Raw genomic sequence first — 57,028 nt, 5'->3', positions numbered from 1 at the left:
CCACGCCGAGATCTGGAGACAGCGATGACCGAACACCACACAGCCGACGTCTGTGTCGTCGGCGCCGGACCGGCCGGACTCGCGCTGTCCCTCATGCTGTTGTGCTCCGGCGTGCGGGTCATGCTCATCGAACGCGCCAGCGGGTTCAAACGCGAGTTCCGCGGCGAGATCCTGCAGCCGGGCGGCATGGCCGTACTCGATCAGCTCGGCGTGCTGGCCGGCGCCCGGGACCGAGGCTCCCACGTCCACCGGGGCTTCCAGCTGATCGACGGCAAGAGGACCCTGCTCGACATCGACTACCGGCGGCTGCCCGGCCCGCACGCCCATCTGCTGGCGGTCGGCCAGGAACACCTCCTGGAGGAACTGCTGACGGCCTGCCGGCAGCACCCGACCTTCACCTATCTGGGCGGCCACCGGGTGACCGGCCTGCTGCGGGAGAACGGACGGTACGTCGGAGCCGTCGCCCACGGCTCCCGGACCGGGGACACCACCACCGTGCGGGCCCGGTTCGTGGTGGGCGCGGACGGCAGGTACTCCCGGACCCGGCGGCTCGCGGGCATCGACGCCGGCCGCATGGACGTGTTCGACCAGGACGTCGTCTGGTTCAAGGTGGACGCACCCGGCAGGACCGTCGACCGGGTCAGGGTGCACCGGTCCGCCGGACAGGCCGTGCTCGTCTACACCTCGCACCCGGACCGGCTGCAGATCGGCTGGACCGTGCCGCACGGCAGCTGGAACCAGCTGGCAGCGCGCGGACTCCCCGCCGTCAAGAAGGAGCTGACCGCCGCCCTGCCCGAGTTCGGCGACCTGATGGACGAGCAGCTCACCAGGCTGTCCCAGCTGACACTCCTCGACGTGTTCGCGGGCCGCGCGGCCGACTGGGTCCGTGACGGGCTCGTCCTCATCGGAGACGCCGCGCACACCCACAGCCCGCTCGGCGCCCAGGGCATCAACCTCGCCCTCCAGGACGCGGCCGTCCTGCACCCCCTGCTGCTGGACGCGCTCGGGGACGGCGACGTGCGCACCCTCGACCGGTTCACCGAGCTGCGGGCGCGCGACATCGACGCCGTCTTCCGCTTCCAGGTCACCCAGTCCAAGGTCATGCTCGCCCGGCCGAACCCGGTCACCGACACCGTCCGGCCGGTGCTCGCGGGGCTGGTCACCCGCAGCCCGCTGGGCACCGTCCTGACGCAGCGCATCGCGCACGGCCGCACGCCGGTCCAGGTGCGCACCGATCTGTTCACCACACCCCAGAGTCCGAAGGCGAGGGCATGAGCCCCATGCGCATCATCGATCTGTCCAGCCCGGTAGACGCGGCGGCCTGGGAGCCCGACCCGGTGGTCCACCGCGTGCTCAGTCCCGCGGAGGGCGCACGGCACATGGCGTCCGAGATGAAGGAGCACTTCGGGATCGACTTCGACCCCGCCGACCTGCCGGGGGGCGAACTGCTGTCCCTGGACACCTTCACGCTCACCAGCCACACCGGTACGCACATCGACGCTCCGGCCCACTACGGCTCCGCCGCGGTGACCGAGTACGGGGAGCCGCGCACCGTCGACCAACTGCCCCTGGACTGGTTCCTGCGGCCCGCCGTCGTCCTCGACCTCCAGGACCAGCCGACCGGTGCCGCGGGCGTCGACGTACTGCGCAAGAAGATCGCGGAGGTCGGCTACGAGCCGCGGCCGCTGGACATCGTCGTCCTGCACACCGGAGCCTGGCGCTACGCGGGCACCCAGCGCTACTTCACCGATTTCACCGGACTGACCGGGGAGGCCGTCGACCACCTCCTCGACCTGGGCGTGAAGGTGATCGGTACCGACGCCTTCAGCCTCGACGCCCCCTTCGGGGACATGATCCGGCGGTACCAGGAGAGCGGCGACCGGAGTGTGCTGTGGCCCGCCCACTTCGCCGGCCGCCGCCGTGAGTACTGCCAGATCGAGCGGCTGCACAACCTCGACGCCCTCCCCGCACCGTTCGGCTTCCGGCTGTCCTGCCTGCCTGTGAAGCTGTCCGGCGCGGGGGCGGGCTGGACCAGGGCCGTCGCCCTGATCGAGGAAGAGGCCGGGAATCATCTGCTCAGCGGGGAGTGACGCCACCCCCGGCGCGGCCGTCGGACACCCCCATCGACGCGGCCGTCCGGGAGAACTCCGCCGCCGACAGACGCCCGCCACGCGCGGCCAGATAGCCGTCGGGACGGATGAGCAGCCAGCCGCCGGCCGCCAGTCCCAGGCCATCGCGCAGCGCCCGCCCGGGATCGGCCAGCGCGCCCGCGCCCGTGTCGCCGTCCGCCGCGGAACGGACCGACAGCCAGGCGGAATGAGCGCCCGCCACGTCCGCCGCCTCCTTCGCCGAGCCCGAGACGAGCAGGGTCCACCGGGGGCCGCGCAGTTCGTCGAGGAATGCCGACCAGCCCGGTGTCCGGGCACGCTCGCCGGTCACCAGGGCGACCCGCTGCCCCGGCTGCGGCACCTCCTGTGCCGCGGCCGGTCCCCGGGCCGTCAGCGGTGAGTCGGGATAGCGCAGGTCCAGCGCCGACATCGCCGCCATGATCTTCCGCTCGATCCTGCCCTTCAGCGGCGGCACGTTGCGGACGACGCCCATCACCACGGGCAGCAGCAGATCCTGCAGCCGGCCCTTGAGCGCCACCAGCGCGGTGGCGCGCGCCGTCGACCCGAGCAGCTTCTCACCCACCGGCACGCGCTCCGCCGGGTACGAGTCGAGCAGGCGCGCATCGGCCTGCCCGCGTGCCACCATCGCCAGCTTCCAGGAGAGGTTGAACGCGTCCTGCACCCCGGTGTTCATGCCCTGCCCGGACGCGGGGCTGTGCACATGGGCGGCGTCGCCCGCCACCAGGACCCGGCCGCTGCGCATGGACGGCACCATGCGCTGCTGGATCGCGAAGACCGAGACCCAGTCGGGCGTGCTGACGCGCACCGGTGTACCGAGCCCCGCCGACAGTTTGGCGGTGAACCGCTGGGCCACCTCGGCCGGATCACCGGTGTAACCGGCGTCCGCGGTGTCCAGTAGCCGCCACCGCCCGGACTCCGGGAACGGTACGAGCATGACCGTCCCCCCGCCGACACTGATCCAGTGAATGCTGTCCTGCCGGGCGTCGGTGTCCACCTCGGCGTCGGCGATCAGCCAGGTCTCGCTTGAGTCACCGACCAGCGGGATGCCGAGCCGCTTGCGGACCAGGCTGTGCCCGCCGTCGCAGCCCACCAGCCAGTCGGTGTGCACGGTCTCGGCCGGTCCGGCGTCATCGGCGTGGTGCCGCAGAACCGCTCGTACACCGTCCTCGGAGTGGTCGAACTCCTCCAGCCGCACCCCCCACTCGACCTTCACCCCCCACCGCGCCAGGGCGTCGCGCAGCACCGCCTCGGTGGTGGCCTGCGGGATCATCAGTGTGAACGGGAACCGTGTGGGGAGCCGGCTGTAGTCGGCGCCCATCCGCACCAGCTGCCTGCCGTTGCGGTGCATCGTGAAGGCCTGCAGCCGTCGGCCCTGGGCCAGCATGTGGTCCACGATCCCCATCTGGTCGTAGATCTCCAGGGTGCGGGCGTGGGTGGCGATGGCCCGGCTGGTCGTGGCGGGTCCTTCCGCGGCGTCCACGATCCGCACCGCGATGCCCCGTCTGGCGAGTTCGTGAGCGGTGACCAGACCCACCGGGCCCGCTCCGACCACCAGAACCTGATCCGACCGACTGTCCGACATGGTGTGCTCCGAAGGCTGTCATGGCGGGGCGGAAAACAGGCCGCCGCCCGATCGGGGGAAGGTCGGGCGGCGGCGGTGTCGGCCCCTGCAAGGGTCACCCCCATGGTCCGAGGCGGGCGTCGTGCGCTGTTCGTGCGCTCTTCAATGCCCGCTCGACATCGACGGCCGGGTGCGGGCGGGGCCCTGCCGGACCGTCTCCGGCCGCTCTGCCGTCCCCATCGCCGAGTGGGAGCCCAGGCCGCGGCCACCAGCCGGCACCGGCGGGTTCCTCGATGGTGGTGTTGATGCGGTGGAAGAAGTCGGTGAGGCCGATCATCAGGTGATCGCGGACAGCTGCTCCTCGCTGAAGTGGTCCGCGGCCGCGTCCCACACCTCGTCCGGAACGGCCTTGCCGGAACGGTCGGCGATCCGCGGGGCAGCCTCGGTGAGGGCCAGGGCGGCCCGTTCCTCGTCACTGAAGAGCGGCGCCTCACGCCAGGCAGCCGCCGCGTGCAGCCGCTCGTCGCTCTCGCCCATGCTTCTTCGCCCCAGGCACACCGGCGCACACGCACGCACCGTCCGGGAGGACGGCAGCCGGTCGCGCCCTCCTGCTCGCGACCGTTTCGAAGCTCGTGGGCACCTGCCTCGGCGCCAGGCCGACGGCGCAGTCCCGGCCCAGGGCGGTGCGGCCGGCGGCTCTGATGAACACGCGCGGGCTGACGGAGATCGTGGTCCTGCGGGCCGGTTACAGCGCGCACATCCTCACGCCAGGCCTCTGTCTCGCCCTGCTGGCCATGGCGCTCGCCACCACGGCCTGCAGCGGCCCCCTGCCGGTGGGCAAGTACAGAGCGGGCTCCAGGGACAGGAGCGTCACCGGGTCCGTGACTCCACGCCGGTTCCACCAACGGTAGCGTGCAGCCTCTCATCCCCACTGACCTGACTCTATGAGGGCCGGGCCCCCTTCCCTGCACAGCCCGGTGGATTCTGGTTCCGGGTCCCGTACGTGCTCNGACCTGACTCTATGAGGGCCGGGCCCCCTTCCCTGCACAGCCCGGTGGATTCTGGTTCCGGGTCCCGTACGTGCTCGGGAAGGAGGCCCTCAATGTCGGTCTACGTCGGCATCGACGTGCACCGCAAGCGCTCGCAGATCGCGGTCGTTGATCACGGCGGTGCGGTGCAGGTGAGTCGGAACGTGCCCAACGGGGTCAAGACGGTGCTCTCGGTGATCGGGGATCTTCCGATCGGAGCCCCGGTGGCCTTCGAGGCCGCCTACGGCTGGGGCTGGCTGGTGGAACTGCTGGAGGACTACGGCTTCGAGCCGCACCTGGTGCACCCGCTGCGGTGCAAGGCCATCGCTTCCGCACGGCTGAAGAACGACAAGGTCGACGCGGCGACCCTCGCCCAGCTGCTACGTGCGGATCTGCTGCCCGAGGCGTGGATCGCCCCGCTCGAGGTGCGCCAGCAACGGGCTCTGCTGCGCCACCGCTGCCAGCTGGTGCGTCTGCGCACGCTGCTGCGCAACCGTGTCCATGCCGTCCTGGCGGACTACGGCTGCGACCGCGCCGGCAGCTACTTCACGGCCCCGGGACGCCTCTGGCTCGACGGCTTGAACCTGCCGGACGCCTCGCGCCGCGTCATCGACGATCTTCTGGTCCTGATGGACGCTCTCAAAGAGCCGATCGACGCCCTCGACCAGCAGCTGGTCGCGCACGCCCGTGGCGATCCGCGGGTCAAAACCCTCACCCGGCTGCCGGGGGTGGGCACGCTCACCGCCCTGATCATCGTGGCCGAGATCGGTGACATCAGCCGCTTCCCCTCCGCCCGCAAGCTCACCGCGTGGGCGGGACTCACCCCGACCGTCCGCAGCTCGGATCTCACCGTCCGGCACGGACACATCTCCAAACAGGGTTCGGACTGGCTACGGTGGATCTTGTGTGAAGCCGCCCAGACCGCGAAGCGGTCTCCGGAGTTCGCCGCCTCCTACGAGCGCCTCGCCCGACGCCGGGGCAAGAAGATCGCCACCACCGCGATCGCCCGCCGCCTGCTGGCCCGCGCCTACCATCTGCTGCGCGCCGTCCAGGCCCAACACGACCGGCAGGGGTCCCGATGACAGCAGCCGACGACAACCGCCACGGGCGGTCGCAGACTCCGGGTGAGCTCGCAAAAGCCCATGAGACGGGCTGTCGCCCGTGCTCGATGACCTGACTGAGCAGCCCGGATCCCCGAACCACGGTCATGGCGCCGGCCCGCCCGGCCAGACGCCGAATGGGTGGATGTGAGCCCACTCCGCCAGGCCATCAGCGCATCGGGGACGTCAACGACCAAGCCCTTGAACATCGGTGACGCTTCCTCACTCCCGGATTCAGGGCTCTGCACGTCAACCCTGCCAGACAACCACGAGGAAGACCCGCAAAGGAAAACGCCTCGGCGAGGAACAAAAGCCGAAGGCCGAGGTCACATCTGCGCTTGACAGGCCCGNGGAAGACCCGCAAAGGAAAACGCCTCGGCGAGGAACAAAAGCCGAAGGCCGAGGTCACATCTGCGCTTGACAGGCCCGACCCTCATGGGTGGGCCTTTGCCGCGATGCGCTGGCGGGAGGCCTCGTACAGGACGGTGGTGGCGGCGTTGGCCGCGTTCAGGGAGCTGGCCGCTCCCGCGATGGGGATGCTCACCGTGTGGTCGCACAGCTCGCGCCAGGCGCCGCTCAGGCCGCTGGTCTCGTTGCCGATGAGCAGCAGGACCGGCTGGGTGAGGTCGAAGTCGAAGACGTCGCAGTCGCCGTGTTCGTCGGTGCCGACCATGAGGACCGGCTTGCCCTGGGCGCGCTGGGCCTGGAGCCAGTCGGCGACCTCGCGGGGTGAGGGGACGCGGACCGCGGGCAGGGCGAAGAGCGAACCGGTGCTGGCGCGGACCGACTTGGGGTCGTAGACGTCGGCGGCGTGCCCGGAGACGATCAGGCCGTGGGCGCCGAAGGCGTCCGCCGAGCGGATGATGCTGCCGATGTTGCCGGGGCTGGTCGGCCGGTCGAAGAGGACGCCGAGGAAGTCGTCCCCGACCGGGATGCGCTGGAGGTCGTCGGCGGGCATGCCCACGACGGCGACGAGCTCGGGGGCGGCCTCGTTCTTCTCGCCCAGGTCGGCGAGCAGGTCCGGGGCCATGGCGATGCGCTCGGCGGGGACGGTGTCGAGGAGTTCCCCGGCCCAGCGCGAGAGCCCCCGCCGCTCGTCGTGGATCAGTGTGTGTACGGGCCAGCCGTGTTCGACGGCGAGCGAGATGGGACGTACTCCCTGTACCAGGAACTCCCCCGCGCGCTGGCGCTTCTTGCGGTTGGTGAGCAGCGCCTGCCACTGCTGGAACTGGGCGTTGCGCGAGGTGATTCGTCGGCCCGCAGGCACCTGTCTCCCCAGGGGTCGTGGTCTTTCCGGTGTGCCCCGAAGGCTACACGGGACATGGCTTACGGCTGCTGCTCGTGGCCGATGTCGCCGGCGCGGAGCAGCACCACCGAGCGGGTGCCGATCTTCAGGCGTTCCAGGGGCCGCAGCGGGGCCACCGGGATCTTCCGGCCGCGGTTGCTGACGGCCACGACGGCGTGCGGGGGCAGTACGGCGGCGAGCGCGCGCAGCAGGGCCGGGATGGGCAGCTCGGGTGCGCCGCCGCCCCAGTGGGTGCGTTCGCCGTAGGGGACGTCGGTGATCACCAGGTCGGGGGCGATGTCCGAGAGCAGCGTGCGCAGGGCGGTGGGGTCGAAGGCGTCGGCCTGTCCGGCGCGCCAGGGCAGGCTGCCGCCGTCGGCCGCGAGCCGGACGGCGCGGCGGCGGGCGGCGGCCGCGGCCTCCTGGTAGGCGGGTTTGCCGAACCGCTCGCTCTGTTCGAGGCGTTGGCGCTCACGTGCGGCGAGGCCGTCCTCGGTCAGCAGGGCCAGGTTCTTGCGGGCCAGGGTGATCGCCTCGGTGTCGACGTCGCTGCAGACGATCTGCCCAATGGCGGGGCGCTCCAGCCAGCCGAGGACGGTCGCGAGATGGCCGCTGCCGCAGCAGGGGTCCCACAGGGTGACGGGCCGGCCGGTGCCGGTGTGCGCCAGGGCCCGGCGGAAGATCTCGACCGCCAGGCGGGCCGGGTAGGCGGGGTAGCCGGGTGCCGAGTGCAGTACGACCCCGGACGCGAGGTCCGAGTCGTCCGTCCGCTCGGTGGCAAAACGGTAGGACACCTGGACCTTCCTCGACCTTCCTGCGCAGAACCGAAAACGGCTGCTCACGGCCGTTGCGCACCATGCTACTGGGCGTGCGCGGCGGCCGTCCCGGCCCCAGGAGCGGGACCGACCAGGCCGGACTCGTAGGCGAGGCCCACGAGGTGGACGCGGCCGCGGGCGCGCAGTTTGGTGCGGGCCCGGTCGATGTGGGACTTCGCGGTCAGCGGGCTGATCACCATGCGGTCGGCGATCTGGTCGGTGGACAGCCCCCGCGCGACCAGGACGACGGCCTCGCGCTCACGGTCGGTCAGGTCGGTCGGCTCCGCGAGGAGCCCGGACCGCGCGGGCAGCGGCAGCGGCAACGGCAGCGGCCGGGCGACGAGCCGGCTGATCACCTTGCGGATGACCGACGGTGCGAGCAGGGCGTCCCCGCGCGCGACGACTCACAGCGGCGTGCACCAGATCGGCGGGCGCGATGTCCTTGACCGCGATGTCCTTGACGAGGATTCCGGCGGCGCCGCCCCGCAGCGCGTCCACGACGTGGCCGTCGCTGCGGTCGCCGGTCAGGATGACGACCCGCACCCCCGACAGGACCGGGCCGGCAGTGACACGCCGGGGCAGCTCGACGCCGTCGAGGACGGGCAGCGGCACGTCGGTGAGCGCGATGTCGGGCTGCCGTTCCCCGGCCGGCCGCAACTCCGGCCGCCGTCACCGGCCTCGGCGACCACCTCGATGTCCTTCTCGGCGGCGAGCAGCGCACCCAGCCCGCCGTGCAGCACCGGATGCTCGTCGGCCGGCAGGACGCGGATCACGAGGACCGACCGGGACCCGGCGCGAGTGCGGGGGTGGGGTCCTCATGCCGCCTCCCCCGCCGCCTCGGGCACGCGGCGGACGGTCTGGATGCGGCCGTCGAGGATGTCCAGTGCCAGGGCGCCCAGGAAGGTGCCGTGGTGATCGTGGAAGACTGCGCCGGGGCCGGCGGCCACGTCGGCCGGCCGCATGGTGACGCCGACGCGGAGCAGCGCGGGCACGATCGCCGCGAGCAACCGGGCCGATTGGTCCGCGCCGGCGATGTATCCGGGCCAGGGCCGAGCCTCGCCGCCGGCGTCGCTGCGTGCCGTCACGGAGGCGGCGAGCTGGTGGCAGGCGGCCTCCGAGCAGCCCACGGCCGACGCGGTCCGCGCGATGTCGCAGCCGAGGATCTCCCGCAGCACGAACACCGCCCGCTCCAGCGGCGACAGCCGCTCCAGCAGCAGTACGGCCGCCGTCGACAGCGACTCGGCCGGCTCGGGCGGCCGGTCGGGGTCCTGGAAAGGGTCGGCCGGCGGCGGCCCGGCGAACCAGGGACCGGCGTACTCGTCCTGCCGTGACCGGGCCGCGCGCAGGGTCTCCCAGGAGACACGGACGACCTCGGCGGACAGGAACGCCGTGGCCGGGGCGGGCACGGCGGGGGCGCTCTCGTAGCGCAGCCGGGTCTCCTCGATGGCGTCCTCGGCGTCGCCGGTGCTGCCCAGGATGCGGTGGGCGAGCGAGAACAGCAGAGGCCGTACCGCGTCGAACTCTTCGCTCCGGCTCACGCAAGTCCCTCCTCTGACACGACGGACAGCGCCCGTCGGTGGTCTCGGCTCCCGCCTGTGAGACAAACCGGAACCGGCTAGTGACACGCCGTGCGGGGGCCACCCTAGGGGCGGCACGAGCGCACGTCCCGTGCGCACCAGGGGAGTTCGAGCGGGGCGGGAGCACACGTCCGGTTCCGGCGGTACGCCGGCACGGTTTGTGTGTGCGGGGCCCGGCGGGATGGAGTCGATCTTGAGTGCGGCGCCCGATACGGCGCGGAGCGCGATGCGTTGGTGGTCCAAGGAAAGACGCCCCGCTTCCTGCGGGGAGATGCAGGTGCAAGGCCTGCCCGGCGCTCGGCGGGAAAGCCCCCGCCCTCGGTCTCGGGGGTTAGGAACTGCTGTCCGCTGACTGCGGATGAGCACGTTCTGGCGTGCATGAGTGAGTGCCTCGGCTCTGGGACTCGCGGGCTCTGAAGATGGACATGCGTTTGTCCGTCGAATGCGTGACCTTTGCCGGTGGCGGTCGTTGGGTGTGGCGAGCGGGGCTTCGGCCGACATGGGGACGGGGGTGAATGCGTGGGCGGGCTGCGGCAGATTGCGGCGCCGTTCGTCGCGCTAGGGCCGTCCGGTGTGGCGATCCGCACCCGGCTCAAGCACCTGACCGCCGGGGACGAGGAGATGCTGCGCCTGGTCGGTGATCTGCTCGGCACCCTCGCCGGCCGTGACCTCAAAGCGCGGTGCGCGGCCGGGCTGGACCATGACAGCGAGCGGTGGGCCGAGCGCAAGCGCCTGCTGACGCGGGAGTCCTCCTCCCGGTGGGCCGGGTCGATCACAAAGGCCTCCCATGATCAGTGGGCGTTGGCCCGGCGTGGTCTGCTCGCGCACATCCGCAGCCTGGAAGCCGGGATCGCGACGATCGCGCGCCGGCTGTCCCTGCCGGTCGGTGAGAAGGGCTCGACGAAAGCGCCGGGCGGCTATCGCAGCAGGCGGGAGTGGCACGCGAAGGCGCGCCGCCTGCACGTGCTGGCCGACCGGCTGGAGGCGGCGCGGGCGGACTGGCAGGCCGGTGTCGTGCGCGTGGTGAGGGGCGGGAAGCGGCTGCTGAACACCCGCCACCACCTGGAAGCTGCTGATCTCAGCGAGGAGCGGTGGCGTGCGCGGTGGCAGGCCGAGCGCCGGTTCCTCTTCCTCGCGGCGGACGGCGAGTCGGGGAAGCGGTTCGGCAACGAGGCCATCCGCGTCACCCCGGACGGCGAGGTGAGCATCAAGCTCCCGGCCCCTTTGGCGCATCTGGCGAACGCCCCGCGCGGCCGGAACGTGCTGGCGGCGAAGGTGTCGTTCGCGCACCGGGGTGAGCAGTGGGCCGACCGCGTCGCCGCGAACCGGGCGGTCGCCTACCGCATCCACGAAGACACGACGCGCGGGCGCTGGTACCTGACCGCATCGTGGACGATCCCGCCGGTACGGACCGTGCCCCTGGCGGCGGCCCGCGCGAACGGGGTGGTCGGAGTGGACACCAACGCCGACCACCTCGCCGCCTGGCGCCTCGACACCCACGGCAACCCCGTAGGCGAACCCCACCGTTTCGGCTACGACCTCACCGGCACAGCAGCCCATCGCGACGCCCAGGTCCGCCACGCACTCATCCGCCTGCTGCACTGGGCCAAACGCCACGGGCTGTCGATCGCGATGGAAGACCTCGACTTCCAGGCCGAGAAGACCCGCGAGAAAAACGGCAGCCGCAAACACTTCCGCAAGCTCATCTCCGGCATGCCGGTCAGCAGACTGCGGGCCCGGCTCGTGTCCATGGCGGCCGAGCTCGGCATCCCCGTGATCGCCGTCGACCCCGCCTACACCAGCCGGTGGGGCGCCCAGCACTGGCAGAAGCCCCTCACCAGCACAACCAGGAAGACCACTCGCCACGACGCGGCCGCGGTGGCGATCGGCAGGCGCGCCCTGGGGCACCCGATCCGGCGACGGACGGCACCGCCCCTGCACGACCGGAGTGATCGTGCAGGGCATCGGACCGTCCAGGCCGCACCGGTGGCCCCGGGGCGTGAGGCCCTGTTCATCAGCGGCCTCCGGCCGCGGGCCGCCCCCGCATCCCCGGACCACGGATACGATCCGTGCGCGCCGGACGCGGAGCGAACGCGGTGGACCAGGACGCCCAACACCGTTCGGGGCGCCCGGCTGAGCANACGATCCGTGCGCGCCGGACGCGGAGCGAACGCGGTGGACCAGGACGCCCAACACCGTTCGGGGCGCCCGGCTGAGCACGAGTCCTGGCAACAGGACTCGCTCCCGCTCAGTCTCTAGGAATGGTGGGGGCTTTCCCTGTGCGCTCAGTCCGCCGGGGTGCCGGGGGCGTCGGCATGCTGCATCAGGGCGGCCTCCCCGGCCGTCCAGCCACCGTCCACGGCGATGTCCGCGCCCGTCATGTACGCGGCCGCATCGGAGACCAGGAAGGACACCGCCTCGCCTATCTCCTCCGGCACGCCGACCCGGCCCAGTGGGGCCAGCGGGAAGTTGCCCTCCCCGAGCCGCGCGCCATGGGCCTCGGTCATCGGGGTGTGGACCAGGCCGGGGTGGACGGAGTTCACCCGGATCCGGTAGCGGCCCAGTTCCACCGCAGCCGTCTTGGTGAGGCCACGCAGACCCCACTTGGACGCCCCGTACCCCGAGGTCATGGGGTGTCCTGTCAGCGCCGTGGCGGAGCCGATGTTGACGATCGAGCCACCGCCGGCCGCCTTCATCGGCGCGATGACCGCCTTCAGCCCGAGGAACACCCCGGTCAGGTTGACCTTCAGGACTCGTTCGAACTGCTCCAGAGACTCGTTCTCGATCAGTGACCAGGAGTCCGTGCCGGCGTTGTTGACCAGGCCGTCCAGCCGGCCGTAGCGGTCGACCGTCGCTTCCACCACGGCACGCCAGTCGTCCTCGCTGGTCACGTCGTGGCGGAGGAACACACCCCCGATGTCGGCGGCGGCCTTCTCGCCTTCCTTGCTGTCCCGGCCGGTGACCACCACCCTGGCCCCACCCCGGGCCATGCAGGCCGCCGTCGCCGCGCCCAGCCCGCCGGAGCCGCCCGTCACGATCACTACCTTGTCCTGCAGACCAGACATGGTCGTCCCCTCCTGGTGTTCATGCGACGGACCAGCCGGAACATACGTACGACCGGTCCCTCGCCGTGGTGTCGTACGCATGGCCGGGTCCGGCTGTCGCACGCGCGCGGACCCGGCACCCGAACCCGCCCTTCACCTGACCGCGCCCCGGCACCCGATCACACCGCACGACAGCCCGGCACCGGGTTGCCGGTACGGGGCGGCTGCCGCTGTGCTCACGCTGATCGGGCCCGAGGCGCGTGCGTGACTGCCGGTGGTGTCAGAATCCGATGGCTTCGCGGAGCAGCAGGAGGGTGACGCGCCCGGGGGCGGGCTCGGCGTTGAGGACGAGCAGGCGGTTGAGGGAGCTGGGCACTCCGTAAGCCTGCTTGCAGCGCTCGTCCTCCAGCGGGACGCAGTGTTCTTCGATGCGACGCAGCGCGGTGCTCAGGTCGGGCACGATCTTCTGCGCTCCGACGACCCAGATCACGCGCTGCGCGGCGCCCGAGTAACCGGCCAGCTGGCTGCCACTGGCCGAGGCGAACACCACGGAGCCGGTCTCCGTGACCGCGGCGGCGCTGCCCACGATGACGTCGGGGCAGGCGAGCAGCTGCCAGATCTCCTTGATCTGGGTGGCACGGTCCATGGTGGTGCTGCGTGCCTTGACGGAGTCGTAGCGTCCGCTGCCGTTGATGTCCTCGTCGATGCCGGACAGGCGGAGGGTCTCGCTGGCCCCGGTGAACACGGTGGCGCCCTCGGGGATCAGGTCCTTGATGCGGGCCCGCGCGGCGGCGGCGTCATCGAGGATCTCGACGTCGAAGTTCTTCTCCCTCAGCGCGGCGGCCACCTGCTCCAGGCGCTCGGCGGGCGCCGGTTCGGTGAACTGCGTCTGCAGAGCCGGGGTGTTCATGGTGTCTCCTGACTGGTTGAGTGTGTCAGCTCGCTGGACGATGCGTTCGTCTCATCAGTACGACAGGACAGCCCGCCGGAATGTGAGGCGAAGCCCTCCACAACCTGTCCGCGGTGTTGGTCGAGGCCGTGGAGACGCCTCTCCAACGAGCGCCGCTCGACGCCCACTTGACAGCCGCTGCCCTTGCCTTGACGGCGTACTCGGGCGGTGCCTAGCGTCAGACACCATGACAGCATCACGACAATCGGGGCAATCAGGGCAATCGCTGCCGGACCAGGTCCAGGTGCTGATCGTGGGCGCCGGTCCGGCCGGCATGGTGGCCGGCATCACCCTGGCCGGCTACGGGATCGATGTCCTGCTCGTCGAGAAGCGGGCCGAGCCGTCGGCCCTGTCGCGCGCCATGCTGATCAGTACCCGGACCATGGAACTGATGCGCCGATGGGGTCTGGAGGCAGCTGTACGCGCCAGGGCGGGCGACGTCGATGCGTACACGTACGTCACGGAGTCGCTGGCCGCCGGCACGGGCAGCGAGATCCCGATGGCCATCCCGACACAGGCCGAGGCGGCTCTGGTCAGCCCGACCCGGCCGGCCTGGGCGCCGCAGGACGACACGGAGTCGGTCCTGCTCGCCCATCTGCGCACGATGCCGACCGCAGCGGTGCGGATGGGATGCGAGCTGACCGGGCTCCGCCAGGATGACGACGGCGTCCAGGCCACCCTGCTGGACCCGCGGACCGGGAGCACCCACCCGCTCGAAGCGCGTTACGTGATCGGCGCGGACGGCCCGTACAGCACGGTGCGCGAGCAGCTCGGCATTGCCATGGAAGGCCTGGATCACCTGGGCGCCTACGAGGCGGTCCAGTTCCGGGCATCGATCAATCCCGATGTCGGGGACCGGAAACCCGCCGTCTACATGATCACCCGGCCGGACGCCGCCGGCTTCCTCAGCCGCCGGGGCCACGGGGACCGGTGGGCCTTCGCGCGGGGCCGCACGCCGGACCAGGCCGGGCTGGCCGACCTCGAAGCAGCCGAGCTGGCAAAGCTGCTGGCCCGCGCCGCGGGCGTCGACACGCTCTCGCCGCGGATCGAGCGGTTCAGCAGCTTCGCGCTCGCCGCCATGCTCGCGGAGCGGTATCGGGAGGGCAGCGGCTTCCTGGTCGGCGACGCGGCGCACCGGATGACGCCACGGGGCGGCACCGGCATGAACACCGCGATCCAGGACGCCTTCGACCTCGGCTGGAAGCTCGCCTGGGTGTTGCGGGGATGGGCACCGGCCGACCTGCTCGACTCGTACGAGACCGAGCGCCGCCCGGTCGGCAAGCACAACGTGGACTTCTCCGCCGCACCGCCCACCGAGCCCGCCACCAGCGCCGAAACCCTGCCGTGGGACCTCAACGGGCGGCTGGCGCACCACTGGCTTCCGGCCCCGGACGGCGCCCCGGCGCCGACCGACCCGGTGAGCACCATCGACCTGGTCGGCGAGGGTCTCACCCTGCTCGCCGGGCCGCAGGGACAGCCCTGGACCGAGGCCGGGGCCCTCGCCACCGGGCCGATTCCGCTCGCCGTCCACCTGCTCGACGAGGGCACCGCCGACGCCCTCGGGCTGCGGCCCGGCGCGGCGATGCTCCTGCGCCCCGACTGCCGGGAGATCCGGCAGTGGTCGCACTACGACGAGGCCGACCCGCCGCGGGTCGGACAGCTGGCCCCGGCCGCGCACTCGCTCCCCACCGTCTGAACACCTGTCAGGAGCCACGACCCGTCGGCGGGTGACTGCCCGTCGCCGGGTCCTCGTGCGCTCCTAGGTGTTCACCGCCCGCAAGCACGGCCGCAACCGCCAACACGGAAGGCTCACCATGACACAGTCCTCCTATCCGGCTCTGATCCCCAGCGCTACCGACTTCACGGCGGGGGACGCGATCTACATCGCTTCAGCCGCGGCCGAGCTTCCGCCCGCTCTGTCCGTCGAGGACGCCGTCCGCGACGGACAATACCCGCAGGAGAGCGCCGACATAGCCGGATACAGCGGCGTCACCATCGCGAAGGAATCAACCACCATCCTCGACCTCGCGGCCGGTGCCGCCTCGTCGGCCATCGCGCGTTCCACCGTACCGGCCACCGATATCCGCAGCGTGCTGTTCGTGAGCGTGTTCCCCTTCACGCACACGCCCCTTTACAACGTTCCCGCAGCGATCGCCGAAGCCGTCCGCTCTCCTTGCGCCTTCGCCACCCAGCTCTCGAACGCGTCCTGCGCTGCCGGTGTGGATGCCCTCGTCATGGCCGGGCACCGCCTGCTGGTCACCGACGACCGTGCCGCCCTCGTCGTCGCCGGCGATCTGTGGCGGCAGCCCCACATCGATCGGTTCAACTGCAACCCCAACTTCGTGTTCGCGGACGGCGCCGCCGCCGTCGTGCTCAGCCGCGAGGCCGGGTACGCCCGTCTCCTCTCCGGAGCGACCCTCACCGATCCCACCCTGAGCGGGCTGCATGCCGACGTCCCCTCAGCGCGCACGGCCGTCGACATCAGCGCGCGCGCCCGCGCGTTCTTCGAGACCCGCATGACCCCCGACGAGGCTCACGAACGCCTCGAAGCCGCTTTGACGTCCACGGTCGACGCCGCCCTTTCCCTGGCCGGTGTCGACCTGGACGATGTCGCCTACGTGCTCCTGCCGGCCATCGGGAGGGCCTTCCTGCAGCGGTACCTGGACATGCTGAACGTGCCCCTTTCCCGCACCGCGTGGGACTACTACGCGACGACGAGCCACATCGGTCCCGGCGACCAGTTCAGCGCGCTGTCGTATCTCATGGACCACGACCGGTGCAGCAGCGGTGATGTCGTTCTCCTGATCGGCGAGGGAGTGGGATTCCAGTTCAGCGCCGCAGTACTCAAAGTGCAGTAGCCCGAGGGCGACTTCGGTCACGTCGCGCGGCGCGGGCGGCAGGTTGAAGGTGATCTCGTCCACCCCCGCCTCCGTCAGGGCCACGACGGCCTGGCGCTCGGGCGCGGCCGCGTGCACCACCACCGGCACCCGCCGCCCGGCACGCTCCCGCAGCTCGGCGATGCCGGCGGCGAGCACCTCGGGGTTCGCGGCGTACGGGAACCAGCCGTCGCCGTACTCCAGCACCCGGTCGAACGTTCCCGGCCCCCAGCCGCCGACCAGCACGGGTATCGGGTGGAGCGGCTTCGGCCAGGAGTACGCCGGGGGGAAGTCCACGTACTTGCCGTGGAACTCGGCCTGTTCGCGGGTCCACAGCTCCTTCATCGCCAGGACGCGCTCGCGCATCAGCTCCATCCGGGTGCGCGGGTCGGTGCCGTGGTCGCGCATCTCCTCCCGGTTCCAGCCGGCGCCGATACCGAGGACGGCGCGGCCGCCGGACACCTGGTCCAGGGAGGCCATCTCCTTGGCGAAGACGATCGGGTCGCGCTGGGGGATCAGCGCGATGCCGGTGCCCAGCCGCAGCCGCTGGGTGGCGACGGCGGCGGCGGTGAGCACCACGACCGGGTCGAACGTGCGGTAATAGACTTCGGGCAGCTCGCCTCCGCCAGGGAACGGCGTGTCCCGGCTGACCGGGATATGGCTGTGCTCGGTCACGAACAGCGAGTCGAACCCGCGTTCCTCCAGCGCCGCCCCGAGCTCGTCGGGCGCGATCCCCTTGTCGGTCACGAACGTCGATACGCCGAATTTCATGTGCGGTCACCTAACCGGTCAGCGGAGCTTGATCGTGGTGGGCAGCGAGGAGAACCCACGGATGTTGGTGGTGTAGACGCGGACGATCCGGTCCGGGTCGATCTCGTACGCGCTGATCCGGGCCGCGAGTTCGTCCAGGACGATCCGAGCCTCCAGCCGGGCCAGCGGAGCACCGAGGCAGAAGTGCGGGCCACCCCCGAAACTGATCGCGCGGTGGGTGTCGCGGCCGAGGTCGAAGCGTTCTGCGTCCGCGAACACCTCGGGGTCGCGGTTGGCGGCGCCGATCAGCAGCAGGACGCGCGCGCCCTTCGGCAGCCGGACGCCGTGCAGGGTCCGGTCCTCGGTGAGCGTGCGGACCAGGTACTGGATGGGAGTGTCGTACCGCAGGGTCTCCTCGACCCAGTTCGTGATCTGCCCGTCGAAGGCGCGGGCGCGCTGCTCCGGATGCCGCCACGCCCAGTACCAGGCGTTGCCCAGCAGCCGCAGGCTCGTTTCATAGCCGGCCGTGACCAGCAGACCCAGCAGGGCGATGATCTGCTGGTCGGTCAGGGGGGAGCCGTCGACCGACGCCTGCGCCAGCGTGGTCAGCAGGTCTGTGCCCGGCGTGCGGCGCCGCTCGTCGACCCAGCGCACGTAGTGTTCCGCCAGCGCGCCCATCGCCTGGGCGTTCTCGGGCGTGAGGTCGCGGGCGCCCGGTGGGCGGTGGAACGCGAGGTTGATCAGGCGGCGCGCCTCCGCCCGGTCGTCGGCCGGGACCCCGATCAGTTCCGAGATCACGTCCATCGGGACCGTGGCCGCCACATCGGTGACGAAGTCGAACGATTCGCGCTCCATTGCCGGTTCGAGGTGGGTGCGCACGATGTCGCGGATCCGCGGCTCCAGTCCGGCCATGCGCCGGGGGCTGAACACCGCCGACACCAGGGCCCGCGTCCGGGTGTGCTCGGGCGGGTCCATGGCGTTGAACGACATCACCTTGTGCGCGTCGGTTCCCCAGATGGCGGAATCCAGCAGAGGACCATTGGCGCTGGAGAACCCCGCCGAGTCACGCAACGCGGCGTCCACATCCGCGTGCCGGGACAGCGCCCAGATGTCCAGGTCCTCGTTGTGATGGACGGGCGCCGTCTCCCGGAGCCGCGCGTACAGCGGGTAAGGGTCAACGTTGAGCTGCTCGTCGTAGGGGCTGTACTCCACTGCCACTCTCCATCGCCTCCCGTTGTGATGGTTCGAGAGTTCCTGCGCCGGTGTCGCGGAGCAGCAGGGCGGTGCCGCGTCCCCGGGCAGGACTCCGCGTTCAGGATGTGCGCGCGGTCGATGGTGCTCGGCTCCCGTGGACCTTGTCGGCCCGCTCGACTTCCGCTCAAGCGCTCCCTCGACGCGGCGCGACACGGTGCTCAGGTCGGGCATCATGTGCTTGTTTCACCAGTACGACAAAGCAGCTCCCCGGAATGTGAGGCGAGGCGCCGGTCTCATGTCCACATGTGTTGCTGTGCCGAAGTGGTGAGGGCAGATGCGACGGAGGGATGGGTGAGGCGATGACCACCGAATCGGAGCCGGAGCACGACCGGTCCGATCCAAGCCTGAGCGTGATCATGAGCGAGCGGCGTCAGTTAATCAATCTCGCCTACCGGCTTCTCGGCTCGCTGGCCGATGCCGAGGACGCCGTCCAGGAGACCTACGCCCGGTGGTACGCGATGCCGCGCGAGGATCAGGACGCCATCGAATCCCCGGGCGCCTGGCTGACGACGGTGACCAGCCGTGTCTGCCTCAACCTGCTCGGCTCGGCCCGGGTCCGGCGCGAGACGTATGTGGGCGAATGGATCCCGGAGCCGCTTCCGGAACGCACGGAGTGGTCCACGGCGCGGTCGGGCGGCACGCACATGGACCCGGCCGACCGGGTCACCCTCGACGAGTCGGTCAGCATGGCCTTCCTCGTCGTGCTGGAGTCGATGACCCCGGCCGAGCGGGTGGCCTTCGTCCTGCACGACGTCTTCCGCTACTCCTTCGCCGAGGTGGCCGAGATCGTCGGCCGGACGCCGGCGGCCTGCCGCCAGTTGGCCTCCTCCGCCCGCCGCCGCGTCAGCTCCTCGCGGGCCTCCGCGACCTCGACGGTCCGGCAGGCCGACATCGTCAGGGGGTTCAAGCAGGTGTGGGAGGCCAAGGACATCGGCGGCCTCATCGGCCTGCTCGATCCCAACGCCACAGTGATCGCCGACGGCGGCGGCGTGGTCTCCGCGGTGTCCCGGCCGGTCGAGGGCGGCGAGCTGATCGCGCGCGCCTGCGTCGATCTCGCCGAGCGGGCACCTTTGACGATCCTGGAGCGTACGGTCAACGGCCAGCCCGGGCTGGTGAGCCTGCAGGACGGCCTCACGGTGGCGGTGCTGGCCTTCGATGTCGTCGACGACCGGATCAAGCACATCTGGGCGGTGCTCAACCCCGAGAAGCTGCGGCCCTGGACGACGGTCTGATCCGTACGGCACCTCGCCTGACATTCCGGCAGGTTTTCCTGTCGTACTCATGAGCGAACGACCCGTCACACACCACCAGCGAGGGGGCACCATGAATACCCCGGTTCCGGCAACGCCCACCTTCCCGGCCTTGGCCCCCAGCGCTATCGACTTCACGTCGGGGCCCGGACTCCACATCGCCTCGGCGGCAGCCCGGATCCCACCTGCTCTGCCCCTCGAACAAGCCGTTCGCGACGGGCTGATCTCGGAAGAAGACGCCAAGATCACCGGATACAGCGCCGTCACCGTCGCGAAGGAGTCGGACACCCTCCTCGACCTCGCGTCCGCCGCCGCCCTGGCGGCCACCACGCGCGCAGACATGTCCGGCACGGATATCGGCGCCGTGTTCTTCGTGAGCGTATTTCCCTTCACCCGCCCGCCGCTGTACAACGTGGCCACGGCAGTCGCCGAGGCCGTCCGCTCTCCGTGTGCCTTCGCCGCCGAGATGTCGGGCGGGTGCGCGGCCGGGCTCAACACCCTCACCCTCGCCGCGCATCGCCTGCTCGCCTCCCAGGACCGCGCCGCCCTCGTCGTCGCCGGTGATGTGTGGCGCCAGCCCCACATCGATCGCTTCAACTGCGAACCGGGCTACATATTCGCCGACGGCGCCGCCGCCGTCGTACTCAGCCGCGAGGCCGGGTACGCCCGTCTCCTCTCCGCCGCGACCCTCACCGATCCCACCCTGAGCGGCCTGCACGCTCCCGTTCCCTCGACCCGGACCCCGGTCGACATCACCGCGCGCGCTCACGCATTCCTCAAGAACCGGATGGGCACGGACGCGGTTCTCGGCCGCCTCCGGTCCGGTCTGACGTCCACGATCGACGCCGCCCTTTCCCAGGCCCGTGTCAGCCTGGCCGACGTGGCCCACGTCATCGTCCCGGCCATCGGGGAGCCGTTCCTGTACCGGAATTACCTCGACCCCCTGGGCATACCCGTTTCTCGCTCCACGTGGGACTACTCCGAGGTGACCGGACACACAGGCGCTGCCGACCAGTTCGGTGCCCTCGCACATCTCGTGGACACCGACCGGTGCAGCAGCGGTGATGTCATTCTCATGATTGCCGAGGGCCTCGGATTCCAATGGAGCGTCGTGGTTCTCGAAGTTCAGTAGACCTACCGGACCGCCAGAAGCCCAAGAGCTGACATGTCTCACTGTTAGCATTTCTGCTTATGGAGCTCAGGCAGCTGAAGTATCTCGTCACGGTGGTCGAGGAAGCCAGCTTCACGCACGCGGCGACCAAGCTGCATGTGGCCCAGCCTGGTGTGAGCGCCCAAGTACGGCAGCTGGAGCGGGAGTTGGGCGAAACCTTGCTGGACCGCTCCGGCCGCGGCGTCCGCCCGACCGCGGCCGGGGAGGCGATCCTCCCCTACGCCCGGGCCGCGCTGGCGGCGGTGGAGGGCGCACGCGCCTCCATCGACGAGCTCACCGGACTGGTCCGCGGTCAGGTGCGGATCGGGGCACTGCCCTCCATGGCGTCCATCGATCTGCCCGAAGTGCTGGCGGGTTTCCATCGCCGGCACCCGGACGTGGACATCTCGCTCGCCGAGGGCACCGCCGAGCATCTGGCCCTGGAACTGCACGCCGGCCGCCTGGACCTGGCCCTGCTCGGAGCGGGGGTGCTGCCGCCGGGCGTGGCGACTCAGGTCGTCGCGGACGAAGCACTCGTGGCCGCGGTGCATCCGTCGGATCCCCTGGCCCGGCGGGAGCGCATCACCGCCGGCGCGCTGCGCGACCGCCCGCTGATCAGCCTGCCGACCGGCACCGGACTGCGGGCCTGCGCCGACGAGGCGTGCGCGGCGGCCGGTTTCCAGCCGCGCATCGCCTTGGAGGCGGGCGATCCGCACATGGTGACACGGTTCGCGGCGCGCGGGTTGGGTGTCGCCCTGGTCTCGGAGTCGTTGGCCCGGGCGCACGCACCGGAGGTCAGCACCGTCACCATCGTCCGCGCACCACGGGCGCGCATCCTGCTCGCCTGGCGGGCGGCCGGGCCGGCCGGCCCGGCGGCCCGGGCGCTCATCCGCCACGCCCGCGCCGCTCTGCCGGACCTGTCCCGGTCCCGCCCGAACTCCTCACACCCCGGCCAGGAAAGCTGAGGCAGCGTCAGGCCGAAGCCGGCGAACCGTCCCGCCCCGGCCTGCCCGGTCGTAGCCGAGCCGGGCGGGGGCGGGCAGCGGCGCCGGCCGCAGGCCCAGCCGGTCACGGCCGGCCCCCGGGTCCTGTCGTCACACTCCCGTCGTCCGCGCGAAGGGCGGGCCTCGCGGCGTCAGGCGCGTGTTCCGGTGCGGCGAGCGCGCGGGCCGGCCGCGACCGCGGCGGCGCGGCCGCGGCCGGTCGTCGTCAGGGGCGGCTGTCGGCGGCCAGGGCAGGTCCCAGTCCGTCCAGGGTGATCATCGAGTGGACCCCCTCGACGGTGGCCTCGACCTCGAACCGCGAACGGTGGGTGGGCGGGCAGCCGATCAGATCAGCCGCCAGGTTGGGCGGCAGCGACCCCGCGGGCGGCCGATCGCCTTCCCACACCATCACCGCGCCCCAGCGGTTGTGCTCCTGGTCGGCGATCCAGAACTTCACACGCAGCCCGGGGACCGAGGCCCAGGGCCGGACCGCGCCCTCCCGCAGATGCTCGCGCAGGCTCTCGATGGTCTGGGACGAGCCGTCCAGCTCCCACCAGGCGATGTCCACCCTCACCGGCCGAGCACCCCCTGCCCGCGGCTCGCCTCGGCCGGCCCGGTGCCCGGGCCCGGCCGCGGGCCGAGCACGCGGGGGCAGCCGGTCCGGGGGCTCTCCGCCTCGCGGCCGTATCCCCGGCGGGCGGGGAGTCCGGGCCCGCCCGCCTGCTCGGTGGGCTCGGCCGACGTGCGCCGACCGGCCGCGGCTTCCTGACTCGGCGTAACGACGTTTCCCATCGGCTCTCTCCTGTGCGGATGGACGGGACCGCTGCGTGGCAGGGATGCATGAACTCGCCGCTCGATAGTTGCTCATCGTGCGTAATCGGTTGACAGCGCAGCGTGTGAGTCACACCACACGTCGCCGCATAACGGACCGTTCTGGCAGGAAGAAGATGTGGCTCTCCGTCGTCGATTGACTCGCGTTCGATCGCCGTGTGACGCTCTCCCGGTCCGGGCCGGTCGACACCGCACCACGTCCGGGAGCGGTCCCCCCGGCCCTCCCGCGAAGTGTCGGTAGAACAAGCGGGAGAACGGACAGCATGGAACGGAAAACTGCCTGCGGCGTCCTGGAACACCCCACAGAACACCCCACAGATCGCAGTTCAGCCCCGGAATCCCCGACCGTCGCCTCGCTCTTCTCCAGCCATTACGCCCACCTCTTGAGGCTCGCCCGATTACTGGGAGCCGAAGAGGAGTCCGAGGACCTGGTGGCTGAGGCATTCTGCGAACTGCACCGCCGCTGGACCGCTCTGCGCACCGACGGGGCCGCCGTCGGATACCTGCGGTCCACCGTGAGCAATCTGGCGCGCATGCACATCCGCCGCAAGCAGGTGGTCCGGCGGCGCTTCCCCGCCCTGACCGACGTCCCCGAGTTCTGCCGCTCCGCGGAGCAGTCGGTGCTCGCCCGGCACGGCCACCAGGCCGTGGTCCACGCCCTCGGCGAGCTGCCCCGCCGGCAGCGCGAGGCCATCGTGCTGCGCTACTGGATGGGACTCCAGGACACGGAGATAGCGGAAGCCATGGACATCTCCCACGGGACGGTCAAGGTACACATCTTCCGGGGAATGGCCGGGCTGAAGCGCTCCCTGGCCGACGGAGAGTGGTGAGCGGCCACACCCCCTGACGCAGAAGCAGATCTTCTGGCAGACAGAAAAACAAGCTCTTGGACTTCTGAAGATCCCACGGGCACGGTGGAAGAGCCCACACACCTCGTCTCGGCTACGCACGGAACTGGGATCGACATGGACACAAAGAACACCGAGCCGGCCTCACGCGGAGCCTGGCTCGCCGTGGCGGTGCTCGCCGGGGGTCTGTTCGCGGCGGTGGTGTCGACCACCGTCGTCAGCGTGGCCCTGCCCACCATCGGCCGCGAACTGCACGCCGGCGCAACGCAGTCGGCGTGGATCGTGGACGCCTACGTCCTCGTCTACGCGAGCCTGCTGGTGGCCGGCGGTGTCATCGGCGACCGGCGCGGCCGCAAGGGTCTGTTCCTGATCGGCGTGGCGACCTTCGGCCTGGGCGCTCTGGTGACCGGCGTGGCGCCGAACACCGGGGTCCTCCTGGTGGGCCGGGTCATCCAGGGACTGGGGCCGGCCTTGCTGGTGCCGGGCAGCCTCACCATCATCCGCGCCATCTTCGAGGAACCGGGCAAGCGCGCCACCGCCATCGGTCTGTGGTCGACCAGCTCCGGCCTCGCGCTGGCGGTCGGCCCGGCGCTCGGCGGGGTCATCGTCAACGGCCTGGGCTGGCGCTGGGTGTTCCTGGTCAACGTGCCCTTCAGCGCCCTGCTGGTGGTCCTGGGGGCCCGCCTCATCCCGCGGGTGGAACGCAATCCGGCGACCAGCCGCTTCGACTGGGCCGGGGCGGTCCTCAGCACCCTGTCCATGGCGGCCGTCGCCTTCGGGATCATCGAGGGCCCCGAGTGGGGCTGGGCCTCCCCACGTATCCTCGCCGCCTTCGCCGCAGGCCTCGTCGCCCTCGGCCTCTTCGTCGGCTGGGAACTGCGCAGGCCCGAACCGCTGGTCGACATCAAGCTCTTCCGGCACTCCGCGTTCACCGTGGCCAACGTCGCCGCCATGATCGTCTTCTTCGCCTTCGTCGGCGCGATCGTGTACTTCAGCGCCTACTTCCAGAACGTCCAGGGCCACTCGCCCATCGAGGCCGGACTCGACGTCTCGGCCATCGGTGTGGCTTTCGCCCTCGCCGCGCCGCTCTCCGGTCGCATGGTGGCCAGGATCGGCCCGTTCTGGCCGATGTTCGCCGGGCTGGCGGTCAGCGGGGTGGCCACCCTGGGACTGCTGCGCCTGGGTCCGAACACCGGGATCGGCGCCATCTGGTGGGACTTCGCCCTGGTCGGCGGCGGTGTCGGACTGAGCCTGACACCGATGACCACGACCGCGATCGCCTCCGTCGAGGCCTCCCGTGCCGGGATGGCCTCCGCCGTCCACAACGCACTGCGCCAGCTCGGCCAGGTGCTCGGCGTCGCCATCCTCGGCGTCCTCGTCTACGCGAAGCTTCCCCACAGCCACAAGGGCGGCGGCCGCCTCGCCCCGCACACCGGCCACCTCTTCGTCACGGGACTGCACCACGCCATCTGGGTCTGCGGCTGCGTCCTGCTGGCCGCCGCAGCCATGGTCGCCCTCCTCGCGGTGAGCAGCCGTAAGCCCATGGCCGGGGCCGCGCGGCCCGCCGGCGAAGCCACGCGCGCGGCGCCGGCCTCCCGCTGACGCTCCGGCGAACTCCCTTCGCACACAGGTGATTCCGGCAGCCACCCGCACCGGCGCACCGCGCCGCCAAGTCGGCACCAACTTGATCGACAGTCACGGACAAGCCGTGTGATCAATGCTGAGGCGCCAGAACCAGAAGCAGGGGGCGGGTCATACCGCAACAGATGCGAGTCGGCCGCGGTGCGTCCTGGCGTGAATACCAGTCACCTAGTCGTGGATTCACTCGAACCGGAGGGAATGAGGCCAAGATGTGGCGTCTCACAACAAGCCGGACGCTGGCCGCCGGTGTGGCAGCGGCGGCAGCGCTCGTCAGTCTGGGAGCCGGACCATCGGGGGTGACGGCCGAGGCCGCCACCCAGTCCCACCGTCCGACCGGCCATCTCACCAGCGACGCGCCGGTCACCGTCGTGGCCGGCGGCCTGAACTCGCCCCGGAGCCTGGCGTGGGGACGTCACGGCCACCTCCTGGTCTCCGAGGCCGGGGCAACCCCCCCGGCGTGCCAGGGCACCGGCTTCGCCACCAAGTGCTACGGCCTCACCGGGTCGGTCGCGGACATCTCCTCCGGCAAGCCGGTGCGGATCGCCGAGGGACTGGCGACGAACTTCAACCAGGAAGAGACGATCGGCCCCAACGGCCTGGCCGTCGGGCCCAACGGCCACGTCTACACCCTTTCGGCGGGCTCGCCCGAGCAGGTCCCGTCCGGTCTGCCGGCGGACCTGACCGCGGAGCTGGGCAAGCAGTACGGGTCGCTGATGGACATCACCGGCGGGCGGCGCAAGGTCATCGCGAACCCCGGTTCGGCCGACTGGCAGTGGACGACGGACCACAAGTACCTCGTGCCCGAGGACTTCCCCGCCTCCAACCCCTACGCGCTGACCAACAAGCCGGGCGGCGGCTTCTACCTGGTGGACGCGGCGTCGAACACACTGGACTCGGTCGACCGGCACGGACATGTCCGCGTGCTCGCCTTCGTCCCCAACACCCCGGCCGGTACCGACGCCGTGCCCACCTGCCTCGCCGTGGGCCCGGACCGCTCGGTGTACATCGGCCAGATCACCGGGCACGGCAACTCGGCCACCGCGGCCAACGTGTACCGGTACTCGCCGCGCACGGGCAGCCTGAAGGTCTGGCAGAGCGGCTTCAGCGCCATCAGCGGCTGCGGCTTCGGCGCCAACGGTGACTTCTACGTGACCCAGTTCGACACCACCGGCTTCCTGCCGACCGGTGACCCCGTCGGCAACGTCATCCAGATCAACCACCACGACAACTCCCGCACCGTCCTCGCGGACGGAAAGCTGTTCGCGCCCACCGGCTTCCTGGCGGGCCCCGATGGCTCCATCTACGTGGCCAGCAAGACGATGATGTGGCCGGCCTGCACGGACGCGCCGGCCTGCACCTCCTCATCCTCGATCCCGGCCACCGGCAGCGGCGAGATCGTCAGGATCGGCTGATCCCCTCCGGTCGCCCCGCCGCGGGCCACGGTCGGCGTACCCGGCCCGGCCCGCGGCGGCACCGGACATCCGCAGGACCCATCCCTGTGCTCGTGATCGGAGGACATTCGTGCGTGCTGGCATCTGGCTGATCGGCGCCCGAGGATCCGTCGCCACCACCAGCGTGGTCGGAGCGCTCGCGCTGCGCGCCGGGCTGGCCGACCCGGTGGGCTGCGTGACCGCCCATCCCGCGCTGGACGTGTCGGCCCTGCCCGGCTACGGCGACCTGGTCTTCGGCGGTCACGACGTCACCCAGGACCCGCTGACCAAGAAGGCCGAGCAGCTGGCCGCCGCCGGCATCGTGCCGGCCCGGCTGGTGCAGGCGCTGGAGCGGGACCTCGACGAGGTGGAGGCGAACCTGCGGCACGCCCCGGCCGGCGCCACCCAGGCCGAGGCCGCCGCGCTGATCGCGGCCGACATCAAGGAGTTCACCGCACGGCACCGCCTCGACCGGGTCGTGGTGGTCAACGTGTCCTCCACCGAACCCGCTCCCCCACGGCACCCCGCGCACGCCGACCTCGGCACGCTGGCCGCCGCGATGGCCGCGCCGGGCACGGTGCTGCCGCCCAGCTCGCTGTACGCCTACGCGGCGTTCGACGCGGGCTGCTCGTACGTGGACTTCACCCCCTCCACCGGGGCCCGGCTGCCGGCCCTGGCCGACCTCGCGGCCGAGCGTGGCCTGCCCTACGCCGGCCACGACGGCAAGACCGGCGAGACGCTGCTGAAGTCGGTGCTCGCGCCCATGTTCGCGATGCGCAACCTCGCGGTCCGCTCCTGGTCGGGCATCAACCTGCTCGGCGGCGGGGACGGCGCCAGCCTGACGGACCCGCGGGCCAACGCCGCGAAGACGGCCAGCAAGCAGCGGGTGCTGCACGAAACCCTCGGCTACGCGCCCGACGGCGACACCCGCATCGACTACGTGGCCGACATCGGCGACTTCAAGACGGCGTGGGACCTGATCACGTTCGACGGCTTCCTCGGCACGGGCATGTGCATGCAGTTCACCTGGCAGGGCTGCGACTCGGCCCTCGCGGCCCCGCTCGTCCTCGACCTGGCCCGGATCACCCTGGCCGCGCACGCGGCCGGGGACACCGGCCCGCTGGCGCCGCTCGCGTACTTCTTCAAGGACCCGCTGGGCGACGTCGACCACGCGCTGCACGCCCAGTGGGAGGCGCTGCGCACGTACCTGGCCGGGCTCGCGGCCGTGACCGGCGGCGGCCGATGACCACGCCACGGGACCTCATGGAGCTGGTCCGCGCGCCCGCCGCGCTGTCGGTACCCGGGGACGCCATAGCCGGCGCCGCCGCCGCGGGCGCCCTCGGGCCGCGTACGGCCGGACTGTCCGCGGCCGCGGTCTGCCTGTACTGGGCGGGGATGGCGGCCAACGACTGGGCGGACCGGGACCTGGACGCCGGGGAGCGTCCCGGCCGGCCGATCCCGTCCGGCCGGGTGGCGCCGCGCGCCGCCCTGGGCGTCGCGGCCGGGCTCAGCGCGGCCGGGCTCGCCCTGGCCGGCCTGGCCGGCGGCCGCCGGGCGCTCGCGGTGGCGGTGCCGCTGACCGGCGTGGTGTGGGCGTACGACCTGAAGCTGAAGGGCACCGCGGCCGGCCCCGCCGCCATGGCCGCCTGCCGCGGACTCGACGTGCTCCTCGGCGCCAGCGCGCGCCGGGGCGGCTGGCGGCGCGCGCTCGCGCCGGCGCTCACCGTCGCCGCGCACACGTACACGGTCACCGCCCTGTCGCGCCGGGAGGTGACCGGCGCCGGCCGGCTGCTGCCGGGTGCGACGCTGGTCGGGACGGCCGGGGTCGCCCTCGCGGCCTCGGGGCGGGCGCCGCGGCCCGGGCTGGTGCGGTCGCTGGCCGCCTGGTACGCGGCCGGGTACGGGGACGCCCAGGTCAAGGCGCTGGCCACGCCGGACGCCGGCAGCGTACGGGCGGCGGTCGCGGCCGGGATCACCGGCCTGCCCGCGCTGCAGGGCGCGCTCGTCGCGCGGTCGGCGCGTCCCGGCGCCGCCGCTGCGGTGGCCGCCTGCGCACCGCTCGGCCGGGCCCTGGCCGGCAGGATGTCGCCGACATGAGCGCCGCCGGGACCACCGTGCGGTTCGGGTACGGCACCAACGGGTTCGCCAACCACCGGCTGGAGGACGCGCTCGCCGTCATCGCCGATCTCGGCTACGAAGGCGTCGCGCTCACCCTCGACCACCACCACCTCGACCCGTTCGCCGAGGACCTGCCCCGCCGCACCGAGGCCCTGGCGGCGCGGCTGGACCGGCTCGGGCTCGGCGTCGTCGTCGAAACCGGTGCCCGGTACCTGCTCGACCCGTGGCACAAGCACGCCCCGACCCTGCTCGACGACGAACCCGCGCTCCGGCTGGACTTCCTGCGGCGGGCCGTACGCATCGCAGCGGACCTGGGGGCGGAGGCCGTCTCGTTCTGGGCCGGTGTCCGGCCCGCCGCGGTGCCGCGGGAGCGGGCCTGGGACCGCCTGGTGCGGGGCTGCGCCGAGGTGGTGGCCGCGGCGGACGCCGCGGGTGTGCGGCTGGGTTTTGAACCGGAGCCCGGCATGCTGGTGGAGACGATCGACGAGTGGTTCACGCTGCGCGGCAGGCTCGGCGCGCCGGGCTGCTTCGGCCTCACCCTCGACATCGGGCACCTGCGGTGCGTCGAGCCGCGGCCGGTGGCGGACTGCGTGGCCGTGGCCGGTCCGCACATCGTCAACGTGCAGATCGACGACATGCGGCGAGGTGTGCACGAGCACCTGGAGTTCGGGACCGGCGAGATCGAATTCCCGCCCGCGCTGCGCGCCCTCGCCGAAGCCGGGTACGGCGGGCTGACGGCCGTGGAGCTGCCCCGCCACTCCCATGCCGCGCCCACGGTCGCACGCGACTCGCTGGCGTTCCTCACCGCCGCCCGCGCCGCGGCCGAGGCTCTGGGCTCAACCCGTGAAGCGGAGGAGGTCCCGCAGTGACCGGCGGACATCTCACAGACGTACTGGCAGACGTACGCGAAGACCTGAAGGACCGGGTCGCGGACCCGGCGTGGCTGGACGAGGCCGAGCGGCGGGTGACACAGGACCCGGCCGCGATCGCCGCGCTGTTCCCCGCCGTGGGCAGGCGGTGCGGCCGGGGCCCGCTCCCTGGCACCGGCCCCGGACCGGCGGGCTGGAGCGTCGACGACGCGGCCCGTGTCCTGCTGCTGACCGCGCTGCCGCTGCGTGGCGCGGCGCTGGCCGAGCAGGTCGGCACGCTGTACCGGTACGGCGGCGCGGCCGAGAAGCGCGCGGTGCTCCGCGCCCTGCCCGGCCTGGACATCGGGTCCGGCGCGGTGGACCTGCTCCACGACGCGATCCGCACCAACGACCCGCGGCTGGTCGCGGCCGCCGTAGGACCGTATGCCCGCCATCTCGACGACGGGATGTGGCGGCAGGCCGTGCTCAAGTGCGTGTTCATGGACATATCACTGACCGCGGTGGCCGATCTGGACCGGCGCGCCGACGGCGAACTGGCCCGGATGCTGGCCGACCTGGACGACGAACGGCGTGCCGCCGGACGGACCATGCCCGACGACGCGATCGCCCTGCTGGCGCTGATCGGCGACCCGATGCCGGCACGGTCCGGCGAGCGGGCACCGGCACGGCCCGGCGAGCGCGAGGAGGAGGCAGTCTGATGCGCATCTTCGACCCACACATCCACATGACCTCTCGGACCACCGACGACTACGAGCGCATGGCGGCGGCCGGGGTGCGCGCACTGGTCGAGCCGGCCTTCTGGCTCGGCCAGCCGCGCACCAACGCCGGGTCGTTCACCGACTACTTCGACGCGCTGACCGGCTGGGAGCCGTTCCGCGCGAGCCAGTTCGGCATCCGCCACCACTGCGCCATCGCGCTGAACCCCAAGGAGGCCAACGACCCGCGCTGCCGCGAGGTGCTCGGTGTGCTGCCGCGCTACCTGGCGATGGACGGGGTGGTGGCGGTGGGCGAGGTCGGCTACGACTCGATGACGCCGGAGGAGGACGAGGTGTTCGCGGCCCAGCTCCAACTGGCTGTCGAGCACGGTCTGCCGGTGCTGGTGCACACCCCGCACCGCGACAAGCAGCGCGGCACCCGGCGCACGCTGGACGTGATCAAGGAGTCCGGCATCGAGCCCGGACGGGTCGTCGTCGACCATCTCAACGAGGTGACCGTGGGCCTGGTCGCCGACAGCGGCTGCTGGATGGGGTTCTCCATCTACCCGGACACCAAGATGTCGCCGGACCGCATGGCGGCGGTGCTGCGCGAGTACGGGCCGGACCGGATGCTGGTGAACTCCGCCGCCGACTGGGGCCGCAGCGACCCGCTGCTCACCCGGAGCACCGGGCAGGCCATGCTGGCCGCCGGCTTCACCGACGACGACGTGGACCGGGTGCTGTGGCGCAACCCTGTGGAGTTCTACGGCCAGTCCGGACGGCTGGAGATCGCCGGGACGGAGGCCGGGGCGGCGTCCGGGGCGAACGCGCCGGCCCCGGTGTTCGCCGGCAACTCCATCGCCCGCGGGGGCAGCTGATGCGGCTGCGGCATCGGGACGGGCAGACGATTCACCTCGGTTACTGCACCAACGTCCACGCCGGCGAGGACCTGCCCGAGATCGTCGGGCAGCTCGACACGTACGCGGTGAGCGCACGCCGGGTGCTGGGCGCCGACCGGCTCGGGGTCGGGCTGTGGCTGGCCGCGCCTGTCGCCGCGCAGCTCGCCGCCGACCCCGCCGCGCTGGCCGGGCTGCGCCGGGACCTCGACGCGCGCGGGCTGGAGGTCGTCACCCTCAACGGCTTCCCCTACGGCGCCTTCCACGCCCCGGTGGTCAAGCACGCCGTGTACCAGCCGGACTGGCTGACCGGCGAACGCATGGACTACACGGTCGACCTGGCCCGGGTGCTGGCCGGGCTGCTTCCCGACGACGCCGCCCGCGGCTCGGTGTCCACGCTGCCGCTGGCCTGGCGCACGCCCTGGACGGCGCGGCACCGGGCGGCGGCCGGGCGGCGACTCGCCGAACTGGCGGACCGGCTGGCGGCCGTGCACGCGCGCACCGGGCGGCTGATCCGCGTCGGGTTCGAGCCGGAACCCGGCTGCGTCATGGAGACCACCGAGCAGGTGGTTGCCGGGCTGTCCGGCATCGACACCCGTTACCTCGGCGTGTGCCTGGACCTGGCCCACCTGGCGTGCGGGTGGGAGGACCCGGGCGCCGCGCTGGCCCGGCTGGCCGGGGCGGGCCTGCCGGTGGTGAAGGTGCAGGTGTCCGCCGCCCTCGGCGCCGACCATCCGGAGCAGGCCGCGACGGGCGCCGCGCTGCGCGGGTACGCCGAACCCCGGTTTCTGCACCAGACGCGCTCCGCCGCCGGGCAGGCCGCCGACGACCTTCCCGAGGCGCTCGACGCCGGCTTTCCGGGGCCGTGGCGGGTGCACTACCACGTGCCGCTGCACGCCGCCCCGCAGCCGCCGCTGCACGCCACCCTCGACGTGCTGCGCGGTGCGCTGGCCGGGCTCGTCGGCGGCGACACGGCCGTATGCGACCACCTGGAGGTGGAGACGTACACCTGGAACGTGCTGCCGCCGGACCAACGTCCCACCGGCCCCGACCGGTTGGCCGAGGGCATCGCCGCCGAGGTGGCCTTCGCCCGGGACGAACTGCTCGCCCTGGGCCTGCGTGAACAACCCGTGAGGGAGATGATCCAGTGACCCCCCGGCCCACCCCCCTCGTCGTGCTCGACGTCGTCGGGCTCACTCCGCGTCTGCTCAGGCACATGCCGCGGCTGGCCGCGATCGCCCGCACGGGCTGGCAGGCCCAGCTCGCCCCGGTCCTGCCCGCGGTCACCTGCTCCGTGCAGGCCACGCTGCTCACCGGCGCACCGCCGAGCGAGCACGGCATCGTCGGCAACGGCTGGTACTTCCGCGACCTCGGCGAAGTCCTACTGTGGCGCCAGCACAACGCGCTCGTGGGCGGGGACAAGCTGTGGGACGCGGCGCGCCGGCGCCATCCCGGGTACACGGTCGCCAACATCTGCTGGTGGTACGCGATGGGGGCGGACACCGACTGGACGGTGACTCCGCGCCCGGTCTATCACGCCGACGGCCGCAAGGACCCCGACTGCTACACCGATCCCCCGGAACTGCACGACGAACTCACCGCCTCGCTGGGTGCGTTCCCGCTGTTCAGCTACTGGGGTCCGGGCGCGGGCCTGGCCTCGTCCGAGTGGATCTGCCGCGCCGCGCAGCAGATCATGGCGCGTCACGATCCGGACCTGACGCTGGTGTACGTACCGCACCTCGACTACGACCTGCAGCGGTTCGGCCCGTACGGGCGCAAGGCCGCGTCCGCCGCGGCGAAGCTGGACGCGGTGCTCGGGCCGCTGCTCGACGCGGCCCGCAGGCGCGGCGCGACCGTGGTGGCGCTGTCGGAGTACGGCATCACCCCGGCCAGTCGTCCGGTCGACGTCAACCGGGCACTGCGCCGCGAGAACCTGCTGCGCGTGCACACCCAGGCCGGCATGGAGTACCTGGACCCGTGGACGTCGCGCGCGTTCGCCGTCGCCGACCACCAGATCGCGCACGTCTACGTCGCCGATCCCGAGGACCTGCCCCTGGTGCGCAAGCTCTGCGCCGGCCTGCCCGGCGTCGCCGAGGTGCTGGGAGAGGAGGAGAAGGCGGCGCAGGGCCTGGACCATCCGCGGGCCGGGGACCTCGTTCTCGTCGCCGAGCCGGACGCCTGGTTCACCTACTACTACTGGCTCGACGACGACCGCGCCCCGGACTTCGCCCGGCTGGTGGAGATCCACCGCAAGCCCGGCTACGACCCCGCCGAGCTGTTCTTCGACCCCGCGGCACCCCTCGCCGCAAAGGCCCGGACCGCGATGGCGCTGGCGCGCAAGAAGCTGGGCATGCGGTACCTGATGAGCGCGATCGGCCTGGACGCGGGCGCCGCCGCCGTACGCGGCACCCACGGCCGACTGCCCGCCGACCCGCAGGACGGCCCGGTCCTGCTGTGCTCCGACCCCCGCGGCGCCCGCGAACGCTGTGCGGCGACCGAGGTCAAAGACCTGCTGCTGGCCCTGGCGTCGCCGGGCGGCGGCGGGCGGCTCTGATGGGTGAACCGGGTCGTCGGTGGGGACGACCGCGTCGGCGACCTCGGTGGACGAACGGCCCTCGGTGGACGAACGGCCCTCGGTCCGCCTCAGCTCGCGGCGCGGACCCGGTCGTGCGCTTGGGCGGCCATCTGGTAGTAGGCCGCGAGCTTGTAGTACTCCTCGCCGGGCGACAGGGCGCCGGCGTAGACGAGGACACGGTCACCCTCGTACGTGTACGGCGCGCTCCTGGCGAACTTCTCCAGTTGCGGCTCGACGCGGGCGGGAAGTGCCGCCGGGTCCGTGGTCCGCGTGGAGAAGCTGATCCGCTCGATCTTCGTGCCGTCCCAGCGGAAGGTGGGGTACAGCGCCGACGAGGTCTCGATGAAGTCCAGCATCAGCTCGCTCGGCTCCGGCAGGCCGAATGCGCGGAGCATCGGCAGGACGGTCGTGCGCCCGACGTGTTCGCCGGAGAGGCCGTTGAAGTACACGTTCCACGTCCTGCGCCGGTAGTCGATCGCGATGGCCGACACCTTGCCGTCCAGGCCGTACGCGGCGAACGTGCCCGCGTGGTCGGACAGGGCGCGGGGCATGGACGGGATTTCGGCGAGCCGGGCCAGTGCCTGCAGATCGCTCAGCGGGAAGAAGGCGTAGGCCTTGTTGAAGCCGCGGGTGATTCCGTAGTCGACGCCGAAGCTCTGCACGGGCAAGCGCGCCTGGATGTCCGGGAAGAGGCCGCGGACGGGATGGTCCGTCTCCTCGACCAGACCGTGCGCCAGGGCGTGCGCGTAGGGGTCCCCGGCGCTCGGAGACATCATGAAGTCGAAGGACATCTCGCCGATGTGGCCCCCACTGGTCACCATGTTGAAGACGAGGGGGGAGGCGATGACGTCCTGGAACGCGGTCAGGGCGGGCCACATCCTGTCGTGCGAGCAGGGTATGTCCAGCAGCCCGGCCGCCTCCGACACCGCCGAATACAAACGTCCTATGTCGGCTTTTGCGGACATCAAACCCCCAGGTGTCGGTAGGAAACGTCGCCGAGCGGCACGTTCGGGCCGTACGAGTTCCATCATCGTCCGCGCGGCTCGCAGGCCCGTCGAGAAGTGCTTGCCGGGGGGCCGTACTCCGGTCTTCCTCAAGCGGAGTGCGACCGGCCGGACAGAGGCCGGGACGCACACACCAGGTCGATGACATCGGATGAGAGAGAGGCATTGTCGATGGCAGGCGCTCACCCCGAAACCGCGGACGTCCGGGCATCGTCCGGCGCCACAGAGGCGGGTGAACTGGTCGAACTCGCCCTGGGATACGTGTACTCGGCGGCGCTGCACAGTGCCGCGCGGTTCGGCCTCGCCGACCATCTGGTGGACGGGCCACGCACGGCCGAGGAACTCGCCCCGGCCGTGGGCGCCCACGCGCCACACCTGTACCGGCTGCTGCGGTTCCTCGCCACCAAGGGGGTCTTCCGCGAGGACGAGGCGGGCCGTTTCCACCTCACCCCGCTCGCAGAGCCGCTGCGCACGGACGCGGAGCGATCGCTGCGCGACTACCTCCTGGTGCGCGGTGAGGCGCCCTTCTGGGAGTCGGCGGGCCGGCTGCACGACGCGGTGCGCACCGGCACCACCGCCTTCGAGACGCTGTACGGCGTTTCGTTCTACGACCACGTAGCCGCCGACCGGGACTTCGGCAGGGCCTTCAACTCCAGCATGGCGGCGTTCTCCGACGCGCTGAGCGACGACGTGGCCGAGGCCTGCGACTTCTCGCGGGCCGGCAGTGTCGTCGACGTGGGCGGCGGGCGCGGCGGCCTGCTGCGCTCGGTGCTGCGGCGCAACCCGCATCTGACGGGGGTCCTGTTCGACCGGGAGAACGTGGTGGCGGGGCACGTCCTCGACACCCCGGAGCTGACCGGCCGCTGGAAGGCCCAGTCCGGGGACTTCTTCGTCTCCGTGCCGTCCGGCGCCGACGTGTACCTCCTCAAGCAGGTGCTGGCCAGCTGGCCGGACGAGGAATGCCTGCGCATCCTGCGCTCGTGCGCCAGGGCCATGCCCGCGCACGGGCGGCTCCTGGTCGTCAACGCGATGATCCCGGCGGGCAACGAGCCCCACCCCGGCAAGACGGTCGACATGCTGATGATGACGGTCCTGAACGGCAGGGGCCGCACGCGCGCGGAGTACGAGGCGCTGCTCACGGCGGCGGGTTTCGAGGTCGTGGGCTTCCATGAGCCCTCGCCGCACGCGTCCGTGGTCGAGGCGGTCGTGGCCCGCGCGGCCGCGTGACACACCTCGGCCGCACGGCTGGCGCCGCACCCGCCTCCTCCAGCAGCACTCCAGAGTTCCCTGAGCGCAGTAGTGCAATGCTCTGCCAGGTCTTTCAACTTCCATCACACGCGACACCCCACGGGGAGGGGACATGATGCAGCGCAGAACCGTCCTGAAGGCGGGGGCGGCGCTGACCGGCGCCCTCGGTGGTGCGGGTCTGCTGGTGCCCGCCGTGGCCGGGTCCGCACATGCCACCGACCTGGACCCGACCACCATCCCGCAGTTCGAGCAGGCGATGCCGGTGCCCGAGGTGTTGCAGCCGGTGTGCGACCTGGGCACGACCAGCTACTACGACATCAGCGTCGAGGAAGCGGACGCGGAGATCCTGCCCGGGCGGACCACCCGGGTCTACACGTTCAACGGGAGCTTCCCGGGGCCCGTCATCAAGGCGGTCTCCGGCCGGCGCGTCGTGGTCCGGCAGACCAACCGGCTGAGCGTGCCCACCTCGATCCACCTGCACGGCGCCCACGTCCCGCAGAGCAGCGACGGCTCCCCGGGAGACCTCATCGCGCCGCAGGGCGGCTCGAAGATCTACACGTACCCCAACGAGCAGCCGCACGCGAACCTGTGGTTCCACGACCACGCCCACCACCAGGAGTCGGAGACCGTCTACCGCGGGCTGACCGCCACGTACCTGCTCACCGATGACGTGGAGCAGCGCCTGAATCTGCCCTCGGGCCGCTACGACGTGCCGATCTCGCTGCGGGACGCGCGCTTCGACGACAGCGGCCAACTTGTGTACGAGATGGTCGACTTCAAGAGCCGCAACGTACAGCTGGCCAACGGCAAGGCATGGCCGTACTTCGAGGTCGAGGCGCGCAAGTACCGTTTCCGGCTGTTCAACACGTCCAATATGCGGTTCTACACGCTGCAGTTGTCCGACGGTTCGTCCTTCCAGCAGATCGGGACCGACGGCGGGCTGCTGGAGAAGCCGCTCGACGTGACGTCGGTGTCCCTGTCGCCCGGTGAGCGCGCCGACGTCGTCATCGACTTCTCCCGCTACACCGCCGGCACCAAGCTGATCCTCACCAACACCGGACCAATATTTCCCGGCAACCCCGTCGACCAGGTCGGCAGGATCCTGCAGTTCCGGGTGACCGGTCCGGCCACCGACACCAGTGTGGTGCCCTCGGCCCTGCGTACGCTGCCCGCGCTGGGCAGCGCCACGGTCAACCGCAGCTTCGTGCTGAGCATCGACGAGACCGGCGCGACCGGGGACATGTACATCAACGGCAAGACGTACGACATGGACCGGATCGACACCGAGATCGAGTACGGTGCCACGGAGATCTGGACCGTGCACAACGGCGATGCCTACACCCCGCACAACTTCCACATCCATCTGGTGCAGTTCCGCGTGCTGGAGCGCAACGGCCGGCCCGTGACGTCCGGGCCGGAGTACGGGCTCAAGGACACCGTTGCCCTGATGCCCGGGGACACGGTGAAGCTGCAGGCGACCTTCACGGGCTACGAGGGCACGTATGTGTACCACTGCCACGTGTTCGACCACGCGGCGATGGGCATGATGGGCAACTTCCGTGTCTCCAAGTCCACCACGAGCAGCAGCACCCTCCGGCGTCAGGGCCACCGCCGTCGGTGAGCCGTCGGGCCGCCGTACACGTCAGTTCTGACGTTCGGGGATGTGGACGATCAGTCCGTCCACCGCGTCGGTCACCTTCAGCTGGCAGCTGAGCCGGCTGTTGGGCCGGCGCGGGCTGGCGGTGAAGTCGAGCATGCCGTCCTCGCCCGGCTCTCGGGGTTCCAGCTTGTCGAGGGCGGCCCCGTCGACGTAGACGTGGCAGGTCGCGCACTGCATGTTGCCGCCGCACTGGGCGACGATGCCGTCGACGTAGTTGAAGACGGCGCCGCGCATGACGCTGGTGCCGACCGGGACGTCGACGGTCCGTTCGTCACCGTCGCAGGAGACATACGTGATCTTGGGCATGGCCGGACTCCCAGCGCTCGGCCGGCACGCGGCACGCAGGGTGACGCGGACACCGGCCGGGCGGCCGTCGAAGAAGGGTGGAGCACTGCTCAAGAGTCGGTGGGGACGCGACACCTCGCCAACCGGTACGGACCGTACCAGAGGATTTTTTCAGCGTCCATGTGGAGCTCGGCTTGAGGACCGCTCGGGCGTGTGGCGGCGCGGGTCGGGCAGACGGTGGGTCATGAACGGCCGGGAAGTGATGAACTCCCGGAATTTCAGGGCGGCTTCGGACAGGTAGGCGTCGCGCCGCCAGACCAGGGTGAGCACCCGGTGGCAGGCGGGGGCGGCCACGTGCACCCAGGCCACCGGCACCCGGGTGTCGGTGCCGGCCTGCCGGGACATCGCCGGGATCAGGCCGATGCCGAGTCCGGCGCTGATCAGCACCTGGCTCGCGCCCGCCTCGTCGCCCTCGCAGGACACCACCGGGCTGAGCCCCTCGGAGGCGAACAGCCGGTCCAGCAGGGCGCGTTGCCAGTGGGTCTTGCGGGTGGTGACGAAGGGCTCGTCGGCGATCTCGCGGATCGTCACGCTCTCCCGGCCGTCCAGCCAGTGGCCGCGCGGCACGGCGAGCAGCACCTCCTCCCGGATCAGCTCGATCGACTCCAGGTTCGGGCCGGTCAGCGGCTGGGAGGCGACGCAGAAGTCGACCTCGCCGACGCGCAGCCGGCGTTCCATCTCCGCCGCGTCGGACTGGAAGAGCCGTACGTCGGCGCGGGGCTGGGTGGCGCGGAAGCTGCCGAGGACCGTGGTGATGGTCAGCAGGGTCTCGCAGGCGATGCTGACCCGGCCGAGCCCCAGGTCACCGGCCTCGCGGACGGCCCTGATGCCGTCGTCGAGCTCGCTGAGGGCGCTGTCGACATGGCGCAGGAACATCGTCCCGTACTCGTTGAGCCTGATCCCGCGGCCGTGCCGCTCGAACAGCGGGGAGCCGATCTCGCGCTCCAGGCGTGCGATGGTGCGGCTGAGCGAGGGCTGCGCGATGCGCAGTTCCTCCGCGGCGCGGCTGATGTGCTCAAGACGTGCTACAGCCTGGAAATAGCGCAATTGCAGCAGATCCACGGTCCACCTTCACTTATGCCTGTCGAGGCATCGTCCCATGGCTGAACCGGTCTTGGAAATGCATAAGCATTGTTCCTACGGTCTCAACCGAGGTCACCGCGCAGGTGACGGGCAACGGTGCCCGGTGCCTGTACACGCGACGCGAGGGCCCCGCGCACACATCCGTCCTGTTCCCGTCACCCTCCGGCAAGGAAGGTCCCGCCATGAGCGCTGCGGATCTGGCCCGGCTCCAGTTCGCGGCCACCACCGGAATCCACTGGCTGTTCGTGATCCTCACCATGGGTCTCGTCCCGCTCGTGGCCTTCATGCACACCCGGGCCGCCTATACCAAGGACCCCGCCAAGCGGGCCGTGCGCGAGCGCATGACCCGCTTCTGGGGCCAGCTGTACGTCATCAACTACGCGGTCGGCATCGTCACCGGCCTCGTCATGGAGTTCCAGTTCGGGCTCAGCTGGAGCGGCCTGAGCAAGTTCGCGGGCAACGTCTTCGGCGCCCCGCTCGCCCTGGAAACCCTCATCGCCTTCTTCGCCGAGTCCACCTTCCTCGGCATGTGGATATTCGGGTGGGGCCAGCTGCGCCGGGGCGTGCACGTCACGCTCATCTGGCTGGTCGCCCTGACCGCGTACGCCTCCGGGTACTTCATCCTCGTCGCCAACGGCTTCCTGCAGCACCCCGTCGGCTACGAGGTCCGCGGCAACGCCGCCTACCTGACCGACTTCGGGGCGCTGCTCACCAACGCCAACGCCCTGGTCGCCCTCGAACACATCGTGCTCGCCGCGCTCACCACCGGCGGTGTGTTCATGCTCGGCGTCAGCGCCTGGCACTTCGCCCGCGGCACCAAGGAGACCGAGCTGTTCCGCAGCTCGCTGCGGCTGGGCACCTGGGTGGCCATGCTCGCCTCCTTCTTCGTGGTCGTCGTCGGCCAGCTGCAGCTGCCGGTGATCAAGCGGACGCAGCCCATGAAGTACGCCGTCCTGAAGGACTCCGGCGTCGCCGAGGCGCAGCGCCGGCTCGTCGAGCAGCACGGGCCGGGCAACTATGTGCCGCACGAGAGCTGGGTGCACATCGGCATGGACTCGATGCAGATCATCGGCAACACCATCTCGACCATCACGTTCATCGCCGTGTTCCTGCTGCTGAAGGACCGGCTGGTGCGCTGGCTGGGGCGCCGGCGCTGGCTCGCCTACACGATGGTCGCGATGATCCCGTTGACCTTCATCGCCTCGGTCGGCGGCTGGGTCGTGCGCGAGGTCGGGCGTCAGCCCTGGCTGGTCTACGGCCAGTTGAAGGTCGAGGACGCCGTCTCCCACGTCAGCAGGACCTCCCTGATCGCCTCCTGCACCGTCTTCATCGCGATCTTCGTCGCGCTGGCGGTCACCAACTGGACCCTGATCACCCGCTTCGCCGTACGCGGCCCCGACTCGGCCCAGATAGGCGCCACCGAACCGCTGTCCGAAGAGCTGCCCGAGGGCCCCGTGGGCGGCATCGACGACAAGCAGCCCGCCCCGGCGTTCTGAACCGGCCCTCGAACCGAAAGAGTTGAGCGACATGAGTCTGGAGACCGCCTGGCTGGGCGTGCTCGGCCTGATGCTCGCCGGGTACTTCGTGCTCGGCGGATACGACTACGGCGTACAGATGCTCCATCCCTTCCTCGGCGGTCCCCGGGAGGATCAGCAGGCCGAGCGGAGCGGCCAGAACCCCGCGCTGGACGCCATCGCCCCGTTCTTCCTCGGCAACGAGGTGTGGCTGGTCGCCTTCGCGGGTGTGATGTTCGGCGCCTTCCCGCACCTGGAGGGCAACCTGCTGTCCGGGCTGTACCCGCTGCTCGTGGCCATCCTCGCCGGGCTGGTCCTCGGCAACGCCGCCGTCCAGCTGCGCCGCCGCTCCCGCGGTGCGGGCGCCCGGCGCGTCTGGGACGCGCTGGTCGTCGTCGGCGGCGCGCTGCCCGCCGTGTGCTGGGGACTGGTGGTGGGCCTGCTCCTGCACGGTGTGCCCCGGCGCGCCGACGGCACCTTCCACGTCGGGTTCGGCGAGGTGTTCCACCCGTTCGTACTGGCCTGCGGCACGACCGTCCTGCTGCTGTTCGCCGCCCACGGCGCCGCCTTCGTCGCCGTACGCGCCACGGAGCCCGAACTGGTGGACAAAGCACGGCAGTTGGGCGGCAGGCTGATCGCCGTGAGCGCGGCGGCGGGGCTGATCGCCCTGCTGCTCACCCTCTTCGGCGAGGGCGCCCACATGACGAACAGGACCACCTCCGTGATCCTCGCCGCCGCCGTCTTCGCGGCGTACGGCGCCGCCTGGTGGTCCCTGTCCACCGGGAACCACGTCCGCGCGTTCGTGTCCACCTGTCTGGCCACCGCGCTGCCGGTACTCCTGCTGGGGGCGGGGCAGTACCCGTACCTGCTGATCACCAAGGCGGGCCACGGCCTGCACATCGACGACGCCGTCACCGACCACGAGACGCTGAAGATCCTCAGTGTCTTCGGTGTCTTCATCGTGCCCACGATCCTCGCCTACCAGGCGTGGAGCTGGTGGGCCTTCCGGGGACGCACGGGGCGCCGTCATCTCAGCTACTTCTGAGCAACCGCTGGTGAGCCGCGGCCGTACGGGGAGGGAGCGCGCATGAAACCGGTCGAACGCCGCCTGGTGCGGGAACTGCCCGTGCTGCGGCGCCACTTGGCGAGCTCCACGGCCACGGCGTTCCTCGCCGCGGGGCTCGTCGTCGCGCAGGCGACCCTGCTCGCGACGGTCCTCGCGGACGGCTTCGCCGGCCACGACGTCACCTTCGCGGCACTGGCCGCGCTGGGCGCCGTCGTGGCCGGGCGGGCGGCTCTCGCCTGGGCGCGCGGTGTGCTCGCGCACCGCGCCGCCGCCGACGCCAAGCACACGCTGCGCGAGCGGCTCACGGACCGGCTCAGCCGCACCGCGCCGCTCACACTGGCGTCCCGCCGCCACGGCGAGACGGCCACCTTGCTGCTGCGCGGCCTCGACGCCCTGGACCCCTACGTCACCAGCTCGCTGCCCACGACCGCGGCGGCCGCCGTGGTACCCGTCACGGTCCTCGCCTGGCTGTTCGCGACCGACTGGTCCTCGGCGCTGATCATCGTCGTCACGCTGCCGCTGATCCCGGTCTTCGGCGCGCTCGTCGGCCTGCACACCTCCCGGCGCACGGCCCGGCAGTGGCGGCTGCTGGCCCGGCTCGGCGGTCACTTCCTGGACGTCGTGGCCGGGCTGCCGACGCTGCGCGCGTTCGGCCGTGAGCAGTACCAGGCCCGGCGGGTCGGCGAGATGGCCGACGCCCACCGCAGGGCCACGATGCGCACCCTGCGGGTGGCGTTCCTGTCGTCCTTCGTCCTGGAGACGGTCGCCACCCTGTCCGTGGCTCTGGTCGCCGTACCGGTCGGACTGCGGCTGCTGGACGGCACGATGGACCTGCGTACGGCCCTGATCGTGCTGTTCCTCGCCCCCGAGGCCTATGTGCCGCTGCGGGCGATGGGCGCCGCGTTCCACGAGAGTGCCGAGGGCATCACGGTGGCCGAGCAGGTCTTCGCGGTCCTCGACGAGGACGTGGCGGGTGCCGAGCACCAGGCCGACCGTTTTCCGACACCCGACGCCCGCACGGCCCCCCTGCACATGGAGGGCGTCACCGTCCACTACCCGGGCCGTACCACCCCCGCCCTGGACCATGTGTCCCTGCACGTCGGCCCCGGTGAGCACATCGCCCTGGTCGGCCCCAGCGGCGCGGGCAAGTCCACGCTGCTCGCCCTGCTGCTCGGTTTCGTGACGCCCTCGGCGGGCCGGATCACAGTCGGCGGCACCGATCTGGCCCGCCTCGACCCCGACGACTGGCGTGCGGGGCTGGCGTGGGTGCCGCAGCGGCCGCACCTGTTCGCGGCGTCCGTCGCGGACAACATCCGGCTCGGGCGCCCCGACGCGAGCGACGCCGAGGTACGGCAGGCGGCCCGGGACGCGTACGCCGACCACTTCATCGAGGCACTGCCGCAGGGCTACGACACCCCGCTCGGCGAGCACGGCGCGGGCCTGTCCGCCGGTCAGCGCCAGCGCATCGCGCTCGCCCGCGCCTTCCTCAAGGACGCTCCCGTGCTGCTCCTCGACGAGCCGACCGCGCACCTCGACCCCGACAGCGAGGCCGCCGTCACCCGTGCCACGGTGCGCCTCTTGCAGGGCCGCACCGCGATCGTGGTGGCCCACCGCACGAGCCTGCTGCCGTACGCCGACCGGATCGTCACAGTGCGCGCCGGTCACCTCCAGACTCCCCAACTGGTGCCCGCGGAAGGGCCGGTGACCGCATGACCACCCTGCACACGGCGGCCGCGAGCCGCACAGACCCCCGCCCGACGGCTGTAACCCCCGTCCGGCCCTCGGGCGGGTCCCGCTCCACCCTGCGCCTCGCACGCCACCTCGTGCCGTACTGGCGCAGGCTGCTGCCGGCCGCGCTCGCCGCGGCCGGCAGCGAACTGGCCGCCGCCGCGCTCATGGCCACCGCGTCCTGGCTGATCACGCGGGCCGCACAGCAGCCGCTGATCGCCTCGGTGAGCCTCGCGATCGTCGCCGTACGCGCCCTGGCACTGGGCCGCGGAGCCCTGCGCTACGTCGACCGGCTGCTCGGCCACGACGGTGTCCTGCGGGCCGTCGCGGGCTTCCGCACCCGGGTGTACGAGGCGCTGGTGCCCCTCGCGCCCGCGGGCACGCCCGCCTTCCGCAGCGGCGACCTGCTGACCCGCCTCGTCGACGACGTGGATGCCGCCCAGGACCTGCTGCTGCGGGTCCTGCTGCCGGCCGTGGCCGCCGGCGCGGTGTGTGTCGCCGCCACCACGACGGCCGCGCTGCTGCTGCCCCAGGCGGGCCTGCTGCTCGGGCTGCTGCTCGCCGCGGCCGCCCTGCTCGTCCCGGCGGCGGTGCTCGCCGTGGCCCACCGGGCGGGCCGGGAACAGGCGGCGGTACGGGCCGAACTCGCCGCGCATGTCGTGGACTTGACCCAGGGGGCGGCGGACCTCGCCGCGTACGGCGCCCGGGACCGGGCCGCCGAGCGCGCCCGCCGGGCCGCCTCCCGCATCGCCCGCCTGGAACGGCACCGCGCCCTGACCACCTCGCTGGCCTCCGCCGTGCTCCTGCTGCTCCAGGGCACGGCCCTGGTCGCCGTCACCTGGACCGCGCTGCACGCCCACGCCGACGGGAGGCTGCCCTCCGTCCACCTGACGGTGCTGGCAGTCCTCGCTCTGGTGTCCTTCGAGGCCCTGGAAGCGCTCCCGGCGGCCGCGTTCCGCCTCGCCGAAGTACGCGCCCGCGCAGCCCGGCTGGCCGACCTCTTCGACACCCCGCCCCCGGTCACCGAGCCGGCCGCGCCCGCCGCACTCACCGCGGACGGCCCGATCGGCGTGCGGATCACGAACCTGACGGTGCGTCACAGTACAGACGCTCCCCCGGCACTGGACGGCGTGAGCCTGCACCTGTCGGCCGGCCGGTGCACGGTGCTGCTCGGCGCCAGCGGCTCGGGGAAGTCGACGCTGATCGCGGCGCTCATGCGGTTCGTCGACTACGAGTCCGGAAGCATCCGCCTCGCCGGACACGAACTGCGCGACTGCGCCGGTTCCGACGTACGGCGCGTGATCACCGGCATGACGCAGGACGCCCACGTCTTCCACGCCACGATCCGCGCCAACCTCCTGCTGGCCCGGCCCGGGGCCACCGACGCCGAGCTGCGCGACGCGGCACGCCGGGCGCGGATCCTGGACTGGATCGAGTCGCTGCCCAAGGGCTTCGACACGTTCATCGGCCAGGACGGCACCGAGGTCTCGGGCGGCCAGCGCAGCCGGCTCCTGCTGGCCCGCGCCCTGCTCGCCGACCCGCCCGTCCTGGTCCTGGACGAGCCCACCGAGGGACTCGACCCCGACACGGCGTCCGCCGTACTGGCGGACATCCTCGATGCCACGCGGGGCCGGACGACCCTTCTGGTGGCCCATGAACGGGAGGGGCTGACGGCGGCGGACCAGGTGGTGAGGCTGGATGGGGGGCGGATCCTGGCCCGGGGCGCTGCCTGAACTGCCCTAGACGGTTACCGATGCAGGTGCCGGAACGGGCACGTACACGCAGCGACGGCAGATCCGGCACACGATGCACTCAGCCCATGCTTTTGGCGCCGTCCAAAGACTCGCGGATGATGTCGGCGTGGCCGGCGTGCTGTGCGGTCTCGGTGACGATGTGCATCAGCACCCGACGGGCCGACCACTGCGCGCCGGGCTCGAACCACGGGGCTTTCGGCAGCGGCTGCGTGGCCTCCAGGTCAGGCAGAGTGGCGACCAGGTCGTCGGTCCGGCGTGCCACCTCGGCGTAGTCGGCCAGTACACCGGTCAGCGTCTCGCCGGGCAGCAGCCGGAACTGGTCGGCCCGCCGGGCCCAGTCGGCCTCGGTCATGGCCGTGAAGTCCCCCACCGCCGCTGGGCCGTTCAGGATGAAGTCCACCCAGTTCCGCTCGACCGCGGCGACGTGCTTGATCAGGCCGCCCAGGCAGAGCTCGCTGGCGGTGGTCCGCAGCCCGGCCTGCTCGTCGGTGAGGTCACGGGTGGTGAAGCGCAGGAAGTGCCGGTGCTTGGCCAGCATCTCCAGCAAGTCGGCACGCTCACCGGTGACGGCCGGGGCCCCGGCCAGGTCGCGGGTGGTCGTCTCGTTGAAGGTCATGGTCTCCGCCTTCCGGTGTTCCTGTTCCATCGGTCGAGGACCACGCTACGAGGCATTGAGGTCAGATTCTGTCCTAAGGCGTCGTTTCCTTTGGCGTGATCGCTCATTGAGCGGTACATGACCGGTCTGATTGAGCGGTTGGTGCCGATGAGTGTCGAAGCCGTGGCGGCGGGCGAAGCCGGGCCAACGCGGGTCGTCCCGCTTGCCCTCGGTGGCCGGCAGCCCGTAGTCGCGGACCTGCTCGTGACGTGGTGGCGGAGAAGCTGCGGGTGAACGCGTTGACGCACGTGAACCAGCTCAAGGTCGAGGGCCATGCGCGCAGCCACATCCTCGGGCAGCTCCGCCGTGGTGACCCAGCCCCCTCGCACAGCGGGAAGACGGCGACGAGTTCCACCTGCCCCAGGCACCGTGAGGCGCCAGCCTGCCGGTACGGCTGTGATGTCTGAGACGCGGGCACACAACCTGCGCTCATCTCGGCCGCTGTGCACTGCGGCACCGGAACCCCCTCTTCACCGTGCAACTCGACACTCCACAAGAGACGTTGTCGCCCCTAGACTCAAAGTTGACCAACAGCGCCACCCAGGTGTGTGAACTCGTGTGGGAAACGAGACTCCACTCGGCCACCCAAAAGCAGCCTGGTCGGCGGCCGCTTCGCGCAGCCGGCCCAAGCGGCGACGCACGACGCGCCAGAGAGAACATCTAACGGCGCCCCACCAGCGGCGCCACTCACAGGGGGGAAGTCACCCATGCTCACATTCCGCACAAGCCGACGCGCCATCGCCACGGCCGCCGCGACCCTGGCCCTCACCGGCAGCGCCGCCATCGGCGTCGGCAGCACCGCGCGGGCCGCCACCGCGCAGGCCACCCCGGCCAGTTGCACCATCATCGACATCGGCAACCCCGGCAGCATCAACATCGACACCATGTACGGCGGCCAGGTGGAGCAGCAGTACGACAGCTGCGGCAATGTCCGAGCCCACTTCCAGTACTCCTACAACTTCTGGAGCATCCACAGGGGCTTCGGAAGCTACCAGGGAAACCGCTATTCGGCGCACCCGTGCGTGCAGACGCTGAACTACGTGCCGCAGGCGTGCGCCACCGGCGACACGGTCGATGGCCCGACGCAGGACGTGTACACCGCGTGGGTGCCCATCCACTCAGCGAACCCCGACACCTGGCAGGCGGTCGTCACCAGTCCCACCGGCTGCTCCGAGGCCGGCGGCTCCTGGCACGCCTACGCCAATGGCGCCACCTGGGGCGATTACTCCTCCTGTTCTTGAGGTATCAGTGGCTGGTGGGGGTCACTCCGAATGCGGCGGCACGGGCATCGCCTCGACCGATACGTCGTACAACGCCGCCGCGAGCGCCACACCCGGCGCATCGGCCGGACGGGCAACCGGTTGATCGCCGACCGGCAGCTCACCAGTAGGCGCGGTCGTCCCAGGACCGGAAGTCCGCGAACTCGACGGGGTCGTCGTCCTCGTCCAGGGCGGCGAACCCAGGCGTGACCAGCGTGCCGCGCTGCCAGTCGAGGAGGGTGTCGATCAGGCCGCCCTCCAGCGGCGGGCCCTGGTCCGCGTGGCGGGGCCAGACGATCAGCGGCCAGGTGTCGGGATCCCCGCCCTCGGTGAGCCAGCCGAGGTAGTCGCCGTCGATGGAGTTGGCGAAGGGGAGGAAGCCGCCGGGCTCGGGCCAGATGGCCAGCGGGTACCACTGCTCGTGGCCGTCCTTGAGCTGCCGGTAGGCGTCCACGGTGTCCTCGACGTGCGTGAGGAAACGCCGCTCGCCGGTCCGGAGCGGGGTGTGGAAACGCAGCCACCCGCTCCAGATGCCGGCGCCGTACCCGTCCATCAGCCGCACGTACTCCCCGGGCAGCCGTGTGCCCAGCTCGGCGAACAGCCCCTCCCAGGAGCCGTCTCCGAGGTACGGTCGCGCGGGTGGCGGCGACAGCAGCCGCAGGGCGTCCAGCCCGGTGCCGGTCTCCAGCGCGAGCCGGCGCTCGGCCTCGGTGAGCCGAGGCGGGACCGGCGCGGGCGGGGTCCACGGCTCGGCGTCGGGGAGGAAGGCGGTCCGCGCGACGGTGCCCGGCAACGGGCCCAGCAGCGGGCCGGGAGGAGAAGGGAGCTCCCAGGTGTCGCGGACGGTGTGCCGCAGATAGCCGGTGAGCGTGAGGCCGTACCGGTGCCGGCGCAGCAGGCCACTGCCCGGCACCGCCCCCGAGTGCCGCACCACCACGGTCCACTCGTCGGGGTCGTCGGAGGCCGAGGTGTCCCAGAACAGTACGTCGCTGCCCCGCGTGCAGCCCCAGGCCAGCAGGCCGCCGGGATCGGGGTGGAGCACGGGCCGCTCGGCCTCGGGCAGCTCCCGCGCCGCGATCCGCGCCTCCCGGTGCGTCGCGCGCAGCCACTCGCCGTAGTCGAAGCGGTCCCACTGGACGCACGGCACGTGGATCCACACGTACTCACCGAAGTCCAGCGGCCCGTACCGGTCGGCGAGCCGCTTGTAGTCGGCCGGCAGCCGCAGTCCGAGCCAGTCCTCGACGGCCGCCCAGTCGAGGGGGACGGGTGAGGGCGGGCGTTCCGCGGAGGGGGTGGTGAACGTGCTTATGTCCGAGGTCAATTGACGTCCTTCGAGCGTGTGCCATGTGCTCGGCTGATTCTTCCGTCTCCGCGGGCCGGGCGGAAATCGGGCGGCGCCGGGTGTGCCGCGCGGGTCAGACTGGCGCGCATGGAGGACGAGATCACCCGCAGGGTGGCCGAACTGGACGCGGAGTCGACCGAGGTGGCCGAGGAAGCGCAGCACGCGCTGATCGCCCTGGGCCCGAGCGTGCTGGAGCCGCTGATCGCGGCGGCCCCTGCGCTGAACCCGTTCGGGCAGCTGTGCGCCATCGAGGTGTTCACCGCGCTGGCCGACCCGCGCCCCGCCGGCATCCTGATCGGCATGCTGGGCAGCGAGAGCGCGACCGTCCGGCAGTGGGCCGCCGAGGCCCTGGCCGAACTGGGTGTCCGGCGCGCCGTGCCATGCCTGCGGCAGGCGTACGACGCGTTCCTGCGGCGCGGGGAGGCACCCGACGACAGCGAGGGCGAGGGGCTGCGCTGGGCGCTCACCGAACTGGGTGCCCGCGAGCCCGTCCTGCCGCCGCGGTCTGCCGCGCTGCGCGGCTCGGGCGGCGCACTGGACGGTCTCTGGCCGGTGGAACACCTGCCCGAGGTGATCCGGGACCTCGCCGACCACGGGCAGGCGGTGCTCTACTTCCGGATCTGGGAGCTCACGCACGACGGCGGACGCCGCGGCGTCGGCGGGCCGGGCATCGACTGGGACGTCGACCGCGACCGCCCCTGGCCCGAGACCGTCGCCTCCTGCCGCGACTGGGCACTGCTGGCTGCGGAGTCGGTGGACGTGGCGCCGGACCGGGTGGTGACGATCTCCTGGATCGACGCGACGGATCTCCGCGTCGGCAGTCCCCAGGAGGCCCGTGCGGTCGGGTAGCCGGAGATCGGCAATGCTCTCCGGCTACCCGGACTCGACCCCGACACGGCGTCCGCCGTACTCGCCGGCATCGATCCTCCCCGGGCCGTTGAACCGTCCGTCAGGCGAGCTTCGTCGCGGACAGAACGGCCTCCACGGTGAGGGCGTGCGGCGGCAGGTTGGCCGGGTCGTCGGTGATCGCCTTGGTCACCTGGAAGCCGGACTCCTCAAGCCAGCTCTGCCAGGTGGACAGCTTCTGCGGACCGCCCTGCCCCATGGTGCAGCCGACGAAGAAGCTGGGGTAGAAGTCGACGGTGTAGTTCTCGGTGTCCTTCAGGTTCTCGGGGAACACCGGGACCAATACGTGGACCTGCGCGCCGGCGTCCAGCGACTGGTGGACGCTCTTGAGGATCCGGAGCACGTCGCTCTTGTCGAACATGGGCAGGAAGTGCTTGATCAGAACGACGTCGAAACCTGCGGGAACTTTCTCGAAGACGTCACCGCCGATGAACGAGCACTGGTCCTCGACGCCGTGGGCGCGGAAGTTCTCCAGGCTCTCCTTCTCCTTCTCCGGCAGGTCGAAGTTGGTCACCCGAAGGCCGGGCGAGCCCTTCAGCTTGAGCGTGTTGATGGCACCGAGGCCGGTGTTGCCGGCGAGGTCGAGCACCTTGGACCCGGCCGGGATGTCGACGTTCTCGAAGAACCAGGGGTCGACGTGGGCGGTGACGGTGTTCATCAACTTGGCCCAGGGCTCGCGCAGTTCCGGCAGCTCCCCCAGCGCCCCGTACAGGTCGCCGTCGTACCCGTACAGCTCCTTGAGGCCGGCGACCGTGCCGGTACGCACGCTCTCGGTGAGGTAGAACAGCTGGCGCAGCGTGACGGCCTTGATCATGTTCAGGTCGGCGAGGGCCTGTTCGAGCAGTTTGTCGGAGACGCCCGCGAGCCCGTCCAGGGTGTAGGCGCCGGAGGCCTCGTCGTGGGCGACGAAGCCCTCCTTGACCAGCAGCAGCAGAAGCTGTTCCACGGCGTCCGGCTTGGCGCCGGCCACCTCGCCCAGCTCGGCCGCCGTCAGACCGGGCCGGTCCCGCAGCGCGTCGATGATGCCCAGCTCGAAGCAGGAGAGCAGGGTCATGAACCGGGAGGGTCCGACCATGTAGTCGCGAAACCGCCGCAGTGTCGCTTCCGGTGTCATTGCAACTGACCTCTTTCGGTGTCGGTGGTGGTCCGGCTGGTCCGGAGCTGAGCGGTCCTGGCGAAGCCGGCTGCGGTTCGGCAGCGCCCCCAAGGGGCGCGGGGAACTGCGCGACCAGCCACGACGGGCCCGCAGACGATCGACGTCCCCTCGCGGCACTTCCCGCGGAGCGCTTGGTACTCCTGGGTGCCGACCGTCTCCAGCACGGTGGAACCTCGGGGTGGGACGATCCGGGCGGTGCCGTCAGCTCGTGCCGGCCGCCCGGCGCAGGGCCTCGGCGCGGTCGGTGCGCTCCCAGGTGAAGTCGGGCAGCTCGCGGCCGAAGTGGCCGTAGGCCGCCGTCTGGGAGTAGATCGGGCGGAGCAGGTCGAGGTCGCGGATGATCGCGGCCGGGCGNCCGAAGGTCTCCACGAAGAGACCGACGGGCTCGGCCTTGCCGATCGCGTAGGCGACCTGGACCTCGCAGCGGGAGGCCAGCCCGGCCGCCACGACGTTCTTGGCGACCCAGCGCATCGCGTACGCGGCCGAACGGTCCACCTTGGACGGGTCCTTGCCCGAGAAGGCGCCGCCGCCGTGGCGGGCCATGCCGCCGTAGGTGTCGATGATGATCTTGCGGCCGGTCAGGCCGGCGTCGCCCATCGGGCCGCCGATCTCGAAGCGGCCGGTCGGGTTGACCAGCAGGCGGTAGCCCTCGGTCTCCAGCTTGATGCCCTCGTCGGCGAGCTGTGCGAGGACGGGCTCGACCACGTGCCGGCGGATGTCGGGGGTGAGCAGCGCGTCGAGGTCGATGTCGCTCGCGTGCTGGGAGGAGACCACGACCGTGTCCAGGCGGACCGGGGTGTTGCCCAGGTACTCGACGGTGACCTGGGTCTTGCCGTCGGGGCGCAGGTAGGGGACGGTGCCGTCCTTGCGGACGTGGGTGAGCCGGCGCGAGAGGCGGTGGGCCAGCTCGATCGGCAGCGGCATCAGGGCGGGGGTCTCGTCGGTCGCGTACCCGAACATCAGGCCCTGGTCACCGGCGCCCTGCCGGTCCAGCTCGTCCGCGTCTCCACCGGCGGCACCCTGCACCCGGGACTCGTACGCCGTGTCGACGCCCTGCGCGATGTCCGGGGACTGCGCGCCGATGGACACCGAGACACCGCAGGAGGCGCCGTCGAAGCCCTTGGCCGAGGAGTCGTAGCCGATGTCGAGGATCTTCTCCCGGACCAGCGAGGCGATGTCGGCGTACGCGGAGGTGGTCACCTCGCCCGCGATGTGCACCTGGCCGGTGGTGATGAGGGTTTCGACCGCGACGCGCGAGGCCGGGTCCTGGCGCAGCAGCGCGTCGAGAACGGCATCGCTTATCTGGTCGGCGATCTTGTCGGGATGTCCCTCGGTCACGGACTCCGAGGTGAACAGGCGGCGGGACATGACACTCCAGGACGTCAGGGGGTGGGCAGCGGTCGCTATCGGTCCAGCTGGGCCTTGAGCCGTTCGGCGAGTGCGAGGCGCTGCACCTTCAGGGTGGCGGTGCGCGGCAGTTCGGCCTCGGGGATCTGGATCGGGTCGGACAGTTGCGGGAAGGCGGAGACGGCCTCGCGCCAGCGGGCCGGGTCCAGGGGTTTGTCGTCGTGGGTGCAGATCACCGGGATCGCCTCGGAGTCGGGGCCCTGGACGACGACCAGCTCGCTCAGCTCGTGCAGCTTGCCGAGGACGACGTCCTCGATCTCCAGGGAGCTCTTCACCCCGGGGATCATGTCGACCTCGCGGTCGAGCATGTGCAGGCAGCCGAACCGGGTGAAGTAGCCGATGTCACCGGTCCCCCACCACTCGCCCTTGCGGTTGTCGTCGTAGCGTTCCTGCTCGCCGTGGTACGTCTTGGCGAGGCCGGGCCAGGCGACCTCGATGCGGCCGGGGTTCTGCTCGGTCGGGCGCTCGCCGTCGCGGCTGACGACGCGCACCTTCGCCGCGCCCAGGGGCATCTGCCAGCCCACGCAGCGCCCGTTCGCCTTGTGGGCGGAGCGGCGGAAGTAGGCGCGGCCGACGGCGGGGCCGACCTCGCTCTGGCCGTAGATCTGGAAGAACAGGGCCCCGCGCCGGTCGGACGCCTTGAGCAGCTTGCTCATCGTCCCGGGGTGGATCGCGTCGAAGGTGCTGCTGAACACCTTCACCGACCCGAACGGCGCCCGCGGGTCCTCGGTCAGCCCCTCCCAGTCCATCAGCGAGTTGGGCAGCGCCTCGATGAGGGCCGGCCGGTGCGTGAGGAGGTGCTCGGCGACGACGGCGGGGTCCGTCTCCCGCATCAGCAGGACCGGGTACTCCTTCAGCAGCGCCAGCGACATCGCCGCGACCATCCGCGAGTGCACGAACGGCACGTGGATGGCGACGGTCTCCTTCTTGCGCAGCAGGGACAGCAGCCGCCACTGCGGTACGAGGCGGATGCCCTGGGTGCGGGGGGTGTGCACCACGAGTTTGGGGATTCCGGTGGTGCCGGAGGTGTGGGTGATGACGGCGGCCTCGTCGATCGGCCGGACCACCGGCTTGACCCGCGGGGCGCCCGCGAGGTCCGCGAGCGAGATCGCCCCGGGCCGGTCGAAGGCCGAGGTGATGACCCGCGTGGTGAGGTCGGTCAGCGGCAGGTCGGCGAGCAGGTCGAACTTGGTGCCGTCGGTGAGCAGGGTGGGCCGGCCGACCCGCTCCAGCAGGACGGCGACGGTCGCGGGGTCCAGGGCCGGGGAGAGGTTGACGACGACGCCGCCGATGCGGGAGACCGCGGCGGCGAGCATCCAGTGGTCGGCACCCGGCGTCTTGTAGATCGCGACGTGGTCGTCGGGGCGGACGCCGGCCGCCCACAGCCGGGCGGCCAGGTCGGCGACGTGCTCGGCGTACTGGGCGACCGTCAGACGCCGTCCGGCGTCGGGCAGGACGTCCAGATCGTGGTCGAGGACGATCGGTGTCGAGGGGTTCACGGCCGCGGCCATCTCCGGCAGGAGACCGATGTGCAGGCCGCGCTTCTGTATCGACGAGTAGGCGGTGGAGCCCTTCATCGGGCTGTCTCCTTTGTGATGAGCGATGGATGTTCGGGCTGATCGCCGGCTCGGTGCGGGATACCAGGACGGCGCGGCGTCGCAGGCTGCCGGGACCGTGGCCGTCAGGCCGCGCGGCCGGCCTTGAGCGCCGCCGCCGTCTCCGTGACCCGGCGGGCCTGGTGACGGGCCGCCTGCAGCACCTCCTCGCCGGGGAGGCCGTTGCTGCCGCCCGCACCGGAGACGTACGAGGTGCCGTACGGATTGCCCGTCCGGAACTGGACCGGGTCGGTGTAGCCCGGCGGCACGATGATGCCGCCCCAGTGGTAGAAGGTGTTGCTGAGCGCCAGGATGGTGGACTCCTGGCCGCCGTGGGCGGTGCCGGTGGCGGTGAAGGCCGAGACGACCTTGTCGGCCAGCCGGCCCTGCTGCCACAGCGGGCCCGCGGTGTCGATGAACGCCTTCAGCTGGCTGGCAACGTTCCCGAAGCGGGTCGGAGTGCCGAACAGTACGGCGTCCGCCCAGCTCAGGTCGTCGAGACCGGCCACCTCCACGTCGGCGGTGTCCTGGATGTGCCGGGCCCAGGCCGGGACGGATTCGATGGCCTCCGGCGGGGCCAGTTCACGGACCTTGCGCAGGCGCACGGTCGCGCCGGCCTTCTCCGCGCCCTCGACCGCGGCCCGTGCCAGGGCGTGCAGGTTCCCGGTGGCGCTGTAGTAGATGACGGACACGTTCACAGGTGCCATGAGCGGCTCCTTCGCTGACTTTCCGTCCGGTGCCTGTCCGGTGGCTACTTGGCGACGACGAGCGTGCCGGGCTCCGCGGTGTGGAAGGAGACGTCCTCGAAGCCGGCCTTGACGAGCCACTCGCGGTAGTCGCTGCGCCGCCAGGTGCTGCCCTGCCGGGTCTTGAGCAGCATCTCCGAGGCGAAGAGCAGCGGGAACTGCGGACCGCCGCGGTCGTCGTCGACGACGTAGTCGTTGACGACCAGGGTGCCGCCGGGCTTGAGGGCCTGCCGGAGCCTGGTGAAGACCTCCACGTTGCTCTCCGGGCCCTCCTGGTGGGCGATGTGGGAGTACACCGCGATGTCGTACTGCGCGGTGCCGAAGTCGGTGGTGTGGAAGTCGCCGGCGAGGGTGGTGAACCGGTCCCCGACGCCGCGCTCGGCCAGCAGCCGGCGGGCGATCTCGTTGATCGGCTCCCAGTCGAGCTGGGTCGCGCGGGCCGCCGGGTTGGCCTCCAGCCAGATGCCCGAGTAGATGCCCGAGCCGCCGCCCACGTCGAGGATCGAGATCTCACCGGCGTCGGCCAGCCCGAGCACCTCGGCGGCGATCGTCGCGGCGGGCACCGACTGTGCGGCGATGGCCGTGACGATGCCCTCCCAGTGCGGGTTGTTGGCGACCTCGACCACCACGTCCTTCACCGGGCCGCCGACGCGGACCACCTCGGCCAGGTCGGTGAGGGCGCCCGTGTGCGTCAGCTTGAGCCTGGCGAACGGGGCGAGCGAGACGGGGGTGTCCTCGACCAGGTAGGTGGCCGCCTCGGGGGTGTTGCGGTAGCGGCCCTCGTGCAGCTCGACCAGGCCCACGCTGACGAGGCCGTCGAGGAGGGTCTGGGCGCCGCGCTCGGCGATACCGGCGCGCTCGGCCAGCTCGGTGGCCGTGTGCGCGCCGTTCTCCAGGTGGGTGAAGACCTTGTGGGTGGCGGCCGCGGCGAGGATTCCGGTGGCCCAGTAGCCGTTGATCAGCCGCATGATGCCGACGGGTGATGGACGGTTGTTCGTCATGCTGCCCCTCCGAGGACCCGGGTGACGGACGAGTGGGTGCGCACCGCGCTGCGGAGGGCGTCGACGACCCGTTCGACCTGGTTCGGCTTGAGTTCCGCGTGCATGGGTATGGCGAGCTGGCGCGCGGCGAGATCCGCGGACACCGGGCACTTCTGCTGCGCCTGGAACACCGGCTGGATGTGGGCCGCGAACGTGCCGTGGCCGCAGCCGATGCCCTGGCCGCGCAGGTCGGAGGCGACCGCGGCGCGGTCCACGCTCGCGTCCAGCGTGACCATGTAGGTCTGCCAGGCGTGGGTCCGGTCCGCAGGGACCTGGGGCACCGTCAGGAGTTCTTCGTCGGAGAGTAGTTCGGCGTACTGCCGGGCCACGGCGTCCCTGCGGGCGAGCAGTTCGTCGATCCGGCCCAGCTGCACCTGGAGGATCGCCGCGGCGATGTCGGACAGCTTGAAGTTGTAGCCGATCTCGGTGAACGTCGGGATGGGCAGGCCGACCACGTTGCCCATGTCGAAGATGCTGCCGATGCCGAAGGAGGAGCGCAGTCGCGCGTCCTTGCCGATCGCGGGGTCACGGGCGAGCAGCGCACCGCCCTCGCCGCTGGAGGCGCCCTTGCGCCCGTGGAAGGACAGGCAGCCGACCTCGGCGAGCGAGCCGGCCTGGCGGCCCTGGTAGGTCGCGCCGACCGCGCAGGCGGCGTCCTCGATGAGGAACAGGCCGTGGCGGTCGGCGATCGCCTGCAGTTCCGTGTAGTCGGCGGGCATGCCGACCGTGTCCACGGCGACGATGCCGACGGTGCGCGGTGTGACCAGGTCGGCCACCGCCTGCGGGTCGACGGTGTAGGTGTCGGGGCGTACGTCGGCGAAGACCGGGGTGGCGCCGACGTAGAGTGCGGCCTGTGCCGGCGCCGGGAAGCCGTAGTCGGCGACGATCACCTCGTCGCCCGGCTTGACGCCGAAGGCGAGCATGGCCAGGTGGAGCGCGGCGCCGCAGTTGCTGACCGCGACGGCGTCGGCGACGCCGTACTTCTCCGCGAGGCGGGCCTCCAGCGCCTTGCCCCGAGGGCCCTGACCGGCGGGCCAGCCGGAGGCGAACACCTCGGCGACAGCGGCCAGTTCACGCTCGCCGAGACTCGCGTGGACCAGGGATATCGGTTCCATCGTGGTCACCTCCCACTCTTGTTCGCGTGTGTGTCCTGGCCGGGGATGCGGGGGGCCGGGGGTTCGTAGACCAGCGGGGTGAGCTGGCCGACGTCGTAGCGCTTGCGCATCTCCTCGACGGCGGCCGGGTCGACCCCGGTGCCGCGCGACCAGATCTCCGCGATCTCCTCGAAGTAGTCCTCGTGGATGGGCGAGGGGAAGCACTGGAAGAGCATCCTCGCGGGCTTGTCCGTGGCGTTGCGGAACGCGTGCGGGACGCCGGTCGGCACGAACATGCAGCTTCCCTCGCCGGCGCGGACGACGTGGTCGCCCTTGGCGGACACCCATGTGTGCCAGGCGCTGTCCGTGCGCTCGGTGGGCTCGAAGCACAGCAGGTCGAGCTCGCCGTCCAGGACGTAGAAGAACTCCTGGGCCTCACTGTGCACATGTGCCCCGACGTCGAATCCGGGCGGCACGACCACCTCGAAGATGGACACGGAGGAGCCCATCTCCTTGGTGGCCTTGAATGTCACCTCTTGCGCCGGGGTGATCAGTTTCCGCCCGGCGCCGGCCGGGAGAATGAGGTCAGTCATACGCTTGGTTTCCTTCGTCCGGGCGCGGGCTTCAGGCGGCGAGGACCCGGGGGGCGTCGGCGGCCCAGGTGCCGAGGGCCATCTCGGCGGTGATGCCGGGTCCGAACCCCGCGATCAGACCGGTCGCGCCGGGAGCCGGGGTGTCCTCCTCCATCAACCGCCGCGCCGCCTCCAGAACG

50 protein-coding genes and 3 pseudogenes are annotated in these 57,028 nt (G+C 71.5%); 28 read left to right on the top strand and 25 right to left on the bottom strand.

Annotated features, from left to right (window positions below):
• Positions 1-24: 24 nt before the first annotated feature.
• Both LE548_RS40910 and LE548_RS40905 read left to right on the top strand, forming a co-directional pair.
• A complete protein-coding gene (locus LE548_RS40910) occupies positions 25-1,275 on the top strand; it encodes an FAD-dependent monooxygenase (protein WP_225102123.1) in 1,251 nt (416 codons plus the stop codon).
• A 5-nt stretch (positions 1,276-1,280) separates the two neighbouring features.
• Positions 1,281-2,090, top strand: coding sequence for a cyclase family protein (locus LE548_RS40905; protein ID WP_225102172.1), 810 nt, complete (start codon positions 1,281-1,283; stop codon positions 2,088-2,090).
• On the opposite strand, the gene LE548_RS40900 is transcribed toward LE548_RS40905, so the two are convergent.
• Together LE548_RS40900 and LE548_RS40895 are read right to left on the bottom strand one after the other, a co-directional pair.
• Positions 2,077-3,711 carry an FAD-dependent oxidoreductase gene (locus tag LE548_RS40900; protein WP_225102122.1) on the bottom strand — a complete coding sequence of 545 codons (1,635 nt, stop codon included), beginning with the start codon at positions 3,709-3,711 and terminating at the stop codon, positions 2,077-2,079. The two genes, LE548_RS40905 and LE548_RS40900, sit on opposite strands and share 14 nt — an antisense overlap.
• Positions 3,712-4,026: 315 nt before the next feature.
• On the bottom strand, positions 4,027-4,227 hold the full coding sequence (locus LE548_RS40895) for a carboxymuconolactone decarboxylase family protein (RefSeq protein WP_374116247.1): 201 nt from the start codon (positions 4,225-4,227) through the stop codon (positions 4,027-4,029).
• 164 nt (positions 4,228-4,391) lie between these two features.
• Between LE548_RS40895 and LE548_RS40890 the strand changes: the two genes are divergently transcribed.
• Positions 4,392-4,601: a hypothetical protein gene (locus tag LE548_RS40890; protein ID WP_225102121.1), complete on the top strand. Its 210-nt coding sequence runs from the start codon at positions 4,392-4,394 to the stop codon at positions 4,599-4,601.
• A gap of 191 nt (positions 4,602-4,792) precedes the next feature.
• Positions 4,793-5,800 carry an IS110 family transposase gene (locus tag LE548_RS40885; RefSeq protein ID WP_225102120.1) on the top strand — a complete coding sequence of 336 codons (1,008 nt, stop codon included), beginning with the start codon at positions 4,793-4,795 and terminating at the stop codon, positions 5,798-5,800.
• Positions 5,801-6,251: 451 nt separating this feature from the next.
• On the opposite strand, the gene LE548_RS40880 is transcribed toward LE548_RS40885, so the two are convergent.
• From LE548_RS40880 to LE548_RS46265, 4 genes and pseudogenes are all read right to left on the bottom strand, one after another.
• A complete protein-coding gene (locus tag LE548_RS40880; RefSeq protein WP_225102119.1) occupies positions 6,252-7,085 on the bottom strand; it encodes an RNA methyltransferase in 834 nt (277 codons plus the stop codon).
• Positions 7,086-7,144: 59 nt separating this feature from the next.
• A complete protein-coding gene (locus LE548_RS40875) occupies positions 7,145-7,897 on the bottom strand; it encodes an rRNA methyltransferase (protein WP_225102118.1) in 753 nt (250 codons plus the stop codon).
• Positions 7,898-7,962: 65 nt separating this feature from the next.
• Positions 7,963-8,691 (bottom strand): annotated as a pseudogene (locus LE548_RS40870) (response regulator).
• A 42-nt stretch (positions 8,692-8,733) separates the two neighbouring features.
• Positions 8,734-9,456, bottom strand: a complete 723-nt coding sequence (locus LE548_RS46265) for a sigma factor-like helix-turn-helix DNA-binding protein (protein ID WP_225102117.1) — start codon at positions 9,454-9,456, stop codon at positions 8,734-8,736.
• Positions 9,457-10,014: 558 nt separating this feature from the next.
• Between LE548_RS46265 and LE548_RS40860 the strand changes: the two genes are divergently transcribed.
• Positions 10,015-11,754 (top strand): IS200/IS605 family accessory protein TnpB-related protein, encoded by a 1,740-nt coding sequence (locus tag LE548_RS40860; protein ID WP_225102116.1) that lies wholly within the window; start codon positions 10,015-10,017, stop codon positions 11,752-11,754.
• A gap of 26 nt (positions 11,755-11,780) precedes the next feature.
• Here LE548_RS40860 and LE548_RS40855 read toward each other — a convergent pair whose 3' ends face one another.
• Both LE548_RS40855 and LE548_RS40850 read right to left on the bottom strand, forming a co-directional pair.
• Positions 11,781-12,560, bottom strand: coding sequence for a glucose 1-dehydrogenase (locus tag LE548_RS40855; protein WP_225102115.1), 780 nt, complete (start codon positions 12,558-12,560; stop codon positions 11,781-11,783).
• Between the two features lie 259 nt (positions 12,561-12,819).
• Positions 12,820-13,449 (bottom strand): LUD domain-containing protein, encoded by a 630-nt coding sequence (locus LE548_RS40850; protein WP_225102114.1) that lies wholly within the window; start codon positions 13,447-13,449, stop codon positions 12,820-12,822.
• Positions 13,450-13,675: 226 nt separating this feature from the next.
• On the opposite strand from LE548_RS40850, the gene LE548_RS40845 reads away from it, so the two are divergent.
• Entirely contained in the window at positions 13,676-15,184 is a 1,509-nt protein-coding gene (locus tag LE548_RS40845; RefSeq protein ID WP_225102113.1) for an FAD-dependent monooxygenase, read from the top strand.
• Between the two features lie 118 nt (positions 15,185-15,302).
• Positions 15,303-16,346, top strand: coding sequence for a 3-oxoacyl-[acyl-carrier-protein] synthase III C-terminal domain-containing protein (locus LE548_RS46815; RefSeq protein WP_225102112.1), 1,044 nt, complete (start codon positions 15,303-15,305; stop codon positions 16,344-16,346).
• Between the two features lie 15 nt (positions 16,347-16,361).
• Here LE548_RS46815 and LE548_RS46260 read toward each other — a convergent pair.
• Both LE548_RS46260 and LE548_RS46255 read right to left on the bottom strand, forming a co-directional pair.
• A pseudogene (locus LE548_RS46260) lies at positions 16,362-17,135 on the bottom strand (LLM class F420-dependent oxidoreductase); the annotation flags it as partial.
• 18 nt (positions 17,136-17,153) lie between these two features.
• Positions 17,154-18,326 carry a cytochrome P450 gene (locus LE548_RS46255; protein ID WP_225102111.1) on the bottom strand — a complete coding sequence of 391 codons (1,173 nt, stop codon included), beginning with the start codon at positions 18,324-18,326 and terminating at the stop codon, positions 17,154-17,156.
• A 341-nt stretch (positions 18,327-18,667) separates the two neighbouring features.
• Between LE548_RS46255 and sigJ the strand changes: the two genes are divergently transcribed.
• The 3 genes from sigJ to LE548_RS40815 all read left to right on the top strand — a co-directional run bounded on the left by sigJ (position 18,668) and on the right by LE548_RS40815 (position 21,733).
• Positions 18,668-19,600 (top strand): RNA polymerase sigma factor SigJ, encoded by a 933-nt coding sequence (gene sigJ / locus LE548_RS40825; RefSeq protein ID WP_225102110.1) that lies wholly within the window; start codon positions 18,668-18,670, stop codon positions 19,598-19,600.
• A 130-nt stretch (positions 19,601-19,730) separates the two neighbouring features.
• Positions 19,731-20,750 (top strand): ketoacyl-ACP synthase III family protein, encoded by a 1,020-nt coding sequence (locus LE548_RS40820; RefSeq protein ID WP_225102109.1) that lies wholly within the window; start codon positions 19,731-19,733, stop codon positions 20,748-20,750.
• 59 nt (positions 20,751-20,809) lie between these two features.
• Positions 20,810-21,733, top strand: a complete 924-nt coding sequence (locus tag LE548_RS40815) for a LysR family transcriptional regulator (RefSeq protein WP_225102108.1) — start codon at positions 20,810-20,812, stop codon at positions 21,731-21,733.
• A 244-nt stretch (positions 21,734-21,977) separates the two neighbouring features.
• Here LE548_RS40815 and LE548_RS40810 read toward each other — a convergent pair whose 3' ends face one another.
• Together LE548_RS40810 and LE548_RS40805 are read right to left on the bottom strand one after the other, a co-directional pair.
• Positions 21,978-22,325, bottom strand: coding sequence for a hypothetical protein (locus LE548_RS40810; protein ID WP_225102107.1), 348 nt, complete (start codon positions 22,323-22,325; stop codon positions 21,978-21,980).
• A complete protein-coding gene (locus tag LE548_RS40805) occupies positions 22,322-22,543 on the bottom strand; it encodes a hypothetical protein (RefSeq protein WP_225102106.1) in 222 nt (73 codons plus the stop codon). Before LE548_RS40805 ends, LE548_RS40810 begins: the two co-directional genes overlap by 4 nt.
• Positions 22,544-22,845: 302 nt before the next feature.
• Between LE548_RS40805 and LE548_RS40800 the strand changes: the two genes are divergently transcribed.
• The 10 genes from LE548_RS40800 to LE548_RS40755 all read left to right on the top strand — a co-directional run bounded on the left by LE548_RS40800 (position 22,846) and on the right by LE548_RS40755 (position 33,633).
• Positions 22,846-23,412, top strand: a complete 567-nt coding sequence (locus LE548_RS40800; RefSeq protein WP_225102105.1) for an RNA polymerase sigma factor — start codon at positions 22,846-22,848, stop codon at positions 23,410-23,412.
• A 135-nt stretch (positions 23,413-23,547) separates the two neighbouring features.
• A complete protein-coding gene (locus LE548_RS40795) occupies positions 23,548-25,032 on the top strand; it encodes an MFS transporter (protein ID WP_225102104.1) in 1,485 nt (494 codons plus the stop codon).
• A 335-nt stretch (positions 25,033-25,367) separates the two neighbouring features.
• The gene (locus LE548_RS40790; RefSeq protein WP_225102103.1) at positions 25,368-26,483 is read left to right on the top strand and encodes a ScyD/ScyE family protein; all 1,116 of its coding nucleotides are present in this window, start codon (positions 25,368-25,370) and stop codon (positions 26,481-26,483) included.
• A gap of 109 nt (positions 26,484-26,592) precedes the next feature.
• A complete protein-coding gene (locus LE548_RS40785) occupies positions 26,593-27,747 on the top strand; it encodes an inositol-3-phosphate synthase (RefSeq protein WP_225102102.1) in 1,155 nt (384 codons plus the stop codon).
• Positions 27,744-28,598 carry an SCO3242 family prenyltransferase gene (locus tag LE548_RS40780; protein ID WP_225102101.1) on the top strand — a complete coding sequence of 285 codons (855 nt, stop codon included), beginning with the start codon at positions 27,744-27,746 and terminating at the stop codon, positions 28,596-28,598. Before LE548_RS40785 ends, LE548_RS40780 begins: the two co-directional genes overlap by 4 nt.
• Positions 28,595-29,488, top strand: a complete 894-nt coding sequence (locus tag LE548_RS40775; protein ID WP_225102100.1) for a sugar phosphate isomerase/epimerase — start codon at positions 28,595-28,597, stop codon at positions 29,486-29,488. The genes LE548_RS40780 and LE548_RS40775 overlap by 4 nt, the downstream gene beginning before the upstream one ends.
• A complete protein-coding gene (locus LE548_RS40770) occupies positions 29,485-30,186 on the top strand; it encodes an EboA domain-containing protein (protein ID WP_225102099.1) in 702 nt (233 codons plus the stop codon). The genes LE548_RS40775 and LE548_RS40770 overlap by 4 nt, the downstream gene beginning before the upstream one ends.
• Positions 30,186-31,061 carry a TatD family hydrolase gene (locus LE548_RS40765; RefSeq protein ID WP_225102098.1) on the top strand — a complete coding sequence of 292 codons (876 nt, stop codon included), beginning with the start codon at positions 30,186-30,188 and terminating at the stop codon, positions 31,059-31,061. The genes LE548_RS40770 and LE548_RS40765 overlap by 1 nt, the downstream gene beginning before the upstream one ends.
• Positions 31,061-32,230 carry a metabolite traffic protein EboE gene (gene eboE, locus LE548_RS40760; protein WP_225102097.1) on the top strand — a complete coding sequence of 390 codons (1,170 nt, stop codon included), beginning with the start codon at positions 31,061-31,063 and terminating at the stop codon, positions 32,228-32,230. The genes LE548_RS40765 and eboE overlap by 1 nt, the downstream gene beginning before the upstream one ends.
• Positions 32,227-33,633: a nucleotide pyrophosphatase/phosphodiesterase family protein gene (locus tag LE548_RS40755; protein WP_225102096.1), complete on the top strand. Its 1,407-nt coding sequence runs from the start codon at positions 32,227-32,229 to the stop codon at positions 33,631-33,633. The genes eboE and LE548_RS40755 overlap by 4 nt, the downstream gene beginning before the upstream one ends.
• 89 nt (positions 33,634-33,722) lie before the next feature.
• Here the strand turns inward: LE548_RS40755 and LE548_RS40750 are convergent, their stop codons facing one another.
• Positions 33,723-34,619: an aromatic prenyltransferase gene (locus LE548_RS40750; protein ID WP_225102095.1), complete on the bottom strand. Its 897-nt coding sequence runs from the start codon at positions 34,617-34,619 to the stop codon at positions 33,723-33,725.
• Between the two features lie 210 nt (positions 34,620-34,829).
• Between LE548_RS40750 and LE548_RS40745 the strand changes: the two genes are divergently transcribed.
• Positions 34,830-35,885, top strand: a complete 1,056-nt coding sequence (locus LE548_RS40745; RefSeq protein ID WP_225102094.1) for an acetylserotonin O-methyltransferase — start codon at positions 34,830-34,832, stop codon at positions 35,883-35,885.
• A gap of 133 nt (positions 35,886-36,018) precedes the next feature.
• Positions 36,019-37,527, top strand: coding sequence for a multicopper oxidase family protein (locus tag LE548_RS40740; RefSeq protein ID WP_225102093.1), 1,509 nt, complete (start codon positions 36,019-36,021; stop codon positions 37,525-37,527).
• Positions 37,528-37,548: 21 nt separating this feature from the next.
• Here the strand turns inward: LE548_RS40740 and LE548_RS40735 are convergent, their stop codons facing one another.
• Both LE548_RS40735 and LE548_RS40730 read right to left on the bottom strand, forming a co-directional pair.
• Entirely contained in the window at positions 37,549-37,872 is a 324-nt protein-coding gene (locus LE548_RS40735; RefSeq protein ID WP_225102092.1) for a 2Fe-2S iron-sulfur cluster-binding protein, read from the bottom strand.
• A gap of 150 nt (positions 37,873-38,022) precedes the next feature.
• Entirely contained in the window at positions 38,023-38,973 is a 951-nt protein-coding gene (locus LE548_RS40730; RefSeq protein ID WP_225102091.1) for a LysR family transcriptional regulator, read from the bottom strand.
• A gap of 203 nt (positions 38,974-39,176) precedes the next feature.
• Between LE548_RS40730 and LE548_RS40725 the strand changes: the two genes are divergently transcribed.
• Genes LE548_RS40725 through cydC form a run of 4 tightly spaced genes read left to right on the top strand, consistent with a single transcriptional unit; the run spans position 39,177 to position 45,035 of the window.
• On the top strand, positions 39,177-40,490 hold the full coding sequence (locus LE548_RS40725) for a cytochrome ubiquinol oxidase subunit I (protein WP_225102090.1): 1,314 nt from the start codon (positions 39,177-39,179) through the stop codon (positions 40,488-40,490).
• A 31-nt stretch (positions 40,491-40,521) separates the two neighbouring features.
• Positions 40,522-41,553, top strand: coding sequence for a cytochrome d ubiquinol oxidase subunit II (locus LE548_RS40720; protein ID WP_225102089.1), 1,032 nt, complete (start codon positions 40,522-40,524; stop codon positions 41,551-41,553).
• 42 nt (positions 41,554-41,595) lie between these two features.
• Positions 41,596-43,287, top strand: coding sequence for a thiol reductant ABC exporter subunit CydD (gene cydD, locus LE548_RS40715; RefSeq protein WP_225102088.1), 1,692 nt, complete (start codon positions 41,596-41,598; stop codon positions 43,285-43,287).
• Complete coding sequence (gene cydC, locus LE548_RS40710; RefSeq protein ID WP_225102087.1) at positions 43,284-45,035, top strand: thiol reductant ABC exporter subunit CydC; 1,752 nt, start codon at positions 43,284-43,286, stop codon at positions 45,033-45,035. The genes cydD and cydC overlap by 4 nt, the downstream gene beginning before the upstream one ends.
• Positions 45,036-45,114: 79 nt before the next feature.
• Here cydC and LE548_RS40705 read toward each other — a convergent pair whose 3' ends face one another.
• Entirely contained in the window at positions 45,115-45,672 is a 558-nt protein-coding gene (locus LE548_RS40705; RefSeq protein WP_225102171.1) for a DinB family protein, read from the bottom strand.
• 746 nt (positions 45,673-46,418) lie between these two features.
• Here LE548_RS40705 and LE548_RS40700 point away from each other — a divergent pair.
• Complete coding sequence (locus tag LE548_RS40700) at positions 46,419-46,952, top strand: hypothetical protein (RefSeq protein ID WP_225102086.1); 534 nt, start codon at positions 46,419-46,421, stop codon at positions 46,950-46,952.
• A 139-nt stretch (positions 46,953-47,091) separates the two neighbouring features.
• Here LE548_RS40700 and LE548_RS40695 read toward each other — a convergent pair whose 3' ends face one another.
• Positions 47,092-48,291 carry an SMI1/KNR4 family protein gene (locus LE548_RS40695; RefSeq protein WP_225102085.1) on the bottom strand — a complete coding sequence of 400 codons (1,200 nt, stop codon included), beginning with the start codon at positions 48,289-48,291 and terminating at the stop codon, positions 47,092-47,094.
• A gap of 108 nt (positions 48,292-48,399) precedes the next feature.
• On the opposite strand from LE548_RS40695, the gene LE548_RS40690 reads away from it, so the two are divergent.
• The gene (locus LE548_RS40690; RefSeq protein ID WP_225102084.1) at positions 48,400-49,161 is read left to right on the top strand and encodes a HEAT repeat domain-containing protein; all 762 of its coding nucleotides are present in this window, start codon (positions 48,400-48,402) and stop codon (positions 49,159-49,161) included.
• A gap of 100 nt (positions 49,162-49,261) precedes the next feature.
• Here LE548_RS40690 and LE548_RS40685 read toward each other — a convergent pair whose 3' ends face one another.
• The 8 genes and pseudogenes from LE548_RS40685 to LE548_RS40650 form a co-directional block, all read right to left on the bottom strand.
• Positions 49,262-50,272, bottom strand: coding sequence for a methyltransferase (locus tag LE548_RS40685; protein WP_225102083.1), 1,011 nt, complete (start codon positions 50,270-50,272; stop codon positions 49,262-49,264).
• A 303-nt stretch (positions 50,273-50,575) separates the two neighbouring features.
• Positions 50,576-51,742: a methionine adenosyltransferase gene (metK, locus tag LE548_RS40680; protein WP_225102082.1), complete on the bottom strand. Its 1,167-nt coding sequence runs from the start codon at positions 51,740-51,742 to the stop codon at positions 50,576-50,578.
• Positions 51,743-51,777: 35 nt separating this feature from the next.
• The gene (locus LE548_RS40675) at positions 51,778-53,358 is read right to left on the bottom strand and encodes a class I adenylate-forming enzyme family protein (protein WP_225102081.1); all 1,581 of its coding nucleotides are present in this window, start codon (positions 53,356-53,358) and stop codon (positions 51,778-51,780) included.
• Positions 53,359-53,462: 104 nt separating this feature from the next.
• Positions 53,463-54,083, bottom strand: a complete 621-nt coding sequence (gene wrbA / locus LE548_RS40670; protein WP_225102080.1) for an NAD(P)H:quinone oxidoreductase — start codon at positions 54,081-54,083, stop codon at positions 53,463-53,465.
• A 44-nt stretch (positions 54,084-54,127) separates the two neighbouring features.
• A complete protein-coding gene (locus LE548_RS40665) occupies positions 54,128-55,123 on the bottom strand; it encodes a class I SAM-dependent methyltransferase (RefSeq protein ID WP_225102079.1) in 996 nt (331 codons plus the stop codon).
• Complete coding sequence (locus tag LE548_RS40660; protein ID WP_225102078.1) at positions 55,120-56,277, bottom strand: DegT/DnrJ/EryC1/StrS aminotransferase family protein; 1,158 nt, start codon at positions 56,275-56,277, stop codon at positions 55,120-55,122. Before LE548_RS40660 ends, LE548_RS40665 begins: the two co-directional genes overlap by 4 nt.
• Positions 56,278-56,282: 5 nt before the next feature.
• Complete coding sequence (locus tag LE548_RS40655) at positions 56,283-56,849, bottom strand: cupin domain-containing protein (RefSeq protein ID WP_225102077.1); 567 nt, start codon at positions 56,847-56,849, stop codon at positions 56,283-56,285.
• Positions 56,850-56,880: 31 nt separating this feature from the next.
• Positions 56,881-57,028 (bottom strand): annotated as a pseudogene (locus tag LE548_RS40650) (type III polyketide synthase); the annotation flags it as partial.

Source organism: Streptomyces sp. CoH27 (genome assembly GCF_020181035.1).
GTDB classification, from domain to species: Bacteria; Actinomycetota; Actinomycetes; order Streptomycetales; family Streptomycetaceae; genus Streptomyces; species Streptomyces camelliae.
Note: the sequence above shows the minus strand (reverse complement) of the source record. Positions and strands in the feature narration are given on the sequence as shown.

Coding starts and splice junctions, on each gene's coding strand:
- LE548_RS40855 (WP_225102115.1), bottom strand. CDS start 12,560: ATGTCTGGTCTGCAGGACAAGGTAGTGATCGTGACGGGCGGCTCCGGC.
- LE548_RS40655 (WP_225102077.1), bottom strand. CDS start 56,849: ATGACTGACCTCATTCTCCCGGCCGGCGCCGGGCGGAAACTGATCACC.
- wrbA (WP_225102080.1), bottom strand. CDS start 54,083: ATGGCACCTGTGAACGTGTCCGTCATCTACTACAGCGCCACCGGGAAC.
- LE548_RS40845 (WP_225102113.1), top strand. CDS start 13,676: ATGACAGCATCACGACAATCGGGGCAATCAGGGCAATCGCTGCCGGAC.
- LE548_RS40900 (WP_225102122.1), bottom strand. CDS start 3,711: ATGTCGGACAGTCGGTCGGATCAGGTTCTGGTGGTCGGAGCGGGCCCG.
- LE548_RS40665 (WP_225102079.1), bottom strand. CDS start 55,123: ATGACGAACAACCGTCCATCACCCGTCGGCATCATGCGGCTGATCAAC.
- LE548_RS40705 (WP_225102171.1), bottom strand. CDS start 45,672: ATGACCTTCAACGAGACGACCACCCGCGACCTGGCCGGGGCCCCGGCC.
- LE548_RS40690 (WP_225102084.1), top strand. CDS start 48,400: ATGGAGGACGAGATCACCCGCAGGGTGGCCGAACTGGACGCGGAGTCG.
- LE548_RS40780 (WP_225102101.1), top strand. CDS start 27,744: ATGACCACGCCACGGGACCTCATGGAGCTGGTCCGCGCGCCCGCCGCG.
- sigJ (WP_225102110.1), top strand. CDS start 18,668: ATGACCACCGAATCGGAGCCGGAGCACGACCGGTCCGATCCAAGCCTG.
- LE548_RS46815 (WP_225102112.1), top strand. CDS start 15,303: ATGACACAGTCCTCCTATCCGGCTCTGATCCCCAGCGCTACCGACTTC.
- LE548_RS40765 (WP_225102098.1), top strand. CDS start 30,186: ATGCGCATCTTCGACCCACACATCCACATGACCTCTCGGACCACCGAC.
- LE548_RS40720 (WP_225102089.1), top strand. CDS start 40,522: ATGAGTCTGGAGACCGCCTGGCTGGGCGTGCTCGGCCTGATGCTCGCC.
- LE548_RS40700 (WP_225102086.1), top strand. CDS start 46,419: ATGCTCACATTCCGCACAAGCCGACGCGCCATCGCCACGGCCGCCGCG.
- LE548_RS40910 (WP_225102123.1), top strand. CDS start 25: ATGACCGAACACCACACAGCCGACGTCTGTGTCGTCGGCGCCGGACCG.
- cydC (WP_225102087.1), top strand. CDS start 43,284: ATGACCACCCTGCACACGGCGGCCGCGAGCCGCACAGACCCCCGCCCG.
- LE548_RS40685 (WP_225102083.1), bottom strand. CDS start 50,272: ATGACCCTGCTCTCCTGCTTCGAGCTGGGCATCATCGACGCGCTGCGG.
- LE548_RS40890 (WP_225102121.1), top strand. CDS start 4,392: ATGAACACGCGCGGGCTGACGGAGATCGTGGTCCTGCGGGCCGGTTAC.
- eboE (WP_225102097.1), top strand. CDS start 31,061: ATGCGGCTGCGGCATCGGGACGGGCAGACGATTCACCTCGGTTACTGC.
- LE548_RS40735 (WP_225102092.1), bottom strand. CDS start 37,872: ATGCCCAAGATCACGTATGTCTCCTGCGACGGTGACGAACGGACCGTC.
- LE548_RS40775 (WP_225102100.1), top strand. CDS start 28,595: ATGAGCGCCGCCGGGACCACCGTGCGGTTCGGGTACGGCACCAACGGG.
- LE548_RS40800 (WP_225102105.1), top strand. CDS start 22,846: ATGGAACGGAAAACTGCCTGCGGCGTCCTGGAACACCCCACAGAACAC.
- LE548_RS40885 (WP_225102120.1), top strand. CDS start 4,793: ATGTCGGTCTACGTCGGCATCGACGTGCACCGCAAGCGCTCGCAGATC.
- LE548_RS40895 (WP_374116247.1), bottom strand. CDS start 4,227: ATGGGCGAGAGCGACGAGCGGCTGCACGCGGCGGCTGCCTGGCGTGAG.
- LE548_RS40850 (WP_225102114.1), bottom strand. CDS start 13,449: ATGAACACCCCGGCTCTGCAGACGCAGTTCACCGAACCGGCGCCCGCC.
- LE548_RS40660 (WP_225102078.1), bottom strand. CDS start 56,277: ATGGAACCGATATCCCTGGTCCACGCGAGTCTCGGCGAGCGTGAACTG.
- cydD (WP_225102088.1), top strand. CDS start 41,596: ATGAAACCGGTCGAACGCCGCCTGGTGCGGGAACTGCCCGTGCTGCGG.
- LE548_RS40815 (WP_225102108.1), top strand. CDS start 20,810: ATGGAGCTCAGGCAGCTGAAGTATCTCGTCACGGTGGTCGAGGAAGCC.
- LE548_RS40805 (WP_225102106.1), bottom strand. CDS start 22,543: ATGGGAAACGTCGTTACGCCGAGTCAGGAAGCCGCGGCCGGTCGGCGC.
- LE548_RS40745 (WP_225102094.1), top strand. CDS start 34,830: ATGGCAGGCGCTCACCCCGAAACCGCGGACGTCCGGGCATCGTCCGGC.
- LE548_RS40675 (WP_225102081.1), bottom strand. CDS start 53,358: ATGAAGGGCTCCACCGCCTACTCGTCGATACAGAAGCGCGGCCTGCAC.
- LE548_RS40725 (WP_225102090.1), top strand. CDS start 39,177: ATGAGCGCTGCGGATCTGGCCCGGCTCCAGTTCGCGGCCACCACCGGA.
- LE548_RS40905 (WP_225102172.1), top strand. CDS start 1,281: ATGCGCATCATCGATCTGTCCAGCCCGGTAGACGCGGCGGCCTGGGAG.
- LE548_RS40795 (WP_225102104.1), top strand. CDS start 23,548: ATGGACACAAAGAACACCGAGCCGGCCTCACGCGGAGCCTGGCTCGCC.
- LE548_RS40740 (WP_225102093.1), top strand. CDS start 36,019: ATGATGCAGCGCAGAACCGTCCTGAAGGCGGGGGCGGCGCTGACCGGC.
- LE548_RS40750 (WP_225102095.1), bottom strand. CDS start 34,619: ATGTCCGCAAAAGCCGACATAGGACGTTTGTATTCGGCGGTGTCGGAG.